This is a genomic window from Natrialba asiatica DSM 12278 (assembly GCF_000337555.1).
Taxonomy (GTDB): Archaea; Halobacteriota; Halobacteria; order Halobacteriales; family Natrialbaceae; genus Natrialba; species Natrialba asiatica.
On sequence record NZ_AOIO01000038.1, the window covers coordinates 1 to 55,218 of the forward strand.

55 protein-coding genes and 3 pseudogenes (1 of these 58 only partly in view) are annotated in these 55,218 nt (G+C 64.8%); 31 read left to right on the forward strand and 27 right to left on the reverse strand.

Annotation, left to right across the window (positions count from 1 at the left end):
- Nucleotides 1–31: 31 nt before the first annotated feature.
- A pseudogene (locus tag C481_RS16415) lies at nucleotides 32–670 on the forward strand (cell division protein FtsZ); the annotation flags it as partial.
- 134 nt (nucleotides 671–804) lie between these two features.
- Here C481_RS16415 and C481_RS16420 read toward each other — a convergent pair.
- Together C481_RS16420 and C481_RS16425 are read right to left on the reverse strand one after the other, a co-directional pair.
- Nucleotides 805–1,509: a hypothetical protein gene (locus C481_RS16420; protein ID WP_006110434.1), complete on the reverse strand. Its 705-nt coding sequence runs from the start codon at nucleotides 1,507–1,509 to the stop codon at nucleotides 805–807.
- A 130-nt stretch (nucleotides 1,510–1,639) separates the two neighbouring features.
- Nucleotides 1,640–1,975 (reverse strand): 2Fe-2S iron-sulfur cluster-binding protein, encoded by a 336-nt coding sequence (locus C481_RS16425; protein WP_006110435.1) that lies wholly within the window; start codon nucleotides 1,973–1,975, stop codon nucleotides 1,640–1,642.
- Between the two features lie 212 nt (nucleotides 1,976–2,187).
- Between C481_RS16425 and C481_RS16430 the strand changes: the two genes are divergently transcribed.
- Nucleotides 2,188–3,603: a geranylgeranyl reductase family protein gene (locus C481_RS16430; protein ID WP_006110436.1), complete on the forward strand. Its 1,416-nt coding sequence runs from the start codon at nucleotides 2,188–2,190 to the stop codon at nucleotides 3,601–3,603.
- Nucleotides 3,604–3,845: 242 nt separating this feature from the next.
- On the opposite strand, the gene C481_RS16435 is transcribed toward C481_RS16430, so the two are convergent.
- Nucleotides 3,846–5,075 (reverse strand): M48 family metallopeptidase, encoded by a 1,230-nt coding sequence (locus tag C481_RS16435; protein WP_083860928.1) that lies wholly within the window; start codon nucleotides 5,073–5,075, stop codon nucleotides 3,846–3,848.
- A gap of 108 nt (nucleotides 5,076–5,183) precedes the next feature.
- Nucleotides 5,184–6,455, reverse strand: a complete 1,272-nt coding sequence (locus C481_RS16440) for an amidohydrolase (RefSeq protein ID WP_006110439.1) — start codon at nucleotides 6,453–6,455, stop codon at nucleotides 5,184–5,186.
- 185 nt (nucleotides 6,456–6,640) lie between these two features.
- Between C481_RS16440 and C481_RS16445 the strand changes: the two genes are divergently transcribed.
- Entirely contained in the window at nucleotides 6,641–7,363 is a 723-nt protein-coding gene (locus C481_RS16445) for a class I SAM-dependent methyltransferase (protein ID WP_006110440.1), read from the forward strand.
- A gap of 39 nt (nucleotides 7,364–7,402) precedes the next feature.
- Here C481_RS16445 and C481_RS16450 read toward each other — a convergent pair whose 3' ends face one another.
- Nucleotides 7,403–7,744: an uS10/mL48 family ribosomal protein gene (locus C481_RS16450; protein ID WP_006110442.1), complete on the reverse strand. Its 342-nt coding sequence runs from the start codon at nucleotides 7,742–7,744 to the stop codon at nucleotides 7,403–7,405.
- A 110-nt stretch (nucleotides 7,745–7,854) separates the two neighbouring features.
- On the opposite strand from C481_RS16450, the gene C481_RS16455 reads away from it, so the two are divergent.
- Together C481_RS16455 and C481_RS16460 are read left to right on the forward strand one after the other, a co-directional pair.
- Nucleotides 7,855–8,292, forward strand: a complete 438-nt coding sequence (locus C481_RS16455; RefSeq protein ID WP_006110443.1) for a bis(5'-nucleosyl)-tetraphosphatase — start codon at nucleotides 7,855–7,857, stop codon at nucleotides 8,290–8,292.
- A gap of 164 nt (nucleotides 8,293–8,456) precedes the next feature.
- Complete coding sequence (locus tag C481_RS16460) at nucleotides 8,457–9,509, forward strand: DUF5787 family protein (protein WP_006110444.1); 1,053 nt, start codon at nucleotides 8,457–8,459, stop codon at nucleotides 9,507–9,509.
- Between the two features lie 189 nt (nucleotides 9,510–9,698).
- On the opposite strand, the gene C481_RS16465 is transcribed toward C481_RS16460, so the two are convergent.
- The 3 genes from C481_RS16465 to C481_RS16475 all read right to left on the reverse strand — a co-directional run bounded on the left by C481_RS16465 (nucleotide 9,699) and on the right by C481_RS16475 (nucleotide 12,108).
- A complete protein-coding gene (locus tag C481_RS16465) occupies nucleotides 9,699–9,974 on the reverse strand; it encodes a hypothetical protein (protein ID WP_049904726.1) in 276 nt (91 codons plus the stop codon).
- 188 nt (nucleotides 9,975–10,162) lie between these two features.
- Entirely contained in the window at nucleotides 10,163–10,666 is a 504-nt protein-coding gene (locus C481_RS16470; RefSeq protein WP_006110447.1) for a DUF5797 family protein, read from the reverse strand.
- Nucleotides 10,667–10,815: 149 nt separating this feature from the next.
- Nucleotides 10,816–12,108 carry an MFS transporter gene (locus C481_RS16475; RefSeq protein WP_006110448.1) on the reverse strand — a complete coding sequence of 431 codons (1,293 nt, stop codon included), beginning with the start codon at nucleotides 12,106–12,108 and terminating at the stop codon, nucleotides 10,816–10,818.
- A 116-nt stretch (nucleotides 12,109–12,224) separates the two neighbouring features.
- On the opposite strand from C481_RS16475, the gene C481_RS16480 reads away from it, so the two are divergent.
- A complete protein-coding gene (locus C481_RS16480; RefSeq protein WP_006110449.1) occupies nucleotides 12,225–12,482 on the forward strand; it encodes a DUF5789 family protein in 258 nt (85 codons plus the stop codon).
- A 99-nt stretch (nucleotides 12,483–12,581) separates the two neighbouring features.
- On the forward strand, nucleotides 12,582–12,890 hold the full coding sequence (locus tag C481_RS16485; RefSeq protein WP_006110450.1) for a transcription factor S: 309 nt from the start codon (nucleotides 12,582–12,584) through the stop codon (nucleotides 12,888–12,890).
- Nucleotides 12,891–12,972: 82 nt separating this feature from the next.
- On the opposite strand, the pseudogene C481_RS16490 reads toward C481_RS16485, so the two are convergent.
- Nucleotides 12,973–13,761, reverse strand: a pseudogene (locus C481_RS16490) (methyltransferase domain-containing protein).
- A 22-nt stretch (nucleotides 13,762–13,783) separates the two neighbouring features.
- On the reverse strand, nucleotides 13,784–14,179 hold the full coding sequence (locus C481_RS16495) for a nascent polypeptide-associated complex protein (RefSeq protein ID WP_006110451.1): 396 nt from the start codon (nucleotides 14,177–14,179) through the stop codon (nucleotides 13,784–13,786).
- A 181-nt stretch (nucleotides 14,180–14,360) separates the two neighbouring features.
- Here C481_RS16495 and C481_RS16500 point away from each other — a divergent pair, with 181 nt between their 5' ends.
- Nucleotides 14,361–14,975 (forward strand): HD domain-containing protein, encoded by a 615-nt coding sequence (locus tag C481_RS16500; protein WP_006110452.1) that lies wholly within the window; start codon nucleotides 14,361–14,363, stop codon nucleotides 14,973–14,975.
- 112 nt (nucleotides 14,976–15,087) lie between these two features.
- Complete coding sequence (locus C481_RS16505; RefSeq protein WP_006110453.1) at nucleotides 15,088–15,771, forward strand: TetR/AcrR family transcriptional regulator; 684 nt, start codon at nucleotides 15,088–15,090, stop codon at nucleotides 15,769–15,771.
- Nucleotides 15,772–15,976: 205 nt separating this feature from the next.
- Here C481_RS16505 and C481_RS16510 read toward each other — a convergent pair whose 3' ends face one another.
- Complete coding sequence (locus tag C481_RS16510) at nucleotides 15,977–16,735, reverse strand: glucose 1-dehydrogenase (protein ID WP_006110455.1); 759 nt, start codon at nucleotides 16,733–16,735, stop codon at nucleotides 15,977–15,979.
- Nucleotides 16,736–16,991: 256 nt separating this feature from the next.
- The gene (locus tag C481_RS16515) at nucleotides 16,992–17,480 is read right to left on the reverse strand and encodes a PUA domain-containing protein (protein WP_006110456.1); all 489 of its coding nucleotides are present in this window, start codon (nucleotides 17,478–17,480) and stop codon (nucleotides 16,992–16,994) included.
- A 119-nt stretch (nucleotides 17,481–17,599) separates the two neighbouring features.
- Between C481_RS16515 and C481_RS16520 the strand changes: the two genes are divergently transcribed.
- Complete coding sequence (locus tag C481_RS16520; protein WP_006110457.1) at nucleotides 17,600–17,788, forward strand: hypothetical protein; 189 nt, start codon at nucleotides 17,600–17,602, stop codon at nucleotides 17,786–17,788.
- A 155-nt stretch (nucleotides 17,789–17,943) separates the two neighbouring features.
- On the opposite strand, the gene C481_RS16525 is transcribed toward C481_RS16520, so the two are convergent.
- Together C481_RS16525 and C481_RS16530 are read right to left on the reverse strand one after the other, a co-directional pair.
- Nucleotides 17,944–18,441, reverse strand: a complete 498-nt coding sequence (locus C481_RS16525; RefSeq protein WP_006110459.1) for a LabA-like NYN domain-containing protein — start codon at nucleotides 18,439–18,441, stop codon at nucleotides 17,944–17,946.
- Between the two features lie 95 nt (nucleotides 18,442–18,536).
- Nucleotides 18,537–19,311, reverse strand: a pseudogene (locus tag C481_RS16530) (M48 family metallopeptidase).
- Nucleotides 19,312–19,709: 398 nt separating this feature from the next.
- On the opposite strand from C481_RS16530, the gene dapA reads away from it, so the two are divergent.
- From dapA to C481_RS16565, 7 genes are all read left to right on the forward strand, one after another.
- Nucleotides 19,710–20,663, forward strand: coding sequence for a 4-hydroxy-tetrahydrodipicolinate synthase (gene dapA, locus C481_RS16535; RefSeq protein ID WP_006110460.1), 954 nt, complete (start codon nucleotides 19,710–19,712; stop codon nucleotides 20,661–20,663).
- Nucleotides 20,660–21,439 carry a 4-hydroxy-tetrahydrodipicolinate reductase gene (gene dapB / locus C481_RS16540; protein WP_006110461.1) on the forward strand — a complete coding sequence of 260 codons (780 nt, stop codon included), beginning with the start codon at nucleotides 20,660–20,662 and terminating at the stop codon, nucleotides 21,437–21,439. Before dapA ends, dapB begins: the two co-directional genes overlap by 4 nt.
- On the forward strand, nucleotides 21,436–22,299 hold the full coding sequence (locus C481_RS16545) for a 2,3,4,5-tetrahydropyridine-2,6-dicarboxylate N-succinyltransferase (RefSeq protein WP_006110462.1): 864 nt from the start codon (nucleotides 21,436–21,438) through the stop codon (nucleotides 22,297–22,299). The genes dapB and C481_RS16545 overlap by 4 nt, the downstream gene beginning before the upstream one ends.
- Nucleotides 22,300–22,382: 83 nt before the next feature.
- The gene (locus C481_RS16550) at nucleotides 22,383–23,156 is read left to right on the forward strand and encodes an aldo/keto reductase (RefSeq protein ID WP_006110464.1); all 774 of its coding nucleotides are present in this window, start codon (nucleotides 22,383–22,385) and stop codon (nucleotides 23,154–23,156) included.
- Between the two features lie 73 nt (nucleotides 23,157–23,229).
- A complete protein-coding gene (locus C481_RS16555) occupies nucleotides 23,230–23,496 on the forward strand; it encodes a hypothetical protein (protein ID WP_006110466.1) in 267 nt (88 codons plus the stop codon).
- Nucleotides 23,497–23,594: 98 nt separating this feature from the next.
- Entirely contained in the window at nucleotides 23,595–24,833 is a 1,239-nt protein-coding gene (lysA, locus tag C481_RS16560) for a diaminopimelate decarboxylase (protein WP_006110467.1), read from the forward strand.
- Nucleotide 24,834: 1 nt separating this feature from the next.
- Nucleotides 24,835–25,944: a M20 family metallopeptidase gene (locus tag C481_RS16565; protein WP_006110469.1), complete on the forward strand. Its 1,110-nt coding sequence runs from the start codon at nucleotides 24,835–24,837 to the stop codon at nucleotides 25,942–25,944.
- A gap of 326 nt (nucleotides 25,945–26,270) precedes the next feature.
- Here the strand turns inward: C481_RS16565 and C481_RS16570 are convergent, their stop codons facing one another.
- A complete protein-coding gene (locus tag C481_RS16570; RefSeq protein ID WP_006110470.1) occupies nucleotides 26,271–26,693 on the reverse strand; it encodes an ester cyclase in 423 nt (140 codons plus the stop codon).
- A gap of 155 nt (nucleotides 26,694–26,848) precedes the next feature.
- Between C481_RS16570 and C481_RS16575 the strand changes: the two genes are divergently transcribed.
- From C481_RS16575 to C481_RS16595, 5 genes are all read left to right on the forward strand, one after another.
- Entirely contained in the window at nucleotides 26,849–27,277 is a 429-nt protein-coding gene (locus C481_RS16575; protein ID WP_006110471.1) for a DUF5802 family protein, read from the forward strand.
- A gap of 84 nt (nucleotides 27,278–27,361) precedes the next feature.
- Complete coding sequence (locus C481_RS16580) at nucleotides 27,362–28,300, forward strand: Vms1/Ankzf1 family peptidyl-tRNA hydrolase (protein ID WP_006110472.1); 939 nt, start codon at nucleotides 27,362–27,364, stop codon at nucleotides 28,298–28,300.
- Between the two features lie 61 nt (nucleotides 28,301–28,361).
- The gene (locus C481_RS16585; RefSeq protein ID WP_006110473.1) at nucleotides 28,362–29,378 is read left to right on the forward strand and encodes a DUF1611 domain-containing protein; all 1,017 of its coding nucleotides are present in this window, start codon (nucleotides 28,362–28,364) and stop codon (nucleotides 29,376–29,378) included.
- Nucleotides 29,375–30,415, forward strand: coding sequence for a dipeptide epimerase (locus tag C481_RS16590; protein WP_006110475.1), 1,041 nt, complete (start codon nucleotides 29,375–29,377; stop codon nucleotides 30,413–30,415). The genes C481_RS16585 and C481_RS16590 overlap by 4 nt, the downstream gene beginning before the upstream one ends.
- 116 nt (nucleotides 30,416–30,531) lie before the next feature.
- On the forward strand, nucleotides 30,532–31,380 hold the full coding sequence (locus C481_RS16595) for a hypothetical protein (protein WP_006110476.1): 849 nt from the start codon (nucleotides 30,532–30,534) through the stop codon (nucleotides 31,378–31,380).
- Nucleotides 31,381–31,432: 52 nt separating this feature from the next.
- On the opposite strand, the gene C481_RS16600 is transcribed toward C481_RS16595, so the two are convergent.
- Complete coding sequence (locus C481_RS16600) at nucleotides 31,433–31,897, reverse strand: ATP-binding protein (protein WP_006110478.1); 465 nt, start codon at nucleotides 31,895–31,897, stop codon at nucleotides 31,433–31,435.
- A gap of 213 nt (nucleotides 31,898–32,110) precedes the next feature.
- On the opposite strand from C481_RS16600, the gene C481_RS16605 reads away from it, so the two are divergent.
- Nucleotides 32,111–32,449, forward strand: a complete 339-nt coding sequence (locus C481_RS16605; protein WP_006110479.1) for a cupin domain-containing protein — start codon at nucleotides 32,111–32,113, stop codon at nucleotides 32,447–32,449.
- A gap of 124 nt (nucleotides 32,450–32,573) precedes the next feature.
- On the opposite strand, the gene C481_RS16610 is transcribed toward C481_RS16605, so the two are convergent.
- From C481_RS16610 to C481_RS16620, 3 genes are all read right to left on the reverse strand, one after another.
- Nucleotides 32,574–33,632: a hypothetical protein gene (locus C481_RS16610; RefSeq protein ID WP_006110481.1), complete on the reverse strand. Its 1,059-nt coding sequence runs from the start codon at nucleotides 33,630–33,632 to the stop codon at nucleotides 32,574–32,576.
- Between the two features lie 126 nt (nucleotides 33,633–33,758).
- Nucleotides 33,759–34,325 carry an HPP family protein gene (locus tag C481_RS16615; RefSeq protein ID WP_006110482.1) on the reverse strand — a complete coding sequence of 189 codons (567 nt, stop codon included), beginning with the start codon at nucleotides 34,323–34,325 and terminating at the stop codon, nucleotides 33,759–33,761.
- 72 nt (nucleotides 34,326–34,397) lie between these two features.
- Nucleotides 34,398–35,483 (reverse strand): hypothetical protein, encoded by a 1,086-nt coding sequence (locus tag C481_RS16620; protein WP_006110483.1) that lies wholly within the window; start codon nucleotides 35,481–35,483, stop codon nucleotides 34,398–34,400.
- A gap of 331 nt (nucleotides 35,484–35,814) precedes the next feature.
- On the opposite strand from C481_RS16620, the gene C481_RS16625 reads away from it, so the two are divergent.
- Complete coding sequence (locus C481_RS16625) at nucleotides 35,815–36,381, forward strand: FxLYD domain-containing protein (protein ID WP_006110484.1); 567 nt, start codon at nucleotides 35,815–35,817, stop codon at nucleotides 36,379–36,381.
- Nucleotides 36,382–36,454: 73 nt separating this feature from the next.
- Here the strand turns inward: C481_RS16625 and C481_RS16630 are convergent, their stop codons facing one another.
- A complete protein-coding gene (locus tag C481_RS16630; RefSeq protein ID WP_006110485.1) occupies nucleotides 36,455–37,342 on the reverse strand; it encodes a PspA/IM30 family protein in 888 nt (295 codons plus the stop codon).
- 119 nt (nucleotides 37,343–37,461) lie between these two features.
- Here C481_RS16630 and C481_RS16635 point away from each other — a divergent pair, with 119 nt between their 5' ends.
- Nucleotides 37,462–38,109: an alpha/beta hydrolase gene (locus C481_RS16635; protein ID WP_006110486.1), complete on the forward strand. Its 648-nt coding sequence runs from the start codon at nucleotides 37,462–37,464 to the stop codon at nucleotides 38,107–38,109.
- A gap of 83 nt (nucleotides 38,110–38,192) precedes the next feature.
- Here the strand turns inward: C481_RS16635 and C481_RS16640 are convergent, their stop codons facing one another.
- The 3 genes from C481_RS16640 to C481_RS16650 form a co-directional block, all read right to left on the reverse strand.
- Complete coding sequence (locus C481_RS16640) at nucleotides 38,193–40,076, reverse strand: ATP-binding protein (protein WP_006110487.1); 1,884 nt, start codon at nucleotides 40,074–40,076, stop codon at nucleotides 38,193–38,195.
- A gap of 52 nt (nucleotides 40,077–40,128) precedes the next feature.
- Entirely contained in the window at nucleotides 40,129–40,902 is a 774-nt protein-coding gene (locus C481_RS16645; RefSeq protein WP_241434702.1) for a hypothetical protein, read from the reverse strand.
- A 101-nt stretch (nucleotides 40,903–41,003) separates the two neighbouring features.
- Complete coding sequence (locus C481_RS16650; protein WP_006110490.1) at nucleotides 41,004–41,666, reverse strand: DUF7344 domain-containing protein; 663 nt, start codon at nucleotides 41,664–41,666, stop codon at nucleotides 41,004–41,006.
- A gap of 325 nt (nucleotides 41,667–41,991) precedes the next feature.
- Between C481_RS16650 and C481_RS16655 the strand changes: the two genes are divergently transcribed.
- Nucleotides 41,992–42,336, forward strand: a complete 345-nt coding sequence (locus tag C481_RS16655; RefSeq protein WP_006110491.1) for a DUF7113 family protein — start codon at nucleotides 41,992–41,994, stop codon at nucleotides 42,334–42,336.
- Between the two features lie 18 nt (nucleotides 42,337–42,354).
- Here the strand turns inward: C481_RS16655 and C481_RS16660 are convergent, their stop codons facing one another.
- The 3 genes from C481_RS16660 to C481_RS16670 all read right to left on the reverse strand — a co-directional run bounded on the left by C481_RS16660 (nucleotide 42,355) and on the right by C481_RS16670 (nucleotide 47,007).
- Entirely contained in the window at nucleotides 42,355–43,299 is a 945-nt protein-coding gene (locus C481_RS16660) for a cohesin domain-containing protein (RefSeq protein ID WP_006110492.1), read from the reverse strand.
- Nucleotides 43,296–45,125 (reverse strand): 5'-nucleotidase C-terminal domain-containing protein, encoded by a 1,830-nt coding sequence (locus tag C481_RS16665; protein ID WP_338043620.1) that lies wholly within the window; start codon nucleotides 45,123–45,125, stop codon nucleotides 43,296–43,298. The genes C481_RS16660 and C481_RS16665 overlap by 4 nt, the downstream gene beginning before the upstream one ends.
- 607 nt (nucleotides 45,126–45,732) lie before the next feature.
- The gene (locus tag C481_RS16670) at nucleotides 45,733–47,007 is read right to left on the reverse strand and encodes a DNA double-strand break repair nuclease NurA (protein ID WP_006110493.1); all 1,275 of its coding nucleotides are present in this window, start codon (nucleotides 47,005–47,007) and stop codon (nucleotides 45,733–45,735) included.
- Nucleotides 47,008–47,170: 163 nt separating this feature from the next.
- On the opposite strand from C481_RS16670, the gene C481_RS16675 reads away from it, so the two are divergent.
- The 3 genes from C481_RS16675 to C481_RS16690 all read left to right on the forward strand — a co-directional run bounded on the left by C481_RS16675 (nucleotide 47,171) and on the right by C481_RS16690 (nucleotide 50,145).
- Nucleotides 47,171–47,434: a hypothetical protein gene (locus C481_RS16675; protein ID WP_006110494.1), complete on the forward strand. Its 264-nt coding sequence runs from the start codon at nucleotides 47,171–47,173 to the stop codon at nucleotides 47,432–47,434.
- Nucleotides 47,435–47,526: 92 nt separating this feature from the next.
- Complete coding sequence (gene gpmI / locus C481_RS16680) at nucleotides 47,527–49,098, forward strand: 2,3-bisphosphoglycerate-independent phosphoglycerate mutase (RefSeq protein WP_006110495.1); 1,572 nt, start codon at nucleotides 47,527–47,529, stop codon at nucleotides 49,096–49,098.
- 381 nt (nucleotides 49,099–49,479) lie between these two features.
- Nucleotides 49,480–50,145 (forward strand): class I SAM-dependent methyltransferase, encoded by a 666-nt coding sequence (locus C481_RS16690; RefSeq protein ID WP_006110497.1) that lies wholly within the window; start codon nucleotides 49,480–49,482, stop codon nucleotides 50,143–50,145.
- A 96-nt stretch (nucleotides 50,146–50,241) separates the two neighbouring features.
- On the opposite strand, the gene C481_RS16695 is transcribed toward C481_RS16690, so the two are convergent.
- A complete protein-coding gene (locus C481_RS16695) occupies nucleotides 50,242–51,765 on the reverse strand; it encodes an NAD(P)H-dependent oxidoreductase (RefSeq protein ID WP_006110498.1) in 1,524 nt (507 codons plus the stop codon).
- Between the two features lie 147 nt (nucleotides 51,766–51,912).
- Here C481_RS16695 and C481_RS16700 point away from each other — a divergent pair, with 147 nt between their 5' ends.
- Together C481_RS16700 and C481_RS16705 are read left to right on the forward strand one after the other, a co-directional pair.
- Nucleotides 51,913–52,320 (forward strand): hypothetical protein, encoded by a 408-nt coding sequence (locus C481_RS16700; RefSeq protein ID WP_006110499.1) that lies wholly within the window; start codon nucleotides 51,913–51,915, stop codon nucleotides 52,318–52,320.
- A gap of 319 nt (nucleotides 52,321–52,639) precedes the next feature.
- On the forward strand, nucleotides 52,640–55,218 hold the 5' portion of the coding sequence (locus C481_RS16705) for an alkaline phosphatase PhoX (protein ID WP_006110500.1). Its footprint extends 52 nt past the window's final position; 2,579 of the gene's 2,631 nt are visible here — the first part of the coding sequence; it begins with the start codon at nucleotides 52,640–52,642; the stop codon falls past the right edge of the window.

Consider the following 55,218-nt stretch of genomic DNA (forward strand, 5'->3'; position numbering starts at 1 on the left):
CTCGCGCCATCAGAGATGTGTATAAGAGACAGTTACCACACCGTTCACCGCGGAGGGCGAGGTTCGTCGGACGAACGCCGAAGCCGGACTCGAGCGCCTCCGCGACGTGTCAGATACCGTCATCGTCGTCCCGAACGACCGACTGCTCGACTCCGTCGGCAAACTTCCCGTCCGCCAGGCGTTCAAGGTGAGCGACGAAGTCCTGATGCGCTCGGTCAAGGGCATCACCGAACTCATCACGAAACCCGGCCTCGTCAACCTGGACTTTGCCGACGTGCGGACCGTGATGGAACGCGGCGGCGTCGCGATGATCGGCCTCGGCGAAGCCGACTCCGAGGCCAAGGCCGAAGACTCCGTCAAGACCGCACTCCGCTCGCCGCTGCTCGACGTCGACATCTCCGGCGCGAGTTCAGCGCTGGTCAACGTGACGGGCGGCAACGATATGTCGATCGAGGAGGCGGAAGGCGTCGTCGAGGAGATTTACGACCGGATCGACCCCGACGCGCGCATCATCTGGGGGACCTCGATCGACGAGACGCTCGAGGGGAGCATGCGAACGATGATCGTCGTGACGGGCGTCCAGTCGCCCCAGATTTACGGCCGGCCGGACGGTGAGGGCGAACCGGTCCAACCCGAGATGGACGCTGACGACATCGATTTCGTGGACTGATGGCGGAGGGCTGCCGGCGATGAACCGATTGGCCGGCTGGACGACCGATCGGTCTGGCGCGGTCGAGAAACCGGACACGCTCGAGACGTCGTCGATACGAGCCTGAAACTGATTCTGGGCGTCGCCGTGCGGCGCTAGTCTCTCATCGCAGCCACAAACAATCGGAGATTTGTCCCGATATTACGAACAAATGCGCGCGGGAATCGCCTGCGTGCGCCGGCAAGCGCCTCGTCGAGCGCTTCGGTCGCGTCCTCGAAGACGCCCTCGCCGTGGCCGAACAGTATCCGCTCGGGTTCGAGCGCAGCGAACGGCTCTCGCGGCGGGTGAAGCCTGGCACCCAACATGACGCCGATGCGTTCGTCGCCGACCGGGTAGGCCGACCCGGACGAGAGTAGGTCCGGAACGACGAGCGTTCCGTCGGCGTCGCGGTACGCAATCGCGCCCTGGTAGAGCGAGAGCGGTTCGACACGGCGGGTTTCGAATCCGAGACTGCCGAGAACGTGCTCCTCGCGCTCGATCGGGGCGTCGACGCGCGCTGCGATGCGATTCATCCACTGCGGGACGTGGACGGCGACGTCGTGGCGCGTCGCGATGGGGCCGGCGTCTCTGGCGTGATGGCTGGAGAGCACGACGACGCCAGCGACCTCGCCGAACTCCGCGACGAACTCGTCGATCCCGGGCGCGTCGACAGGATCGACGAGCCAAACCTCGTCGCCGTCATCGCCTGCGAGCGCGTGGCTTGCCCGCTCCCCGTCCGGGTGCGCGATCCAGCCGACGCCGCCGCGCCATCGATCGATTTCTCGAAACCCCGTTGCAGATGACCGGTCGTAGGCGGGCATACACGCCGCTTCTCTCTTCACCCGTAGTAACGTTTGCCACTCACCTTCGATGAATCAGCGTTCGAATCAGTGCAGACGATCGGACGAAACCGCTCACGGATAGAATCAGATCTGTGCGGTTCGATGCGCCTCAGTCGTCCGCTGCAGCCGTCTCGTCCGCGCCTCCCGCCCCGAGTTCATCGTCGATGCTCGGCGGATACTCCCCGCGGTCGAGTTTGAGGTCGGACTGGGGGCGGGCCATACAGGTCAGTGCGTACGACTCCGCCTCCGCCTCGGTGAGGCCGCGGGCGGCGGGCTGGGTGACCTCGCCCTCGACGATCTCGGCCGAGCAGGCAAGACACATGCCGACGCGACAGGAGTATTCCTGGGCGATTCCCTCTTCGAGACACCGGCTGAGAATGGTCTCTTTGTCCGAACAGGTGATCGTCTCACCCGTGCCGACGAACTCGATCGTGTAGTCAGTCATACGAGCAGCTACGAAGAACGGCACTAAAACTCTTTATTACGCTTCTGTCCTCGTTGATGGGACGAAACTCGCGGGAGCGAACCTGTCTTCGATCGAAACCGGTCGGTTCGGTCACGGAGCGGGAAAATCCGCCGCTGGCGCGCATTTTGACCCCGAGCTGGGGACGAAGTGACCATAAAACGTTTTCTTGCCACGGTGTCCACAGTGTTGGTATGAGCACACAGGAACAGTCGGCTGCCGCGTCGACCCCCGACACCACGACCCACTCGCCGGACGTAGTCGTCGTCGGGGCCGGAACTGCAGGTTGCTATGCGGCGGCGACAATCGCACGCGACGGCTACGACGTCGTCGTCCTCGAACGCAAGACCGAGGACGAAGCAGGCCACATCGCCTGCGGCGACGCGCTCAAGGGAGCCGACGCGTTCCCCGAGTCGATTCCGAAGTCCCACCTCGAACCCGCGTTCACGAATACCGGCGTCGATCACGGCCGCTTCGAGATTCCGCAAGAAGACACCGTCCTCGAGATTCCGATTCCCGGCGAACTGGCCGTTATCGACCGCTGGGAGTACGGCCGTCGGATCATCGATGGAGCCGAAAACGCAGGTGCTGACTTCCACTACGATACCGTCGTCCAGAACGTCACCCAGGAATCGGACGGTGGCCCCGTCACCGGCGTCGAGGCTATCCACAAGGGCGATCCGCGAACCTACGAAGCCGACGTCGTCATCGACGCCGCGGGATCGCTCTCCGTGCTCCAGGACCACGTCGACTTCTCGAACTCGACGTTCGACACCAACGTCGACTACTCGCACTTCTGCTCGGCCTACCGCGAGATCGTTCACGTCGAAGAGCCCGTCGAGTGGTCGGATGCGCTCGTCTTCAAGCCGACCGAACGGGCCGCAGGCTACCTCTGGTACTTCCCGCGAACCGAAACCGAGATCAACGCCGGTCTGGGCTTTCAGATGACCGAAGAGCCGATGAAACTCGTCGACGACCTCAAATACGACCTCGAGAACCGCGCCGAGTTCGACGGCGCGGCGGTCGACGACAAACTCGGCGCCGCGCTGCCGACGCGACGACCCTACGACTCCGCCGTCCATCCGGGCTACGTCGCCATCGGCGACGCCGCCGGCCACGTCAACCCCACGACGGGCGGGGGTATCGCCGGGGCCGCCTACGCCGGCAAGTACGCCGCCGAAGCGATCGTCGCGGGCCTCGAGGACGGCGACCTCAGCGAGAAGGCCCTCTGGGAGTACAACGAGCGCGTGATGGACCACTTCGGGGCGCGCTATGCCGCCCTGGACGTGTACAACATCCTCTCGACCGCCGTCGACGTCGACGATCTGATGGGACTGCTCGCGGCCATGCCCGGCGAGAAACTCGCCGAGGCGCTGTACTCCGGGAGTACCAGCATCGGCCCGAAACTCGCACTCGAGGGCCTGCTCAACAGCCGCGGTCACTGGGGCACCATCTGGAACCTCTTCCAGACCAAACGCCGCGCCGACGACCTCCTTGAACTCTACGAGCACTACCCCGACCACCCCGCCGCGCTCGAACACTGGCAACAGCGCCGCGACGAGCTGATGGAAGCGGTGTACGAGACGACCGGCGCGGACCCCAAGTACTAGCAACGAAATTTCACGCTGGATCCGGCGAACTGGTGGCTTCGCCACGCGGCGCAACGTCTCGGTAACGGCCGATAAAAAGCACTCCCCCTCTCGTTTCGGGTGAACAGAGCGTATTCCACGTCAGTCATCGGTCCGCCTCACGGCGTCGCCGTTCGCGGTCGAGAACGTACAGATAGTCTGTTCTCCCCAGAGTGTGAGCTCCTCACGGTGTTCGATGCTCTCCCGGCCTGCGACAACGGATTTCACACGTGAGTACGGAGTCGTTCGATTCGATTTTCGGTCGGCGGGTGCGTTCCCAACAGTTTCCGGTCGATGAACTTCCGCGTCCGATCGAAAAACCGGTGTTCCTCCCACGGAGGCGGCACGATCGAGAACGCCGCACTCGAGTCGTGGTGTCGGAGATCCGCTGCGGGACGGTGTTCGAGTTCGGTATCAAGTGTCTCGAGGGCGCTCACCAACGAGGCAGGATCGCCGGTGATCGCGACGCATCCCTCGTCCGCGCAGTATTCGCGGTATCTGCTGACGATGGCGACGGACCAGCGGACCGCAGCGAGGACTGTCCCGGCCAAGATCATGATGGCGCCGTGCTCGTACCGTTCAACCATTTTCCACGCATACGCCGCCGGCACTGAGAGGATCGTCACCGCTGCGGCATCTCGATTCTGGACGTGCACGAGTTCGTGTGCGAGGACGGCGTCGAGTTCGTCGGCCTCGAGTACGTCGACAAGTCCGCGCGAAATGACGACGGTCGAACTCGTGGGGCGGTAGCCGGCGGTTGCGGCGATCGGAGTCGACGACGTTCCGAGTACGACCGTCGGCGACGGCACGTCGACCTGCCTGGCAAGGCGGTCGACGCGAGCCTGGACCGCTGCCCGTTGGGCCTCAAGTTCGACCGCTGGGTCCGCAGGCACGCGGGCGGAGTCCTCGAGTTCACGGAGCGCGGCCGCGTCGTCGGTCCATTCGCCGTAGACGACCCGCGCGAGGAGGGCTAGCACTGCGAGAACGCCGACCACGACTGCTGTCTGCTGGAGGTTGATCGCCGCACGCCAATTGGTGGACTCCGCGACGGCGAAGGCGACAAAGAGTCCCACAACCAGTGTGAGGAGTGTCGCGAGGGACTTTTGCCACTTCGTGAGTACTTGTGAGGACAGCAGCCACTCACCGACGGATTCGACAGCGTCGGCGACGCCGTCATGAGCGATCCGATCGGAAAGCGTCCGATTCGGATAGAGCCTCCGTATCGGTTTCGTAACGGCGATCCAGCCGGCATACACGCACGTGAAGACCAGTCCGAAGACGAAAAAGATCGCCAGCAGCGTCTCGAGTTCGAGGTACAGATACAGGACACAGATCGCAACGATGACGAACTCAACGGCAAGGATGGTGAGTTGGCCGAGTGTGACTAAGATAAGTGCGACGGCCATTCGAAGCCAGAGTCCGAGCCGGAATCGTGTCAGCTGGCTCACCGACACGTCACCTCGGCCGGGTCGGGCCAAGCAGTTACTGTAGTGAAACGCACTGTCAGACACCTACACTGGTCGGATTATAATAACATTCTGGAATAACAGGACCGGCAACGACTACCGATCGCTGCTGAGCCGTTCGATCGCACCGGCGAGCACAGCCACGCCGTGCTCGAGGCTCTCCTCGTCCACGTCGAACGTCGCGGTGTGGTGGCCGCCGGGGTGGTCGGTCCCGATACCGACGTAGCAGGCGCTGCCGCCGTTGTCCTGGACGGCCTGCATCAGGAACGTTGCGTCCTCGCTGCCGCCGAGTTCGTCTCGTTCGAGGACGGTTTCGACGCCCGTCGTTTCGCTGGCGACATCGCTGACGACGGAGACCAGATCGGCGTCGCTGGTCGCGCTCGGAGCCTCGGCACCGAGTTCGATCTCGACCTCGCAGTCGTGGATGTCGGCGGCGCTTTTGAGCACCTGGCGGGCGTTCGAACGCATGTACTCCATGAGATCGGTCGTCTTGCCTCGGACTTCGGCGACGATGCGAGCTTCCTCGGGGATGACGTTCGCGGCGCTACCGCCTTCGACGACGCCGGCGTTGATCCGCGTTGGCCCGTCGCTGTGTCGGGGGATGCTGTAGAGGTTCTGGACGGCCGTAGCCATCGCCTGAACGGCGTTTCGCCCCTGTTCGGGGTGGCCGCCGGCGTGGGCCGGTTCGCCGGTAAACGTGGCTTCGAGGTGCGAGACGGCGAGGAAGCCGTCGATGCCGGCGACGATTTCGCCGGTCGGGTGATCGAGGCCGATGTGGGCGGCGAGCAGGGCGTCGATGTCCTGAATGTGCTCGCTCTTGGCCATCGACTTGCCGCCGCCGATGACCTCCTCAGCGGGTTGGAAGAACACTTTGAGCGTGCCCGAGAAGTCGCTCTCCGCGATGGCCTCGAGCACCCCGACGCCGATGGTCGCGTGGGCGTCGTGCCCGCAGGCGTGCATCGCGCCGTCGTGTTCCGAGCGGAATCCCTCGGCGGCCGGGACGTGGTCGGCGTCGTCTGACTCGGGCCGCGGCAGGCCGTCGATGTCGACCCGCAGGCCGACCGTCGGTCCCTCGCCGCGTTCGAGGACCGCGACGGCTCCCGTGTAACCGCCCTCGAGTTCATCAAGAACCGATCGGTCGATGTCGTACTCGCGGGCCTGCTCGTACCAGTCGGTCAGTTCGGCGTCGTCGGGGACGGCCAGCCGATGCTCGCCGGCGAGGGCGTCCGGGCCGACGTGGAGTTCGTCGAGTTCGAATCGAGACTCGAGTTCGGAGACGATGCGAGCGGTCGTGTAGAACTCGCGCCAGGCTGGTTCGGGTTTGCGGTGCAGGTCTCGCCGGAGTGTGACGAGGTCGCTATCGACCATAGCGAGGTATTGTCGGGCGGTGTGAAAGGCGTGCCGACCGGTCGCAGTCGCGTCTCGTGGCGTCGGTCGGTCACCGAATCGTCTGACTGCGGTGGACGGCGTCACCGATTGCAGTCACAGACAGCGCGTCTCGGTACCGATGCACACCTAGCGTTAGTACCGATGGCGAGTGAACTCGAGGTGCAATGTCACCAGATCCGTACGGCCGCGCCATCCGTGATCGCGTTCGGGGCGACCAAACCGAGCCGCTCATCCATCGGGACGGGCCGGAATCAGGCGAGCATCCAATCGACGAGTTCTACCTCACGCCGTTCACCGGCGAGGACGCAGACGGCGAGTGGCTCGAATCGCGGCTGGAGGGACCGCTCCTCGATATCGGTGCGGGGGCGGGACGGCACGCGCGATACTTTCAAGAGCGGTTCGAGACGGTCGCCATCGAGGTGAGCGAGCACCTCGTCGAGACGATGCGCGAGCGCGGCGTCCGCAACGCGCGGTGCGCCGACATGTTCGAACTCCGGGAGTCGTTCGACCGAAATCGATTCCGATCGGCACTCGCACACGGTACGCAACTCGGCCTTGCGGGGTCGATGCAGGGATTACGGCGCTTTCTCGGAGACCTGGCAGTCGTAACTGCGCCCGAGGCAACAGCCGTTCTGGACTGTTACGATCCGACAGTCGACGGCGCCGAGACACTGTGTGGGTACCGGTCGGATCCGACGCCCGGCCTGGCGCACCGATTGTTGCACTTCGAGTACGAGGGAGAGGTCGGCGAAACGTTGCTCTTTCGGCTGTTCAGTCCTTCGCGAGTGCGCGAGGCCGCCGTCGGGACCGGGTGGCGCGTCGCCGGGGTACGGCACGAATCCGGTGAAAACCAGGCCCATTACTGGGCGACATTGGAGAAGCCGTAGACAGGAGAAAGCACGCACCCGTGGATCGACCGGTTAGTACTAGTTTCGGTTCCCGCGGCCTGCACCGTGAATCTGCTCGACTTCCGCCTCGATGTGGACCGAATCCGGGAAGTTCTGCGAGGCGATGTTGCGGGCGAGGTTATCGTGTCCGTGAATCTCGAGTTCGCGGGTGAACACCGTGTAGTTCCAGGAGTCGAAGTGGCGGTCGTCGTCCGCGTGCAGTCGGCAGGGTTGGGGCACCGACAGTTTCTTCGGGGGATGCGAGTGCGGCCCTTTCAGGGCGGCACCCTTTCGCTCGGCGGTGGTTTTGATGTCGTCGACGATACCGTCGAGGGCGGCGCGATCGCCGCTCTGGAGCGTAAGGCGGGTGACGAAGGTCATAGCTGTGTTGTCCAATCGTCCACGGTCGGCGCGTAAAAACCTGCTGAGATACGTCTACGCGCGACGAACAGTCCGATATTCTCTTAACGTCGCATCTATTAGCACTGATAATGGCAGTCGAAGCTACGAGCGCAGGCGCGATCCTCTTCCGCGACACGCGGGGCCGGCGCGAGTATCTTCTACTCAAGAGCCGCCCGGGCGACTGGGAGTTTCCGAAGGGCGGTGTCGAAGGAGCTGAAGAACTACAACAGACGGCGATCCGCGAAGTAAAGGAAGAGGCAGGTATCGATCAATTTCGCCTTCTCGACGGGTTTCGCAAGGACTACGATTACGTCTTCGAGGCGAACGGCAAGACGATTCACAAGACCGTTCACCTCTTTATCGCGAAGTCGTTCGAGGCGAGCGCTGAACTCTCGAACGAACACCGCGACCTGCAATGGCGCGACTACGAGCAGGCAGTGAATACCGTCACACAGGACGGCCCGCGGGAAATCTTGGAGGACGCCCACGAGTACTTAGACGAAATCTTGGACGAGGACAAAGCGTAAGCGGTCCCGCCACTGTACGGCCGAGATCGGTTGGACGGTCAGCGCGAGTCAGTGAGCGCGTCGCTCGGCGCGGTTACCGTTGCGTGACGACCGTCGATGCGTTGAGGAGTGTCCTCACGAATCGGTCGAGCAGCGTTTTTCTTCCCCCGCGTCTAACGCCATCCGTGAACGCGGACACCGCCGAGTTCAGCTTCGAGCTCCGGACCTGCCGATGGGCCGAACGCGAGTGGCCACCGGACGAACGCGAGACCGACGCGTACGCGCTCGTCGCCCGACAGCTCGGAACGAAACGCCGCCGCTGGGACACGATCGTCTTCGAGTGCGATCCGAGCGCCCTTCGCGAGCGCGCGAAGTTCGGGCCGAAGCGACTCGACAGTGATCTGTTGCACGTCGTTCGAAACGCACCGCGAGCGTGGACCTATTATCGCGATGCGCTTCCAGAGCCGGGGTATCCGTGGCGGTACGTCCGCGAATCGATTCACCGCGCCGCCGACCGCGACGTTCTGGACACGCGCAAACGGGGAAATCGGATTCAGATCCGCCGCAAGTGGCCCTATCCGGCGTGGGTCGAGCGCATCGTCGCCATCGAGAACAAACCGGATCTGGATGCGAGCGCCGCCCGCGCTCTCGCCTCCCAACTCGAGTTCGACGTCGGCATGGCGCTCGCGGACGAGGTCTGGGTCGCCACCCGGCAAACCGACGGCCGCGTCGAACCCGTGCTCTTCGAGGATCTTCCGGTCGAGGCGGGCATCCTCGTCCTGAACTCGGCGACGCTCGATGCCGAAATCGCGTGGCACCCCCGCCAGCTTGCGGTCGAGGAGCCGGGAACGCGGATCATAGAGCGCCCGGGCGGCGGCGATCGCGACGGTTTGGCGGCTCGCTTCGAGTTCGCCGATCCGGACGCGAAAGCCGAGACGAGACTCGCGATCGCCGAGCGGGCCTACGAGCGCGGCTGGCGGTCGTTCGTCGAGACGATGCGACCGGACTGTCGACGGTTTACGCTGCGCGAGCGGGATGGAACGCAGCTCGTGCCCTACTGTACGGCGAAGGACTGCCAGCCGACGGGGGCGGAGTGTTGCGGGTCGTGTTCCGAGTTCGAACCGGAGCCGCCGGGCTGGCGGACGCGTGGCTGGCCGATCGAAGGCGGTCCCGGAAACCGGTGCCAGCAACTGCTGGCAGCACGACGGCGGCGGCGACGGCCGGGACAGGACCACTAACGGCCGGTATCAACCCAGAGGCCCGCTATCAAAATCAGACGTAGACTGTCGAACTCAGATCCAGATCCCGATTCCGATTCCGATCCGAGTTTAGACTCAGACCGTCGACTAGCAGTCGATGAAAAATCGATCACGAAGGCACACCCGCCTCTGCCGGCGGCCGCAGTACACGACTGAGAGTCAACTGTCCTAGCGGGAGCGCTGGAGATCCGCGTCCTGTAACACCTTGTGAAGTGCAGTCATGGTCGCTGTGAACGCCAGAACTGCGCCGATCAGAAACACGGCAAGGTACAGGAACGTGTCAGGAAGGCCCGGTGAGAGATTTGAGACCGTTGGACGCGTGGTCGAGTACGCGACTTGCCAGTACGTCACCGCTGAATACCCCATCAGTAGCAATCCGATAGCGAACGTAAACGCGAACCCGTCGAGAGAAAGGGCGTAGTCGATGCTGCTGGTATCGTCCATGTCGAATAGTACGCAGATACTGTCAATAATCCCTTCCATTCGCGTGGGAGATACGTTGCGAGTGGATTCGTCTGGACGGTATCGACTGTGGCGCACAGACGCGATCGCACGGACCCGCTCCAGGCGAATACTCCCGACACCCGATCGACAGCGGCCCGTGCTACAGAGTCAGTGACCGAACGCAGCTCTCAGTCGGCAACCTCGACGTCGATCTCGTCGCGCGAAACGGCCAGCCGAAACGTCGGCACGGTTCGGTACTCGACCTCGACGACGCCCTTCCGGCGCAGACTCTGTAACCCGGACCGAACGTCCTCGGCGTCCGGATCGACGCTGAACTCATCCCGGAGCGCGTGAAGCACCGAAACGACGCTCTTGGACTCCTCGTCGGGACCGGCAAGCACCTCGACGATCTGTACCTGGAGTTCGGGAACGCGAACGCGGGAGGGAACGCCCTCGTTCTCGGGGTCGCTCTCGATACCGGGTTCGACGTCGACCAGTTCGGCTGCCTCGGCGGTCGCGCGAATCAGACTGTTGTCGTCACGAAAGTAGTAGTCGCCGAGTTCGTTCTCCAGATACTGGTGGACCTCGCTGCCGCTCTCTAACTCCCACCGGTCCTGCAACTCGGCGTTTTTCGTCGGCTGTAACTCCACTACGTCGGCCAGCCGTTTACTGGCCTCCTCCGAGAGCGTCATCGTCGAAGCGTACGGGGATGCGGTACTTTTGCGTTGCGTCCCGATTCCGGCGTTGCAGCGTGGGTCGTAGTGGCGCTGACAGCCGGTTTTGTGCCGGTTTCGTGGCGGTCTTGTATCGGTCCCGCGGCGTCAAATCGGATCGGTCTCGATTAGTCGTCGCCGACGACCGGAACCGGCTGGGTGTGCTCGAGGGTTTCCTCGATCTGCGTGTAGACCAAGATCGCGCCGAGCGTGGCAAGTACGGTACCGAAGATGAACGGCACCTCGAAACCGAATCCGACCAGTGCGCCCGAGGAAAGCGGACCGATAGCGATGCCGAAGCCGAAGGCCATCGTCAGCACCGAGAGCTTCGAGCCCGATTCGCCTTCGCCGGCGAGGTCTCCCGCGAGTGCGAGCGACGGTGCGAAGACCATTGCACCGGCGACACCCTGCAGAAGGCGGGCGAGAAACATCGTCTCGGAGGTCGTGACGAACCCCTGTACGAGCGTCGTCGGGATCAAGAGCAGCATGCCGACGACGATGAACGGACGGCGACCGTAGCGGTCACAGGCGCGGCCGATCGGCGTCTGGAGCAGGACCTGGGCGATGATAAACGCCGCAAACTGGAACCCGAACCAGACCTCTCCCTGTTGGAGGTGCTCGTTGACCTGGATCTGGATGGTCGCAAAGAGCGCGATCGATGTCGCCATAAACAGCGACGCGACGCCGAGCGTGAAGATCGGATCGAGCAGGTGCCGGCCGGACTGATCCCGGATCGGAATCGAGAGGTCCGCACCGGCGTTCGCTCGCGTCGTCTGCGGGTCAGTGATCAATGCGGTCACCAACAGGAAGCTGATGACGGCCGTGGTCGTCGCGATGTAGAACGCGGCATCGAAACCCGAAACCGTCAGTTCTCCGATCGGGAGGCCGTACGGACCCGCGTTGACGACTGCGGCCGCGACGATCGGTCCGGAGCCAAAGCCGACCAGCCGGAAGGTGTTGTAGACGCCCATGTTCCCGCCGCGATCCTGCGTCGTCGCGAGTTCATTGACGAGCGCGACGGACGCCGGAATGATGAACGCAACGCTGACGCCCTGCAGTGCGCGGATGACGACGAGCGAGACGTACGTTTCGGCGAACAGATAGACCGCGTTAGTCGTTGCGAGGCCGGCGAGACCGATCAGCACGAACCGTTTTCGGGCACCGGTTTGATCCGAGAGACGGCCGGTGAGCGGCTGAAAGCTGCTGTTGAAGAAACCGAACAACGAGAGAATAACGCCGATGATCATCGACTCCGACAGTCCGAACGTCGTTCCACCGACGATGTCGCTTCCGACGTAGAGGGGTATAACGATGACCAGAAACGAGTTCCCGATTCCGTCCGCCATGCGGGCGAACGCGAGCGCGAGCACTCGTCGGTCGACAGCAAACTGCGCAGCGACCAGTCGAACGAGACTTCGCATTGGTAGTGACGTGCGCCCCCTCGACCGATTAGCGTTTCGAACCGAAATGTCCGCGTGAGTGAGCGTCATTGCCACTGATGGGGAGGTACAAGCCGGTAGACGGCGTTTCGTCACCCATGGTATCGACACTCAAACTGAACGAGATCGACGCTGCGTTCGAGACGCTCACGTACCCGGTGACGAGCGACGACGCGGCGGACGAGTTCAGCGACACGACGCTGGTGCTCGCCGACGGCGAACGGAATCTGGGGTCGCTGCTTCGGCAGCTGCAGGCCGACCACTTCGAGACGGCCGATGAACTCGAGACGGAGCTGCACAACGTGTTGCCCCGGGAGGCGGTGGGCGAGCCGTTTCAGTCGGAAGGAGAGGGCTGAGTGGGTTCGACCCGCAAGACGTACCGGGGACGGGCCGGTAGCCGTCCCCGTATCCAAACGGGTGGCTTAAGTCGCTCGACCGCCGTAAGCCGGACAACAATGGAGTTCTGTGACGAATGCGGTTCGATGATGAAAGCCGAAGACGGCGTCTGGGAGTGCGGTAATTGCGGGTTTACGAAACCGAAGGGCGACGCGGATCAGTACACTGTCACCGAAGATCAGGAGGCGAGTGAGGTCATCGTGTCCTCGGAGGAGACCTCGCTTCCCGAGACGGATGCGAAGTGTCCGGAGTGTGGCAACGACCGCGCGTACTGGTACATGCAACAGATTCGCTCGGCCGACGAATCCGAGACGAGATTCTTCATCTGTACCGAGTGCGAGCACAAGTGGCGCGAGGACGACAACTAACTTACGCTGCGGTCTGTCGCGTCTTGCGGGAGCTGTCGCTTCGGATGTGTCGCCGGTTCCGGCCGTGACGGCACAAAAAACGCTATTCGTTTCGCGCGATCGTCAGATAGCCCGTGTGCCCGACGGGAGCCGTCGAGGGTCGGGTGCCGCGGTCGTCGAACTGCATCTCGCGTTGGATCGTCTCCCGCGTGCGGATGTTCGCGAGTTCAGCCGCGCGGGCCGCGTCGACGACCTCGCGGGTCGATTCGATGAACGGGCTGTAGACGGCGACGAAGCCGCCCTCGACCAGCAGGTCCGGCGCGTGCGGAATCACGTCCGCCGCATCGCCCGTGTCGAGTGTGAGCACGTCGAACGACGACCGCTCGAGCGTCTCGAGTGCAGCGGTCAGGTCACCGGTCCGAACGTCGACGGCGTCCTCGACGCCGCCCAGGGCCATGTTCTCGCGGGCGACGTCGGCGAACTCGGCGTCGCGCTCGTAGGTGACGACCGACGCGCCGGCCCGGGCCATCGAGGCTGCGAGCACGCCCGTGCCGGTGCCGGCATCGAGGACGCGGTCGCCGCGGGCGATCCCCGTCTCGCCGATCACCAGCCCGATGTCGCGGGGGACCATCGGCGCGCCAGTGCGCTCGAAGTGATGAAAGAGGTCCGGACCGCGAAGGCGTCGGACCTGAAATGCTTCGTCGAGATGCGTCTANTGATGCGTCTCGACGGTGTCGCCCGGCTCGACATCGGCGGGTACGTCGAGGATGCCGAGGTCGGTCCCCATCTCCTCGCCGGGCTGGACGAGGAACTCGCGGTCGCCGCGCACGAGGAGGACCGGCGACCGATCGGACGGCGCAGTCGTCCCGCTGGGAGAACCGCTCACGCGTATTCCCCTCGCTGCGCGGGTCGGTTCACTCGAGGTCCTCGACCGCCGCGGCGAGGTCGCCGTCGTTGTCCTCGAGTGCGGTTCGAGCGTCGTCCTCGCTGACATCGGCTCGCATCGCGACGATCTCGACGTCGTCGTCCGGGATGGACGAGCCACCGTCGTCGGTGTCGGTGTCGGCGTCAGCATCGCCGCCGGCACCGCCGGCCGAGCCGGACTCGACCCGTTCCGGCGAGCCGATGATCTGGTAGGTCTCCTGGCCGCGAGCATCGATCTTGGTGACTTCGGCGTCGTTGAAGACGAGGTCGTACTCGTCGGTGCGAATGATTACTTCCTCGGCGTCGACGTCCTCGGCGTCGATCCCCATCTGCTGCATCATCTGTTCCATCTTGCGCGGATTGAGTCCGCCGCCTCCTCCGAACATACCCGACACGTCGCCACCCGCGACCTTTTACTTTGTCGTTCCACCTGCGAACCGTTCGTTATCGTCACTGCGCTCGCTCGCACACCGACGGTGCCGACGATCGATGTCAGTATCGATACCGACGCCCGTTCGCCATCACCAGAGCGATACGTTCAATCACCGGTGTCCCATCAGGAACCCCATGGACGCTGAACTCGGCTCCCTACTCGAACTGCTCGAGTTGAAAGACGAGACGCGGACGGGGTGGGACCTTCGCGGCGTCGAATCGCCGGAATCGGTCGCAGCGCACACGTGGGGCACGGCGATGCTGTGCCTGCTGTACGCCGACCGTGCGGGCGAGGCGGTCGACCGCGAGCGAGCGGTCGCGATGGCCGTCGTCCACGACGCCGCGGAGGCGCGAACGGGCGACGTTGCAACCAGAGCGGCGGCGGACGACCAACGAATCGCCGCGGAGTCGAAAGAAACGATGGAGCGGGACGCGATCGCCGACCTTCTTAACCCGTTTCAGGACGACGAGCCGCGTCACCTGTGGGAGGAGTACGAAGAACGCGAGACGCCGGTTTCCCGGTTCGTCAAGGACATGGACCTGGTAGATAACTGTCTCCAGGCACTCAAGTACGAGCGCTCGAATCGATACGACGAGAGCGATCCGACCGACGAGTTCAGCGAGTTCGACGATCTCGACGAATTCTTCGCGACGGCTGCGCCGCGACTGCGGACGCCGATCGGCGAATCGTTGTTCGAGGCGATCAAAGAGCGATACGAACGAGAGATCGGGCGAGAGTGTCAGCTCTGACGGGTCCGAAGGGGATCACGACCGAACGAAAGGCAGTACTCGACCCAGCGGCGGATGATCGAATACGATCGCGGCGGTGGGAGACCGCCGGACTGCGGCAGGCGGAAATACAATGACACGACAGCGAAACACTACCGACGACAGTGGAGAGCGGACGGGAAACGAAGACGACCTCGATCCGGTCAAGCGAGAGATCATGGAGTCGACGTACCGGGCGCTTAGCACGCACGGCTACGGTGATCTCACGATACAGGCCATCGCCGACGAGTTCGACAACAGCAAATCGCTGCTGTACTACCACTACGATGGCAAAGACGAGTTACTGCTTGACTTTCTGGATTACGCACTCGGACAGTTTCTCACCGAGATTCAGGTCAGCGACGACGCTCCGGACGAGCAACTCCGGACGCTCATCGACACGCTCGTTCCAGAAACGCTGCCGGACGACCCCTATCAGGTGCAACTCGCGATGTTCGAACTCCGCGTGAACGCACCGCACGACGCCGATGCCCGAAACCAGTACCTGAAAGCCGACCGCGAACTGAAAGCGCTACTCCGGTCGATCGTCGAGCGCGGCATCACGTCCGGCGAATTCGTTCCCGTTGATCCCGATCTCGAGGCTGAACTCTTCCTCTCGTTGCTTACTGGCACTCGAACCCGCCGGCTCACGGCGAACGACGAGTTCTCGATCGAGACGGCTCGAGCCGCGCTGTTGACTCAGTTGCGCCGATTGAAGGTGAACGAGGCTGCGCCGGCGTCGCCGACGGCATCAACCACTGACAGCGACGGGGCCTGAACTCGAGCGGGCCAACGGACCGTTGACAACCGACCTGATCTGGCGTGGTTCGTGGCTATTACCGAGGAGAAGATCCAGAACGGCCCGAGTTCGGCACAGTGATCGACATTATTTGAATATCCATTCAATACAAAAGTAGCCAGGTGCTCGCGGAACGTACGGGTGACTCGAGTTCGCCGTCAACGGCGGCGAAACGGTATCGGAGTCACGTCGCGAGCAGTCCGCCGTCGATCGGCAGCGAGTGGCCGTTGATAAACGACGCCGCGTCCAATACCAACCAGGCGACGGCGTCTGCGACTTCCTCCGGCGTCGCCATTCGGCCGAGCGGTTGGTCGGCGGTCAACTGGTCTATCGCGCCGGGGTGCTCCTCGAGACTTCGTTCGACCATCGGCGTCTTGACCACGCCGGGACAGATCGCGTTCACGCGAACGCCATCGTCAGCGTACCGGATCGCGGCCGACTTGCTCAACCCGACGACGGCGTGCTTGCTCGCGACGTACGGTGCGGTTCCGTCCGCGACGAGTCCGGCGATCGACGACGTGTTCACGATACTCCCGCCGCCGCTCTCGATGAGCGCCGGAATCTCGTGTTTCAATCCCAGCCAGACCCCGGTGAGATTGATATCCAGCACGCGGTGCCACTGCGCCGAATCGAGTTCAGTGAGTGGGGCCGCCTCCCCTTCGATGCCGGCGTTGTTGTGTGCGATGTCGAGACTCCCGAACTCGTCGGTAGCAGTCTCAACCATCGCTTCGACGTCGTCTTCGTCGGTGACGTCGACGTCGACAAAGACGGCGTCGCCGCCTGCACCTTCGATGCGGTCGACCGTCTCGTGGCCGCCGGCAACGTCGATATCGGCGACGACGACGGCTGCACCTGCCGTTGCGAGCCGTTCTGCGGATGCACGGCCGATACCGGACCCGGCACCGGTGACGATCGCGGTCTTGTTCGTAAAGTCTGCTTCCATTACGTGACTGAACGTTCAGTTAATACATGGGTCTTTTGGTGTCGGCGAGTCGGCACCGCGACGAACTCGCCGCACGGCCGTGAGGGAGTTCGAATCGCACGTCGTGCTAGGGTCGCTCGAGTGCAATAGCGATGGAGAGCGCGCGACGTGGCAGTCAGAGCGGTAGCGTGGCCGTTCGGGTCGGGTTCGATACGAGACAGAAGAACTCGTGCGGTCGTGTGTGTGGTTGTGCGCGTCGTCGTTTCGAGGACGGCAGTTATTCCGCAACCGGTGCGCCCTCCCGGACGTTCACGGCCATTCCGGTTTCGAAGTCCTCGATGGCGGCGGCGTCGAGTTCGGCGCGGCCGACGGCGAGGACCTCGCCGCGTTCGTGGACGACGAGGACTTCGTCGCCGGGTCGAATGTTCGGGCCAGTCTCGCGGACGAACTTGGCGAAGACGTTCTTTTCGTCGCGGACGAACGGTTCGCTCTCGTCGTCAACGACGACGCGATAGGCGGGGTATTCGAGTGCGGCATCCAGTCGTCGACCGCCCTCGAGACCGAGGGTGAAGCGGCCGTCGATTCCGAAGGAGACGATGCGACCGGCTTCGGCGTGGACTTGCTGTGGCCGGCCGGAGGAGGTTCGTTTGACAGTGAGTGAGTCGGCGGGTGGAAAGAGCGCCGTGCCTGCGCCCGCGCCGAACTGGTAGTCCGCGATGGTCCGAAGCGTCGAGAGGCCCGCGTTCCCGTCGGCTGGCTCGCTCATTGGAGGGGGTTTCGTGTGTCGAGTCGAAAGCCCTTCGATCGTCGCCGTCGGACCGAGGTGAAAGGTGTCCTGACGGTAATCAGGGCTATTATATACGTTGGTTTGGTAGTAGCCCGTGAATGGACGTCGTACAGATCGTTCTCGGAACCGTCCTCCTCGCGATCAGCGGGTTGGTTCTTGCCGGGCCGTCGATCCTGCAGACGAGCGCCGGCGGGTATCCCGTGGCTCTCTTTGTATCGGGGCTGGCGCTGGTGCTTGGAGCGGTTGCGGTCGCTATCGATCTCGCGCGGACGGCGACACTATCGTAACGGTTGCGTGGTGTCGGTGTCTGGTCAGCTGACCTGTCGCTGAGGAGTGAAGCGCCTCCTGGGCAGTGGGTCACTCAGACGGACTACTGGAAGTCAGTTCCGGCGCGCCTGCAGGCGGTCGCGGGTGCGCCGTGAAATCGGTACAGCAGACCGTCTCAGAGCAGGAACGTCTCGTGGCGGTCGCCCAGATCGAGGAACGTATCGGTTGCGTCGATCAGTTCGTCAGCCGTGGAGGATTCAAACGCCATGACTTCGACGCGGACGCCCTCGTGACGAAGGTGCGAGCATAGTCGTGAGAAGTCGCCGTCACCGGTACACAGCACCACCGTGTCGACGTGGTTGGCGAGCGTTACGGCGTCGAGACTCATCCCGACGTCCCAGTCGGCCTTTTTCGTGCCGTCGGAGAACGTCTTGATGTCCTTGATTTTCGTCTCGAAGCCGATGTCGACGAGGGCATCGAAGAAACTCTCCTCCTCCGGCGCGTCCGCACGGATGACGTAAGCGATCGCACGGGTAAGCTGTCGATCCTGAATGGCCTTCGAGAGGAGCGCAGAGTAGTCGATATTACGGCTGTAGAGGCTCTGTGCGGAGTGATAGAGGTTCTGGGCGTCGACGAGAACGGCGACGCGCTGGTCGGGATGGATATCGGTCACAATTACTGGTGGGCCGTGCAGCCTAAAAAATCGCGTCGTTCGTGGGCCAGCAGACGAGTCAGTGCGACGGAGATAGCGGACAGTGTGGCCGATCGCTACTGACGGAGTTTCTCGAGGCGCTTTTCCATCGGCGGGTGCGTCGCAAACAGCCGTTCGAGCAATCCGCGGTCCGCGTTGAAGATACACAGCGCGCTCACGCTGTCGTCGAGCGTCGACTCGCGTCCCTCGGCACCCGAGGAAATCTTTTCGAGCGCGCGGGCGAGCGGTTCGCCGCCGCCGATGTACTGCCGGGCGTCCTCGTCGGCGACGTACTCGCGGTACCGCGAGATGGCGAGGACGAAGACCATGACGAACATCTGTGCCTGTCTCTTATACACATCTCNAGGCGACCCAGCCGACCATCATCCCGATCGACTGTCCGACGACCATCGTCACGACGTCGCGGTTCTTGATGTGGGCGAGTTCGTGTGCGATGACGCCCTCGAGTTCGTCGCGCCGGAGGAGGCTCATGAGTTCGGTCGAGACGACGACGGTGCCGTTGCCCTTGCGGCCGGTTGCGAAGGCGTTGGGGACGCCCATCTGTTGGACCATCAGCGTGGGTTTCTCGATGCCCATGTCCCGGCTGAGGGATTCGGTCATCCGATGAATGTCCTGATACTGGCCCTCTTCGGGCATCTCCTCGGCACCTCTGGTCGCCGACCAGGTGCCGATCTTGTACTGAATGAACGGGAGGACGAGCAGGCCGAGCAGGATGAACGGCCACGCGCCCTGCCCGAACATCACCAGGCCGAAGAGGCCGACGACCATGTAAAAGGCGAACAGGATCGAGCCGACGATCGCCATCCGCACCTTCAGACCGAAGTCTGTCATGGTCGCCTGTAAGTAATGCGACGGGATAAGTTTCGCGAAAGAATATGTTCATTGCTAACAAGAGATTCCGCCGCGGCCAATACGGTCGTGAACACAATCGATAAGGGGGAGCGGGCCGGTCAGTCGTGTATGAGTCTCGTCGCTCGCCCGATTGTTGGGGCTCCCGTGAGCGACGGCAACGCTCGTTTTTCGACCTTGTCGAAATCGAAACCGAAACGCGTGTGAGTGTGCTCGTGGCGGCGTGGCATCCCGTCCCGGGCACGGTTCGACGGCACGCGACGGATCACGGACCCGGTGATCGAGACGGAATCCGATCGGGTACCGCAGTGGTTCGAAGCGACTGACTCGGCACACAGAAAGAGACGACACAGCGACACCTCACAGCACAGACCGAACCCATGTCAACACAGCTCAACCTTTCCGGCGTCTTCCCGGCGATGTGTACGCCGTTCGACGACGACGAACGAATCGATTTCGAAACGCTCCAGCAGGACGCACAGCGACTCGAGGCCGCGGGCGTCGACGGTCTCGTTCCGGTCGGCTCGACCGGCGAATCCGCGACGTTGACCCACGAGGAACACGTCCGCGTCGTCGAAGCCGTCATCGAGGCCGTCGACGACGTGCCCGTCATCGCGGGCTCCGGGTCGAACAACACCCGCGAGGCGCTCGAACTCTCCGAGCGCTCGGCCGACGCCGGCGCGGACGGCCTGCTCCTTATCTCGCCGTACTACAACAAGCCCGAACAGCGCGGCCTGATCGAGCACTACCGCACGATCGCCGACGCGGTCGACCTCCCGCAGATCGTCTACAACGTCCCCTCGCGGACGGGCCGATCGATCGACCCCGACACCGCCGTCTCCCTCGCGAGCCACGACAATATCGCCGGATACAAGGCCGCAAGCGGCGACCTCGGGCAAATCGGCGAAATCGCAGAGCGCACGCGAGAAGACGAGTTCAGCGTGCTCTCGGGCGACGACGCGCTGACCCTACCGACCCTCTCGGTCGGCGGCACCGGGACGATCAGCGTCGCCGCGAACATCGAGCCCGAACGGACCTGCGCGATGGTCGGCGCGGCGCTCGACGGCGACTACACGCGCGCACGAGAGATCCACCACGAACTCGGGCCGCTGTTCCGCGACCTGTTCGTCGAAACGAACCCGATTCCGGTCAAGGAGGCGATGCGGATTCGCGGGTACGGCCCCGCGCGGATGCGCCCGCCGCTGTCCCGGCTCTCCGAGGAACACCGCGACGAACTCGAAGCGGTGCTCGCCGAACTCGAGCGCGAGCCGACGACGGTGGCCGACGCGGAATCGGAGTCGGAGTCGGAGTCGGAATCGGGGGGCGATCGATGACGGCCACGACCCGAATCGGCGTCGCCGGCGCGACCGGTCGGATGGGCCGCGAAGTGATCGCCGCCGTCGCGGATCGCGACGACTGCGAGGTGGCGTTTGCGGTCAACAGAGAGCCCGACGGCGAGACGGTCGACGGCGAGACGGTCGACCCCGCTGCCGAGTTCGGGTCGCTGCTGGCCGCACACGAGCCGCAGGCGGTGATCGACTTCACCGGCCCCGAATCGGCGATCGAGTACGTCCGGGCTTGCGCTGACGCCGACGCCAAAGTCGCGTTCGTCACCGGCACGACCGGCTTCGACGACGACCAGCTCGACGCGCTCGAGCACGCGGCCGCCGAGATTCCGGTCCTCCACGCGCCGAACTTCGCCCGCGGCGTGCAGGCGCTCGTGAACGTCGTCGGCGACGCCGTCCAGAGCCTGCCGGGCTACGACGTCGAACTCGTCGAGACCCACCACAACGCGAAGCGGGACGCCCCGAGCGGGACCGCGAACCGACTGCTCGACGAGGTCGAGGCCAACGGCGAGTTCGGCGAGCGCGCGCACGGTCGCGAGGGGGAGGCTCCTCGCGAGGCGGGCGAGATCGGCGTCCACGCGCTCCGTGCGGGCGACATCACTGGCGAGCACGAGATCCTGCTCGCGGGGAATCACGAGGAGGTTCGCCTGACCCACCGCGCCGAGGATCGGGGTGTCTTCGCCGCCGGCGCAGTCGACGCGGCGGCCTGGATCGCTGGACGGAAGGCGGGAAGCTACGACTTTGCGGATGTGATTGACGAATGAGTACCCTCGAAACCGAAATCGACGACCTGTGGACACAGTACGACAACGATGAACTCGACGCCGACAGCGCCGGCGAGGACGCCGTCGCGACGCTCGATGCGTTTCTCGACGCGCTCGAGGAGGGCGAGATCCGCGCGGCCGAAAAGCGCTCGGCCGGCTCCCGGACGTCGTCAGAGAACGGCGAGTGGGAGGCAAACGCCTGGGTCAAGCGGGGAATCCTGCTCAACTTCGGCCTCCGGGCGACCGAACCCCGCGAGTACGGTGGCGTTACGTACAACGACGTGCTCCCGCTTGCGAACTCGAGCGACTACGCCGCGCGCGGCAGCCGCAACACGCCCGATGGCACCGTCGTCCGCCGCGGCGCGCACATCGGCTCCGACTGCATCCTGATGAGCCCCGCGTTCGTCAACATCGGCGCGCACGTCGGCGACGGCACGCTCGTCGACTCGTGTGACACCGTCGGGTCGTGCGCCCAGATCGGCGCGAACGTCAAACTCGGCGCGAACACCCTTATAGGGGGCGTTCTGGAACCCGTCGAAAACGCGCCCGTCATCATCGAGGACAACGTCTCGCTCGGGGCCGGCTGTCGCGTCACGAGCGGTTTCGTCGTCGGCGAGAACAGCGTCGTCGGCGAGAACACCCTTCTGACGCCGCGCATCCCGGTCTACGACCTCGTCGAAGAGGAGGTCATCTACGGCGAACTGCCCGCGGACCGGCGCGCGTTCACGCGATTCGTCGAATCGTCGGTCAGCGATCACGAACTCTTCGAGGGCGGCGCGTACAAGCCCGCCGTCGTCGCCACCGACCTGGAGACGGAGACGCTCGAGGCGACCGAGCGCGAGGACGCGCTGCGGGAGTAGCTCGATACCGAACGCGGTCCGTTTTCGGGGACGGGTTCGCCCGCGATACGAGTTCACTTAGGCTCGAGTCGCGAAGACCGCGCATGAATCAGCGAGAGCTACCGCCGGTCGGGCTCGGAACGATGGGAATCGACGACCCCGCCGTGATTGAAACGGCGCTCGAACTCGGCTACCGACACCTCGATACGGCCCAGATCTACGGGACCGAGACCGTCGTCGGCGAGGGACTGGCCCGGAGCGCCGTCCCGCGCGAGGACGTGACTATCGCGACGAAAGTCTGGGCGGACAGCCTGGCACCCGACGACGTCCGCCGGACGACAGCGGAGAGCCTCGATCGACTGGGTCTCGAGTCGGTCGACCTGCTGTACGTTCACCGCCCCGTCGAAACCTACGATCCCGAGCGGACGCTGCCCGCCTTCGAGGAGCTTCGCGACGCGGGTACCGCCGGCGGCATCGGGCTGAGCAACTTCTCCGTCGCCGAACTCGAGACAGCCCGGGCCGTCCTCGACGCGCCGATCGCGGCCCACCAGGTCGAGTTCCACCCGCTGTTTCAGCCGGAGGACCTGCTCGTCCACGCCCGCGAGCACGGCTATCCGCTCGTGGCCTACTCGCCGCTCGCGAACGGTCGCGCGGGGGAGATCGACGAAGTCGCGGCCATCGCCGCGGCCCACGACGCGACGCCGGAAGCGGTCTGTCTCGCCTGGCTGGCCGCGAAGGAGAGCGTCGTGACGATTCCGAAAGCCAGCAGCGCCGCGCACCTCCGGGCGAACCTCGACGCCAGAGACCTCGAACTCGATCCGGCCGAACGCGAGCGCATCGACGCGATCGAGCGGACCGACGAACTCTTTCCGGAGTGATTCGGATCGCGAGGGAATCGCGCGGACGAACTCGAGGCGAGCGTTCAAGTCGCCGTGCGGTCAATCGGGTGACGTGAACTGGGAACCGGCCGTCGTTTTCGGACTGTTCGTCGTCGCCTGCGGTCTCGCCGCCTCCCGGGCACGGACGGAAGACTGGACCGTCCGCCGTACGATCGGTGTCACCGTCTTTTTGGCGGGTGCGGCCGGTGGACTGTTTCTCGATGGGCTCGGAACTGTCTCCTCGACCCTCTCCCCGTGGACCGAACCGGTCGCCGCCGGCGTGATGCTCGTCGGCTTCGTCGTCGCGTGGACGAACGCGGATCGCAGCCGGACCGACTGACGCCGGCGCGTGGTGGCCGAGGGCAACCGGTAACCGGCGTGCGGGACGCGGGCACGAAACCCAAACCCTTGACTCCTCGCGGTCACTTGTGGTGATCAATGACCACCCATGCGGATTCGCCGGCCGTCCGCCGGCTCGCGGACTGGGACCACGATCGACTCGAGTCCCTCGCCGAGGAGTACGACACGCCGCTTTACGTGACCGATCTCGACCGCATCAAAGAGAACTACACCCGTTTCTCGTCGGCGTTTCCCGACGCCCACGTCATGTACGCCGCGAAGGCTCACACGGGCAAGTCCGTTCTCGAAGCCGTCCTCGAGGCCGGCGGCGACATCGAGTGTGCGGCCTGGGGCGAACTCCAGCGCTCGATCGACGCCGGCGCGGACCCGAACGCGCTCCAGTACACCGCCGTCAACCCGCCGGATCGCGACCTCGATTACGCGACCGACCTGGCCGAGGACGCGCCGGGGCTGACGATCACCATCGGCGCGACGGACACGCTGGACCGGCTGCAAGCGCGCGGCTACGACGGCCGCGTCGCCATCCGCATCAACCCCGGGATCGGCACGGGCCACCACGAGAAGGTCGCCACCGGCGCGGACGCGAAGTTCGGCATCCCCTACGAGCGCGTTCCCGACGTCGCCGACCGCGTCCGCGACGAGTTCGAACTCGTCGGCCTCCATGCCCACGCGGGCAGCGGCGTCCTAACCGAGGGTCTCGAAGAGCACTGTCGGGCCATCGAGCGCGTCGGCGAGATGGCCCGCCGCGTCGGCGACGAAAACCTCGAGTTCGTCGACGTCGGCGGCGGCTACGGCGTGCCATACCGCGAGGACGACGAGCCGCTGGACCTCGAAAAAACGTCGGAACTGGTCCGCGACGCCGTCGGTGAACTCGACGCCACGCTCAAACTCGAACCGGGCCGGTACGTCGTCGCCGACGCGTCGCTCATCCTGAGCGAGGTGAACACGATCAAGGAGGCACCGGAGACGACGGTCGTCGGCGTCGACGCCAGCCTGGCGACGCTGATCCGCCCGGCGATGTTCGGCTCCTATCACCCGATGCTGAACGTCAGCGCTCCCGGGCGCGAGCCCGAACCGGTGACCGTCGGCGGCCCGGTCTGTACCAGCGCGGACGTGTTCGCCCACGACCGGCCGATCGCCCGCCCGGAGCGCGAGGACGTTATCGCCATCGGGAACGCGGGTTCCTACGGCTACGAACTGGCGAGCCAGTTCCACTCCCAGCCCCGGCCGGCGGAGGTGGCACTCGAGGACGGCGAGGCCCGCGTCGTGCGCCGACGGGAGACGCTCGACGACGTGACCCGCGTCGAACGGGAGTAACATGGGCTTCGACATCGCCTCGTTCCACGCCGACGCGGTCCGGATTCCGTCCCACGAGGACGTCGACGAGATGCGCGAGTTCGTGCTCGAAACGCTGCGGGAGGCCGGTCACGAGCCGACGGTGGACGACCTCGGGAACGCGCTCGCGACGCGAGGCGGCGAGCGTGACGCCGCCGGCAACGGGCCCCACATCGTCCTCAACACGCACATCGATACGGTGCCGCCGCACGTGCCCTACGCCCGCGACGGCGACGTGGTCCGCGGTCGCGGAGCCTGCGACGCCAAGGGACCGCTCGCCGCGCTGCTCGCGGCTTTCCTGCGCGTCGAGCCGACCACTGGAACGCTCACGCTGGCGATCACGACCGACGAGGAAACGCTGATGACCGGTGCCGAGGGCCTTCAGGAGCGACTCTCGGCGGACGGGTACATCGTCGGCGAACCGACGGGCCTCGACGTCTGCATCGCCGCCCGCGGGCAGTGCGAGGGCACCGTGACGATCGCGGGCGAGGGCGGCCACGCCGCGAGCGTACCCGCCGACCGTAATCCGATCGCCGCGCTCTCGCACGTGCTCGACGCGCTTCGAGACTACGACGAGGCGGCGGGACCGGGCGAGGACGCGGTGCTCGGGGAACCGAAACTGACGCCGACCGTCCTCTGTGGCGGCGATGCCTCGAACCGCGTCCCCGAGCGCTGCCGACTCACGTTCGACCGGCGCAGCGTCCCCCCGGAGACGAGTTCATCGTTCCGCGACGACCTGGCCGAGCGTCTCGCGGACCGGGTGCCAGCGGAATTCGACGTCGAGGTCGCGGTCGAACTCATCCGACCCGACACGCCGTTCCCGCGGGCGTTCGTGACCGACGAGGACGCCGACCTGGTCGACACCCTGACGGCGGCGAGTGGCGGCGCGGTCCGGCCGTTCGGCGCGGCCACCGAGGCCGGCTTCTTCGCAGCAGATGCACCGACGGTCGTCTTCGGACCGGGCGTGCTGGCCGACGAGGAGGGGGCCGTCGCCCACGCCGAGCGCGAGTACGTCCGCCTCCCGGACATCGAAGCCGCGGCGGACGCACTCGAAGCGACGCTCGCCGAACTCGTCGGCGAGAGTAGTCACTGAACGGGAGTAGACGCCCGATCGCACGCCGCCGTTCGATCGGTGTGTCGCTACTGCTTCGCGAGGAGGTACAGCAGCCCGATGAGACAGATGACCGTAATGAGAACGAGAGCCGCGGTGGCGATTTCGGGAAACAGTCGCTCGACCATACGCCGGCTTTGGAAGCGACCGGCAAAGGAGTATTGATTCCGCGATAAAACCCGGACGAGTTCACGATCGGAACGCAGCGACGGCCGTCGCGCACTGTCTCAGTCGAGCTGCTGTCGGGCAGTGCCGGCGCACCCGGGACCGTCTGCGAGTGCGCCGGAAACTCGGTGCAACAGACCGTCTCATGCCAGCGGATCGTACCCGATCTGTTGGAGGAGTCCGAAGAGGTCCACGTTCGCCCACCGTTCCGCGATTTTTCCGTCCGAGATGCGAACGACGTGGATGCCCATGATCTCGACGGATTCGCCCGTCGGTTCGATACCCATGAACGGCCCCTCGTGGGTCCCCGTTATCCGCCCCCAGAACGCGACGTAGTCCGCTTCCCGCAGGTAGCGTTCGACCTCGAAGTGCAGGTCCGGAAACGTCTCGTGGTAGTTCGAAACGAACGACTCGAACTCGGAGAGCGGTTCCTCGCCGGACCCTGTCGGATCGTGGTACACCTGCTGGTCGGTGAGCACGTCATCCATCGCATCGACGTCCCCGTCGTTCCAGACGACATCGACGTACCGCTTTGCGATCGCTTTGTGCTCGTCGTCCGCGGACATGAGGGACGGTCATCGGCCACGGCCAAATAGGTTCCACCCCCGCCGATACGGCGGCGGGCACCCATCCGCGTGCGATCGACATCGTCCGTGATTGCGGTGCGGTATAAGGGTGTTCGCCAATAGTTATGGCACTCTGGAACATGGGTATAACTAGCATGTTCGAGGAGTTTTCCAGAAGCTACTACCTCGGCCGACTCTACGTGACTCCGACCGACGCCGACCGCGCGCTAATGGACAGCGAGCAACACGAGCGGATCAACGAGGCGGTGTACGCGACCGGAGACGGTCTCGAATCGCTCGAAACGCCGCTCGTGATGAAACTCGACTCGCAGCACTTCTCGGTCCACGGCGACAGCGGCGTCCCGACGAACACGCTCGCGCTGCCCGAAACGCTCCTCGACGGCACGGATGTCCGAAACCCGCCATCCCTGCGCGAGGTCCTGCTCGCCCGCCGCGAGTGTGCCTCGCAGTTACTCTCGTTCGTCGACGGCTGGGACCCGTCCGTATCCTGGGCGCAGGCTACCGATGGCGACGACACCGATCGCCCCGCCGACGATGACGAGTTCAGGAACGCGGGCATGTGAGCGGGCGCGATCGGAGCCGCTGGCAGTTCCTACGCGAACGGAGACCGGGAGCTAGAAGTACATTCGTCGCACCTGTTCGGTCGGATGCTCGATGAGTTGCTCGGACGCGCGTCGCTCAAGGAGCGCATCGCCGAACTCGAGGACGAAACCGAGCGGCTACGGGCGCGCTACGAGGCCGAAACCGACCGCCGAGCCGAGGCCACGACCGCCAGACAGGACGCCGAGAAACGAGTCAACCGGCTCGAGGATCGAATCGCCCAACTCGAGGGCGAACTCGAGCGCGTCGACGCCGACGAGGACGACTCGCTCGCGTTCAGGCGGCGCGAGACGCTTCGCGGTGGCCGCCTCGCCGACGTGCTCGATAGGCTCCGGTCGGTTCGGACGGGTCCGGAGGGAGCGGTGACAACGGTCGTGGAATCCGGGGCCGACGAGTTCGCTCCGGACGACGAACTCGCGGCCGCGCTCGGCGACCGGGAGGCCCTCGTCGACGCCGCTGCGCCCTGCCTGCTCTGTGTCGACGACGCCGGCCTCGTCTCCGCCGCGCTCGATCCGCCGGTCTTTCCGGACGAGGGCGACGTGCCCGCGGGGTGGACGGACCGGTTCGCCCTCGATCGCGAGTGGTTCCTGCCGACGGGACGCTACGCGCTCGCGGTCGTCAGGGCCGACCTGTTTGCGGTCGGCGTCTACGAGGGCGACGATCGCATCGAATACCGGGGCTTCGAGAGCGACGTGAAGGGCAGCCACTCTAAGGGCGGGTTTTCGCAGGCGCGCTTCGAGCGGATTCGCGACGATCAGATCGACGCTCACCTCGAACGGTGTCGGGAAACGCTGGCCGACGTGTACGACGACGCCGAGATAGATCGCCTCTTTCTCACCGGACAACGCGGCGTCATCGAGACGCTCGCCGACGAGACCGCCGTCGAGCCGGCGGCAACTGCAGCGGTTGATGCGACCGGCGATCCGAAATCGGCTCTCGAGGACGCCTACGGAACCTTCTGGACGACGACACTGTTCGTCCTGTAGCCGGACTGGCACTCCCCTCGCCGAACTCTATCGTTAAGTATCCCCTCAGTCATTCCTCGATATGCGCGTCGCAATCCTCGCACACGAGCAGTTTCCCGACCGCGCCAAAACCGCACTCGGCATCCTCCGGTACGCCGATTACGACGTCGCCGCCGTCCTCGACCGAGAGACCGCAGGCGGGCAGGTCAACGACTACGTCCCCGACGTTCAGGACGCCCCCATCGTCGCCGGCACGGACGCCCTCGCCGACGACGAACTCGACGCCCTGATCATCGGCATCGCCCCCATCGGCGGCGGACTCGAAGACAGTTGGCGCGAGGACATCCGCGTCGCCCTCGAACGCGGCTGTGACGTGATCTCAGGTCTACACCACTTCCTCGAAGACGACGACGAGTTCAGTCGGCTGGCGGCCGAACACGGCGGCGACCTGCGGGACGTTCGCAAGCCGCCCGAAGACCTGACGGTGAGCCAGGGGATCGCCGGCGAAGTCGACGCCGAGGTTATCCTGACCGTCGGCACCGACTGCTCGGTCGGGAAGATGACGACGACGATGGAACTCGCCCGCGACGCCCGCGCGGCCGGCCACGACGCCGCCGTGATTCCGACGGGCCAGACCGGGATCATGATCGAGGGCTGGGGGAACCCGATCGACCGGGTCGTCTCCGATTTCGCCGCCGGCGCGGTCGAGGAGATGATCATGAAATTGGGCGACGAGCACGACTACCTCTTCGTCGAGGGCCAGGGGAGCATCGTCCACCCCGCCTACTCGGCGGTCACCTGCGGCATCCTGCACGGCTCGATGCCGGACGAACTCGTCCTCTGTCACACCGCCGGCCAGGAGGTTATCCACGGCTACGAGTCCTTCTCGTTGCCCTCGATTCAGACCTACGTCGACCTCTACGAAAGCCTCGCCGCGCCCGTCTCCGACGCCGACGTCGCCGCCGGCGCGCTCAATACGGCCGGACTCGAGGACGACGCCGCGGCGCAGGCGATCGACGAGTTCGCAACTGCACTCGGTGCGCCCGCGACGGACGTCATTCGAAACGACACCGACGACGTACTCGAGCGCCTGCTATGACGCTCGAGACCTCGTTTCAGCGGCGAACGCTCCCGCTCGAGTTCCCGTTTACGATCTCGCGGGGGACGACGACCGAAACCGAGGTCGTGACGGTCCACGTCGAGGACGACGAGGGGAACGTCGGCGTCGGCGGTGCCGGTCCGTCATCCCACTACGGCGAGACCGCCGAGACGGTCGAAGCGGTCCTGCCCGACCTGCTCGCGGTCGTCGAGGACGTGGGCGACCCGCACCAGCTCGCCCGCATCGAGCGCCGGCTGCGCGAAACCGTCGAGCGAAATCCGGCCGCCCGCTGTGCGGTCAGCATCGCGGTGCACGACCTCGCGGCGACGCAACTCGACGTGCCGCTGTATCGCTACTGGGGACTCGATCCGCGGGAGACCCTCGAAACCTCCTACACGATCGGCATCGACGACGTCGAGACGATGCGCGAGAAGACCGAAACCGCCCTCGAACGCGGCTACGGCACGTTAAAGGTCAAACTCGGCACCGATCGGGATATCGAGAGTATTCGGACGATTCGGGAGGTCGCACCCGACGTTCGACTCTTCGTCGACGCCAACGAGGCCTGGACGCCTCGCGAGGCGGTCTCGAAGATCGACCGCCTCGCCGAGTTCGATCTCGCGTTCGTCGAGCAGCCGATTCCCGCGGAGAATCCGGAGGGCCAGCGGTTCGTCTACGAGAACGCGGCGCTGCCGATCGCGGCCGACGAATCCTGTATCACGGTCGCGGACGTTCCGCGGATCGCGGACCGCTACGACATCGCGAACCTGAAACTCATGAAGTGCGGCGGCCTCCGGGAGGCCAAGCGGATCATCCACGCCGCCCGCGCTCACGGACTGCAGGTGATGTGTGGCTGCATGAACGAGTCCAACGCCTCGATCGCGGCCGCCTGCCACCTCGCGCCACTGCTCGATTACGTCGACCTCGACGGCTCGCTCCTGCTCGATGCGGACCCCTACGACGGCGTCCCGATGCCGAACGGCCGGCTGGCGCTCGCTGAACTCGAGCGACCGGGAACGGGCGCGCGACTCGAATAACGCCGCCCACAACCGCTCTCGCTTGCTTCGCTGTTGACGCGTACTTTTGCTCCGAAACACAGTCTCTCGAATCGCCAACACCGTTTACAACGGCGGTCGCCGTGGCACCTATTGGCATGACTGACGGTGAGCGGACGGGACTCTCTCGACGAACGGTACTGCGAGCGTCGGGGGCTTCGGCTGCGGTTCCGATCCTCGGCGCGAAACGAGCGAGTGCGGACGGAACTGCAGCCCCCGCGCCGTCGCCGGTACTGCCCGGCGATTGTCCCGACGCGACCGTCGAGCCGAGTATGACCCACTGCGAAGGGACGACCGTGGAAGGATGCGCCGACGACCATCCGGCGACGACCGAACTCCGGTCGGCGGTCCGAGAAACGCTCGCGGAAACGTATCCGACCGTCGGCGCGTTGCTCGACGCGGGATTCAAGCCGTACTTCGACACGCTCGACGTGACCGACGAGAACGGCTACGCGCACTGGCTCTCCCCGGAGTTCATCGGCGACGAAACCGTACTGGATCCCGAACGACCGGAATCGGTACTGGTCGATACCCAATCCTGGCGCGCGATCGGGGTCATGTTCATCGCGACCCGTGACGGCGAGGCCGTCGAACCGGCAGCCGTGTACGACGACGGCGAGGGCCGCTGCTCGCCCTGGCACGCCCACACCGGACTTCCCGGACGCTTCGCCTGGTGGTACTACCGGCACGTTTACGAGGGGACCGATGACATCGAGTTCAGCCTGCCGTGTCGAACGCCCTGTATGCTCCACGTTTGGGCCGTCGACCATCCCGAGGGCGTCTACGCCCACGACGCTCCGCCCGCCTCGGTCCGCGACAGAGAGTCCGCAGCCGACGCCGGGTTCGAGACCGACGCCGATCCCGGTGCGGACGAACTCGGCTGGGAGGTCCTCCCGGACGCGGTAACCCCCGACCGCCTCCCGGACGAGATTCCCCTGTTGAACTGACTCTGACCCCGATCGATGGAGCGCCGGTCGCTGCACCGATCGCGCCGACGCGTCACCCCTCTCGGCTCTCGACCCACCCCCACGATCCCATCGCGGCCAGAATCCGGGCGACCGCCTCGTCCGCCGGGCACTCGTCCGTATCGATCCGAACGTCCGCCTCCGGCTCGCTGAACTCGCGGTAGACGACGTGAACGCCCTGCTCGTCGATCGGGTCGTCGCGCTCGCGGTTCCGTTCGAGACACGTCTCGAGGCTCGCGGTGACGTGGACGAACCGAAGGGGCGAGAGGGTTCGAAACTGCGTCTGCCACGACCGGCGGTAGAAGGTTCCGTCGACGATCGCAATCGTGCCCGCCGCCGCGTCGCGAACGCGCTCGTAGAGTCGGTCGTAGGTGCGCCGCGAGTAGTCGTCCGAGTGAACGAGTTCAGTCGGCTGGCCGCGGGCGGCGAGCGTCTTCCGGAGCCGAGTGGCGAGAGTCGTTTTGCCGGCACCGGGCGGGCCGCAGATAACGACGATCACGGGTGACGGTTCTAGGAGCGGGTGTGCGGAGTATATAGGTGGTGGCACGCGGCCGAACGAGCGATCGTCTACACACCCGCTTCCCGTACCGATTTAGGGAGTGCGAACGCAAGGACGCATNGTATATAGGTGGTGGCACGCGGCCGAACGAGCGATCGTCTACACACCCGCTTCCCGTACCGATTTAGGGAGTGCGAACGCAAGGACGCATGCATGAGCTACGATACGGCGACGAAGACCGATCCGGAGTCGATCATTCCCGAAGAGTACGGCGGCATGTGGTTCCTCAAAGACGAACTCGAGACCGACCACCTCGGGTTCTCGGTCCTCGAACTCGAACCCGGCGCGGAGGGGAAAGCACACGACGAATCCGAAACTGGCCAGGAGGAGATTTACTACGTCGTCTCCGGAACCGTCGAGGTCGAATTGGAAGGCGAGACGCTCGCGCTCGAGACGGATGAACTCGTGCGGCTCGATCCGGACGAGCGCCGGAAGATTTTCAATCGCGGCGACGAGCGGGCGAAGCTCGTGCTGGTCGGTGCACCGCTATAATCCGTCGAACTGAGACGGACTGGTACCGATCGCCCGGCACGCTCGCAGACGGTCGCAGCTGCGCCGGCACTGCCCGACAGCGGTCCGTCTGAAGGGGCTGACGACGGTCGGTGCGGTGTCGACCCTAGCCGAGATCCTCGTCCCGCTCGCTTTCGCGCAGGATGAACGGCCCCATCGCGAGCGTTCGCTTCGCGACCGTCACGATCCGGAGGATGTACGTCGTGAACAGCACGAACGGCGAGAGCCCGACGACGAACCCCACGCTAGTGGCCCAGACGAGGTTGTCAACGCCGAGTGTCACGCCGGGAAATGAACTCGCATTGACGTACATGAGCAGGACCCCCATGACTGTGAGCGCCGAAATTGCGACGTAGAGGAGTACCCGCGAGAGGTTGATCAGTTCCCACTGGAAGTACAGCGTCTTGAAGTGCTCCCGGGCCGGTGCGAAGAGTCGCAGCGTCGAAAGCACGTCCTCGAGATTCTCCTCCGCCTCGTCCGAGAGCGAGTCCGCGTGGTCGACCTGAATCGAGCGAGCGTCGTAGATCTTTCGCGAGTAATTATACTGCAGTGCGCCCCAGAGAACCTCGAACGTGCCGAACTGAGCGCCTTCGAGCTCGTCCTTGACGGTCTGGGCGTTCTGGCGAATGTCGTCCGTGTACTCCTCGATAGCCGTCTGCAGGTCCTCGTCCCGGCTCTCCGAGACGGCCGACTCGAGTTCACCCGCGCGTTCTTGCACGCCGTCGACGAGTTCGTAGAGGAAGGCACCGGGTTCCGGCGGGCTGATTTCCTCGCTGATGGTCTCTTCGGTCTCCTCGCGAAAGGAAGTGGCCGCTTCCATGCGGCTGCGCTGGTCCCCGATCGCGCCCAGTTCCTGCGAGAGGACGAGTTGGTTGATCGTGACGACGATGGACGTGCCGGTGATGATCGCGCCGATGAACGACGAGAAGATGAAGGCGATGCTGCCCTGGCTATCGACGATCCATCGGTGCGGGATGAATCCGAACTGGCTGGTGCCGATCAGGACGACGAAAATGAGCGCGAGGATCGCCCCTGAAAGCGCGAGCCGGTCGACTCGAAGCAACAGCCACATTCGCAGTCCGCCGAGTCTGTTATTCGCGTTCCCGCCGGTGTTCGAATCATCATCCGACGCGTCGTCCGTTGCGCCCGAACTCGCGATGTGCATCGGCCGTGATGGAGCGACCACGCGGGCGGGTAAAAGCCATTGGTTGGAAGGCGACGGGTTACGCTCGGGTACGACGGGGTGACCGGAGGCGGCCGGCAGCTACCGGCGGCCGATTTTCGATGCCGGTCAGCGTGGATCTTTCGGTTCGACACCGTAGAGGTCCTGAACGCGGTCGACGATCGTGTTGTGAAAGCCGACGAGGAGCGCGACCGCGACGATGATGATGATGGTCTCGAGTACGGTCGACATGAGCCCGAGGGCGACGATCAGTGCCGTCGCACAGGCAGCAGGATGGTTCGTGTCGGACCAGAGCATGCCGACCGTCGTGAGCACCATCGAGACGATACCGCTGATGACGAGGCGACCGACCTCGGGCGAGAAGGGTTTCCCCTGTTGGAACGCGTCGACGACGACGATGCCGTTTGCGAACAGGACGTAGGCGATCAGCCCGCAGACGGCGGCAACGGCGTGTCCGCCGATCACGTGATACGGTCCTACCGCGCGGTCCTTCTCGCCGGTCGCGAGGAGGTACGCGGAGGGGCCGAGGCTCGGAAAGAGAAACGGCTGACCGGACATCCAGGCGAGGCCGCCGAGGAAGAGAAAGTGGAGCATAACGTTGGTTCCGGCGCTCAGGTCGTCGCGAACGTTGATCGACTCGCTGGTGGTGACACGGAGCTTGTTCCAAAACCCCATCGATTGTGGGTAATCACAACCGGTCACATAAACACCGGGCCGGAGTGACCAACTGGACGACGCCACTGGTCCCTACTCTACCGTATCGTTTCCCGAACTCGTAAATGGGCCCTCATCAGGATCTTTCTGTGGCATCATCGGACCGGCCGATGCGGTCCGGCGCGTGACAGCCGCCGTTCGGAGGATGTACGATGCCAATAGCGCAAGCGGCGAGAGGGCGATCGTTACGAGCACACAGACGATGTACGGCAAGATCGCGATCGTCACGTTCGCGCCGGTGATATCCGCGTAGAGAAATCCGATCAGCAGCGACGATAGAATCGCCGGAACGCCGGTAAGGATCGTCAACTGTGAAAACCGCGTCAACTCACGCTGCAGGTATATCGTCTTGAAATGCTCCCGGACGGTCGAAAACAACACCAGATCATTGATCAACGAATCGAGCGCATCGCTGCCTTCCGCCGGCAACGAGTCGTCGTAGCGCCCGCGTATCTGGCGCGCGACGTACAGTTGCCAGGGGGAATCGTACTCGATCGCCGCCGAGAGCGCCCCGAAGGTATCGAGCTGGGATCGTTCCAGCGTCTCGTCCATCCGTCGGCTGCTCTCGGAGGTGTCGTTTGCAAACTGGGTGATCAAACGCGTCTCCTCGTCTCCCCGACCGCCGGCTTGCTCCCCGGCAGCATCCGACTCCGAATCAACGGCCTCGGCAAGCGCAACTGCGCTCCCGTGAATCGACTCCGCGAGCAACTCGAGCAACCGCGTCGGTGACGCCGGAGCAGCCGGAACAGAAGCGGTCTCCGCAATCTCATCCCGAAACGAAAGGACGCCTTCGAGTTGATCGTGCGCACTCGCCGCCGAGGCGAACTCCTGTGAAAGGATCAACTGGTTGATCGAGACGACGAGCGTGACGAGCGAAAACGTCCCCGCAATCATCCCGCTTGCTACCCGCGTCACCGAATTGGCGTTCGTAAACGAAATTAGCCCCATCTCGTACAACCCCACGAACAGCACGAAGACACCGCCGGAGATGAGCGCAGCAACCGCCAGCCGATCCCCCTCGACTACCAGCCACTCCCGAACTCGCGTCATCGAGTTCGGCTGCTGATCCGTATCGGACCGGTACGACTCGGCCGTCTCGTTCGCCTCCGGAGCTGCCATACCACATCGCTCGACGGATATGACAATAAGCGCTCACGTTGCATATCCTGTCGCTGTCCCGCTACTGGCGAGCGCGTGTTTTGTTCGACACACCGACGGGTACGGAACGGGTGGCAGGCAGCCAGGCACTACAAGACACCAAGAGACACGGAGCAAAAGACAGGGAGACAGGAACACAGAAACGAGTTCACGACCTCCACGAACCAGCAGTAGCGACGGTTCAGGGTCCACACTGAAATACATCGGCGGTGATGTCGGAACCATACATGCCCGGTCACGGTCACGACGAACAGCTGGCAAACCACCGATCCCGACGGAGGAACACAGTCCGATGACCCGATCACCGAACTCGTCTCAGGAGCCACGCCACACCACGCAGCCGGACCGAACTCGTCGAGACGGACGGCACCGTCGACACGTCCTCGCGTCGCTGGGCCTCGGAGCCACCGCAGCACTCGCCGGTTGCACCAGCATCGGAACCAACGTCGGCGTCGAAACCGGGCCGAGCTACGAACGGGGACAGATCGACCCGCCTAGCGACGCCGGAAATCGGTCGGCTGAACAGCTGACCGCCGCAGCAGCCCTCGCAGAGCAGGAAACACAGGAGGGTGTCACACCGCTCAACCGCCTCGAGATCACGAGCCACGAGTTCACGTTCGAAAGCGGATTCAAGGGGTCGACGATTCAGGGGACGATCGAAAATACGGGAGCGGAGCGGGTTCGGCGTGCGGAGGTCCGAGTACGGGCCTACAACGAGATGGGAGAGCAACTGGGGCGCTATCTGTCGACGAACGGCGATCTCGATAGCGGTGGCGTGTGGGCGTTTACAGTGATCATCCTCAAGTCACCGTCCGTCCTCGACGAGTACGATATTACGGTGCTTGGAACACCGTCGTAGGTGACGCTGCGTGGGCTGTGGCGGTTCAGTGGGGGAAGTGTGTAGTGGTGAAGCGGTGTGGAGCCGGTCGGAATTAGGCGTTTTCCTCGTCCTGTAGCTCCGCGAGTTCGGAGTCGATTTCGGCGTCGTCGATATCCGAGTCGACATCGGCATCAGCGTCGTTCGCGGGTTCGGCTTCGGGTTCGCTACCGGTTTCGGCTTCAGCCTCGGATTCGGATTCGGATTCGGATTCGGTTGCAGCCTCCGTCTCCGTTGCACTCTCGCCCTCGCCCATCTCAGATTTGAGCGTATCGAGTTCGGCCTCGACACCGCTGCCCGTCGAGAGATCCTCGAGTTCGCGGTCGATCTGGTCCTTGTCAGACAGTACGTCGTCGAACGCACCCGTCTCGTGGAGTTCGTCGAGGGCGGCTGAACGGGCCTCCATGTCTTCGGTCTGTTCCTCGGCGCGCTCGATGGCGCGGCCGACATCCTCGAACTCCTCGCCGGTTGCGGTCATCGCCTCGGAGACGGTCGAACTCGCCTCGGCGGCCTCGTATCGGGCCTTCATCGTCTCCTTCTTGGTTCGGAACTCTTCGATACGGGTCTGGAGTTCGTTCTTCTGGTCGATCAGGCTGTCCTGTTGACTCTGGAGTTCCGAGACTTGCCGTTCCAGATCCTCGATCTGGTTCATCTTCGTCTTCTTCTTCTCGAGTGCGCGTCGAGCCAGATCCTCCCGGTCCTGGCGGACCGCCGTACGGGCCTGATCGTTGTGTTTGTCGACGTTTTCCTCGAGTCGGCGCTTTTGCATCTCGAGGCGCTTTTTCTGGGTGGTGAGATCGGCGATACCGCGTTTGACCTCCTGCAGCTGGTCGCGCATCTGCTCGTAGGAGTAATCGAGGGTTTCAGTCGGGTCCTCTGTACGGTTGAGCAGAGAGTTGATCTTCGACCGGATGACGTAGGAGGTCCGAGAGAGGATGCCCATACTCGTACCTAACGCTCGTCACCCTTAAAAACATCACATCAACGACAGACGACGTGAGAATCGACGGACAATCGGTGTTGCTCGCCGTTTTGATTACCTCCCGGTCCAAACGGATGGGTATGACCGACGTACTCGTTCCGGGCGGTCGCGACGTACGCGCCACGCTTACGGAACCGGACGCCGAGACGGACGCGATCGTCGTCGCCTGCCCGCCCCACCCCCAGCAGGGCGGTTCGCGAACCGATAGCCGACTCGTCGCCGTCGCGGATCGACTCCGCGAAAACGGGGTCGCCTGCCTGCGCTTTGACTACGGGGAATGGGACGAAGGCTACGGCGAGCGCGAGGACGCGTGCAACGCGATTCGGTGGGCCACGGAGCGCTACGACCGCGTCGGCCTCTTCGGCTTCAGTTTCGGCGCGAGTCTGAGCCTGCTCGCGCCGGCCGATCCCGACCTCGTTGTCGAGTCGCCTGTCGCGGCCGTCGCCGCGCTCGCGCCGACCGCGAGACTTGCGGCCGATCTCGATGCAGTCCGAGCGCTCGAATCCCTCGACTGCCCGGTCCGGATCGTCGTCGGAGAGCGGGATACGACGGCGGACTGGAAGCCGGTCGTCGAACGCGCCGCTGAACTCGGCGACGAGAACGAGAACGAGAACGAAAACGAGTTCGAGGTCGTCACCCTCTCCGCGGACCACTTCTTCGTCGGCCAGACCGACACGGTCGCCGAAACCATCGGACCGTTCCTCGAGTCTGCCCTCCGTGCGGAGTGAGACGGCCCGCTGTATCGATTTCCCGGCGCGACCCAGGGTCGCCGGGCGTGCCGGAACTGACTGCCAGCAGTCCGTATGAGAAGTCAGTCCCGCCCGTGACGCGTCAGGCACTTCGAGAGTCCGATCAGTTCCACGGGTTCGGAATTGTCCGGCGAGTAGACGACCATCTGTCCCTTCTCCATGTAGGGCACCTTGGATTCGAGGTTGCTCGGAATGTTCACGCTCTTGATCGCGTCCTCGTCGCCCAGGTTCAGGACGATGGTCGTGTTGATCTGCTTGAAGACCGCGTCGTGGATGTCCTGGGGGTCCTGCGTGATGAGGAAGAGCCCGAGTCGCTCCTTTCGGCCCTGCTTTGCGGCCTCGGTGAACTTTTTGATGACCTTCCCCGCCTGCACCGAATCCGCGTCGGTGAGGAAGTTGTGCGCCTCGTCCATCCCGAGCACGAGCGGCGTCTCCTTGATCCGGTCGTAGGTCGGGTCGTTCGAGAGCTTCTGGTCGATCAGCAGCGAGGAAAGCGCCAGCACGATCGTCTCCGTCGCCCGCGTGTCGTTGATGTGGTAGGTCGGCACCACGGTCAACCCGCCGGGACGGACGAACTCGTGTACCAGGTCGGTGATCGGCCGCGCGTCCTGGTCGAAGACGTGCCCGAAACCGAGCACGCGCCGCCGAACCGCGTCGAAAGTCGCCTCGTGGACCCGCCCCGACTCGTCTAACTCCTCGCGCAGCGCGGGATCGTTGAGAAATCGCGTGAACTCGTCGTAGGTCGCGTCGGCTCCGTACTGCTCCCGAAAACGCGGCAGGAGGACGCTGACCAGCGCGCCGTACTGGTTGTCGTTCAACCCGCTGCCCGCGACCAGCCACGGGTTCTCGTGGACCATCGAAAACGGAATCGTGAACTCGACCTGCTCCGCGCGGTGGTGGCCCGCGGCGTAGGACGAGGATCCCACCTTGGGGACGAACGCCGTCGTCTCATCCACCCCGCCGTAGGCGACCCCCTCCCGCTCGAGTCGGCGGGCGAACTCGTCGTCCAAGTCGGGGTTATCGTCGTGCATCTGGGCGTACTCGTCCTGGGGGTCGAACTGGACGACGGCGGGACCGACCTCGCGGCCGTCTGCCATCGGATACCGCCGCTCGTCGGCGAGGTACTGCCGGAGGACGTTCTTCGCGCCGTGGGTCTTCCCCGACCCGGTGCCGCCGGCGACGAGCGTGTGCCGGAAGACGAGCGGATCGCCGGCCTCGTAGTCGTCTTTCAGCCGGTAGTCGATCGTCGGCGGCGAGGCGGCGGTTCGAACCTTCTCGCCGCCGACCGAGAGGTGGCCGAGGAAGACGCCGTCGTCCGGCATCTTGAGTCCGGTCTTGATCGCCTCGGTGTCGTCGGCCTCCCGGATCACCGTCTGGGGTTTGGGGACGCGGTCGGTCATCCGGCGCTTGAGTTCGCCGTCATCATCGTAGAGGATGGCCACCGGCTCGAGGTTCGCGACGAACTTGTAATCGCCCTCCTCGATGCCGTCCGTGCGCATCGCACGCCGCGCGTGGATCTCCGTCGCGTCGTCGGCGTGGTACTGCTGGGCGTACTCCAGGCCCGTAATGCGACAGAACAGCGTCTCGCCGTTCGACGCTCCGCGGCCCCCGTCCGGATACGGGGCGAGCAGGTAGCTCCCGATGCGGATCGACGATCGGTTGCCGCGGGTGATGTAGGCCCGAAGCGTCGTATCGTCGCTATCCTCGGCGATTCGCAGCCCCTGGGAGACACAGATCGCTCCGATACCGACGTCCTCGCCGCGCGGTTCGACGGCAGTCGACTCGAAGGAGTCCTCAGCAGTCCCGGTTCCGGCCTCCGCGTCGCCCGCAGACTCGCTCGCACGCGCCCGGTCTGCCCCCGCTGTGTCGGCCGTACCGCCGTCCGACACCCCGGAATCGCCGTCGCCGTCGGCGCTGAACTCGCCGAAATCTCCCAGATCGGTCATACTCATCCCATCTGACCGGTTCCTAAAACGCGTTTCCCTCCTCGGGTGACTGTCAGTCCGACCGCAACGTTCGAACGGCGAGCGCGGCGCAACCGACGACGATGGCGATTCCGGACACGACAGCGAGTCCAGGGACGGAATTCGAGAGCGCATCGAGCGGAACGGTGGTCGTGTCCGCATCCGAATTCTCGTCCACAGTCGTCGCGTTGGCATCCGCCGACAGCGAATCAACGTCCGGATGATCGAACGACTCGAGTTGAGTCTCGCCGCCGTCGATCACGACGGTCGCCGACTCGCCGACGACCGGCATGGGCCAGTCGGTCGCGAGTTCGACCTCGCTCTCGCCGAACGCGATCGCGGTTTCGCCGGGCGGGGCGTCCGGCGCGACCGAGACGGTCAGCGTCGCGATCCGCGCCATTCCCGTCGCGCCGCCGGCGACCGGGTCGCGCCACTGCGTCGAGAGCGCCGTCCCCTGCTCGTGAGCGAGCGTCTGGTTCGCGTACACGTCGGTCTCATCGTCCTGTTCGAGCCACGGTCCGCGTTCGACGTCGGTGATCTCGAGATACTCGGGATGGTACTGCGCGGCGAGGGTCACGCTGGAAGCCCCGCTGCCGTCGTGGCTTCCCTCGCCGTAGAGAAGGACGTCGACGGTGAACTCGTCGCCGGATTGCGCCGTAACCGTCGCGGGGTCGGTCGAGATGATCGCGACGCGGTCGCCGGCGGCGACGGAGCCGATCCCGCCGAGCGTCAGTGCGCCGACCAGCACAACGACGAGCGTGGCGGTTCCCAGTCGTCGTGCGTGCCGGCCTGGAGGGGTCCCGGACATGCGTCTCGTCGGTCACCGTTCGTGGGCCATTCGTATATGAGTCTCGGGAGCGGTCGAATCGGGAGAACAGCGGACGGGAAACGGGGAAACCGGAAAGCGGTCTAGATAAACGACTCCATCGCTGCCGATTGGGAAACCCGACTCGCCTGCCGGTCGTACGCGACCGCATCGATGTCCGCGAGCGCGGGCAGATGGTTGTGGTGGAGTTCGATCGTCGCCTCGCAAGGTTCCGTGGGGCCGACCTCCATCCGCGTCGCAAGCACCGTCGCGAGTTCATCGACCGAAACCGGCTCGTCCTGTGTCTCGATGAACTCGAGCAGACGAAGTCGAACGGGGTGGACGAGCCGGTCGAGTAGGGTGGCACCGGCGTCGGCGTCGGTCTCGAGGAGCAGGGAGAGGATTGCGGGGGAAAGCGGTGGGTCGTCGATGAGGGAGACGGTGAGCGGCGTAGACTCGGTGCCGGTGTCGCTTGCAGCGGCGGCCTCCCTGTCGAGTTCGACCAGTCCGTGATCGGCAAGTCGCGGCAGGTGAGCGTGAACGAGGCTGAGACGAACTTCGTAGCGGGCCTGGCCGTCCGAGACGGACGTGTCTTCCCGTTGTAAGAGTTCCGTCGTCAGTTCGGTCAGTGAGAGGAAGTGTTCGTCCGTGAGAACAGAGAGGATACGGAGACGGCGAGGGTGTCGAAGTGCGTCGTAGCGTTCGATAGGAACGGTCACTACCGGATTCCGATCCCCTGTATCTCCGAGGTGAACGTCCGATCCCATTACCGAAGACAACTGCCAGAGCGGGGATAAGCCCGTTTCCAAAATGATTTGGTCTCGGTATCTGATATTATTCGGCGTATGAGTTCGTTCTCCGGCCAGATAGTCGAATGCCGGGCGAAGAACGGATGGATAGGGGGGAGTGACTATCACGAATGGTTGATTGTGAATTTGGGAGTAACGTATTAATAGCGGGCTCAGATCGCCAGTAGAGCCGTAGTATTTGGGTGTGGGGAGTGGATGGTCGGACCCGATCCAGTTTCGAATCCAGTTTTTGGTTCTCAAATCGTGCACGATATTTTTGCGGCTACGGAGCATAGTTGGACGTATGCTCATGGTATGCGGTTGTGCAGGAGACACCGAGCTTACCGGGACGCTGTACGAACGCGGCGAGCGCGCTCCGTCCTTCGAGGGCGCGCCGAACGAGGACGCTGCATATGTCTGGGTCTGCGACGAGTTCTACGAGGTCGATAGCGGTGGAACCAGCCAACAGGTCGACGGCAGAGAGGTCAATCTCGCGTTCGAATCGCCGATGCCGCGCGGCTTCGATACGCGAGATCAGGCGGTCGAGAACGCCCGCGAACACGTCCGAACGCAGTTCGCCAGGATCGGCGTCGATCCGTCGACAGTCGAGTTCAACATCAAGAAAGTAGAGTTGGATACGGACCTGTAGTCCGCCGACGGGGATCGTTCAGCGTGTTCGGGGAGCGAAGCGCGCGATGGCGAGTGAAATACAGCCGAGCACGGCGAGCGTCGTCGAGGCGAGCAAGCCCGGAACGGCATCCGACTCGGAACGGGATGTACCGGCCGGCGTGTCCGTAGCAGCGTCGTCACCGGCGTCGTCCGCAGTCGCGCCGTCGGAAGCGTCGATCGTCTCCGCTGTCTGCGTTGTTTGCGTGCGTTCGATATCGGCCGGGTCCGGATGCTCGAACGGGTCGACGGACGAGTTCGTCCCGGTCCCACTGCCGTCATCGTCGCCGCCGTCGATCGTCACGCGAACGGTCTGGTCGTCGATCGGTAACGGCCAATCGCGGACCAACAACACGTTCGTCTCACCGAACGAGAGGGTCGTCTCCGTCGCGGGAGCGTCGGGGGCGACCGCGACCGTCACCGTCGCGAGTTCGGCGCGGCCGGTCGCACCGTCGGCGACGGGGTCGCGCCACTGTTCGAGAATCGCCGTCCCCCGCTCGTGGGCTAAGGTCCGTCTCTCGTGAACGGTCGTCTCCGCTCCCCGGCCGAGCCACGGTCCGCGCTCGACGGCGGTAACCTCGAGCAGATCGGGGTGGTACTGGGCGACGAAATCGACGGCGCGCACCCCCTCGCCGCCGTGTCCCCCCGCGCTGTGGAGGGCGACATCGATCGTGAACTCGTCGCCGGGTTCGACATCGACGGCGTACGGTGAGGGGGTGATGACGGCGAGGCGGTCGCCGGTGGCGGTGCCGGTACCAGTGGCGGTAGTGGTAGCAGTGGCGGCACCGCTGCCGGTGGCTGTTACAGTCGGTGCCGCGGTAGCGATCACGACCGGACCGGCGAGCAGACCCGTCACCGCGGCAACGAAGGCGACGCCGAGCAATGCGCGGCGGAGTTGGCCGGTCCCGGCCGCGATATTCCGTCCGTCGTCCGGTGCCCGTGTCATTCCTGGCGCTGTCTCGAACGCGATGGTTGCGGGCGGGTGGGAGTTCTGCGTTCGGACTCGTTCGTCGTCGGTTCGTTCCGGTCAGCAGCGGCTGCAGCGTCCGTTTCCGTCGCGTCGGCCTCCCGCCGGTGCGCGTAGAGGTACGTCCCGGCGCTCCCGCCGGCGAGGGCGGCGAGCGGGCCGAAGCCGGGGACGCCGTCGGCATCCTCGCCGTCGTTCGTCCCGTCGCTCTCAGCAGTGGCTCCGTCGGGATCGGTTCCGTCGCCGCCGTCCGAATCCGCAACTGCATCCGCGGGCGGCGCATCGAGCACGTCGCTCACGTTCACGGGTGCCTTGAGTCGGAAGCGATCGTAGCCGTCCGAGGTCGGCACCGCGAACTCGTACTCCCAGGCGTCTTGGTCCGGTTCGTACGCCCCGAACAGTCGGGGAACGGGGTCGTCGACGCGCTCGAGGAGTTCGGTTAGCGCGTTCGCGTCGAACGCGACGGTGGCCGTGTCGCCGTCGACGGCGGCCGACGCGGCGGCGAGTTCGTCGCCGGTTCGGATCACGACTCGGAAGGAGTCGGTCGCGAGTTCGGCGGCACCGTCGGGTACCTCGATCGTGAGACGGAGTTCGCCGGCGTCGCGGGCCACCGCGGCGTCGTCGACCGCTTCGTCGACGCGAAGTAGCCGGTTCTCGCGCTCGGGGGCGACGGTTTCCGTCGCTTCGAGCCGGTCGAGAACGTACGGACCCTGGAACTGGCCGGATTCGAGGACGACGTCGGCCTCCGAGAGCACCGCCGAGTTCTCGATCGAGTAGTCGTTGTGCGCGAGGCGGTAGGTCTCCTCGTCGTCGATCGGTTCGTCGCCGACGAAGACGTTGTCGACGCGGACGGCGTCGGGGTGGCCGGACCACTCGTAGGAGATCCCCGAGACCTGGATCGCCGGCTGCGCGCCGAACTCGGCGTCGGGATGGGGGCGAATTGCCGATTCCAGATACTCGCGGACCTGCGCGCCGGTCGCCTCGACGACGACGATCTCGTTCGGAAACGGGAGGATGTTCATCACGTCCGCGCCGGTGATCTCGCCGGGCCCGTAGGTCGAGTCGCTGCGGATGCCGCCGCCGTTCTGAGCGGCGATGTCAACCTCGACGTCGCCGATCTCGCCGACCGTCCGCATCGCGTCGGTCATCAGGTTGCCCCAGTTCGTCTCGATGGCGTAGCTGTCGTAGGTCGCGTTGAGTTCGACCTCGCTCTCGAAGGCTGGCCGCCCGAGTTCGGCCTCGAGTTCGGCGGTCCACTCGTCGGTGATCGCGGCGAGCGTGTCGTCCGCCGCGATGTCGTCGGTGTAGCGGACGCTGATCCGGTCGTACTCCGCGACCGCCGGCGCGGGATCGCTGTCGGGCGTCAAGAGATCGGTCCGCTGCCAGTCGACCAGCTCGCCGGCGGCGTCGAGCGTGATCGCGCCGACGTGGTCGAACTCGTCGCCGAACTCGCTGATGATCGTTCCGTCGACGTGGTCCGGTTCGTCGAAGACGATGCCGGAGTGCGAGCCGACGATCGCATCGAGGCCCTCGACGGACTCCGCGAGCGTGTAGTGGATGCCGCTCGAGACGTGCGAGGCGAGCACGACGACGTCCGCGCCGTCCTCGCGGAGCGCGTCCACCGCTTCCCGGGAGGCCTCGACGTACTCGAGCACCTGCCAGTCCGCAGGGTAGTCGGTCAACGAGTGGAAATTCGTGGAGACGAGCCCGAAGAGTCCGACCGTCAACTCGCCCGCCTCGACCGTGCGCCACCGCTCGGTTCCGGGGACGGGCTCGCCCGCGTCGTCGAGCAGGTTCGCGACCACCCAGGGGAACTCGCTCTNCTCTCCGCGAACCGCGTCGTCGCGACCTCGGCTCCGAAGTCGAACTCGTGGTTGCCGACGCCGACGATGTCGACGGCCATTTCGTTCATCGCCTCGATCATGTGTTCGCCCTCGTACTCGAGCCCGAGCATGGAAGGGGCGAGGTCGTCGCCGTTACCGACGAACAGCGAGTTCGCTGCGTCCGCACGGATCCCTTCGACGACGGTATAGTAGCGTGCGAGCGTCAGGTCGTCCGCTCCGGCGTCGCGAAAGCGACCGTGAAAGTGAGTGTCGTGGACGAGCGTAACGGTCCCTCCGGCGTCCGCTGTCGTCCCGGTATCGGCTGTGACGCTCGCCGTCGTGGGAACGAGTGCCCCGACGGAGACGCCGGCCGCCGCTCCGAGGAATCGGCGACGGCTGCGGTCGACGGCGGTCGTCGAACGGTCGTGAACGCGCTCACATTCACGATTACGATGCCGATCACGATCACGGTCACAAGCGGTGTCGTCCCGGCTCCCGGTATCCCGACCCATAGTGATAATCGGTAATACTGGACACTAATAGGTTTATAATTTACACAACAATTGACACAGTTTCTCACAGTAGCCGCTTAGTAGTCTTCGTCCCAGCGGTGATCGTCGTACGTTCGCCTGCGGGACGTATCGAACTGCGTCTCGAGCGTCTCTCGAAGCGATTGCTTCTCCGGCGCGCTGATCCGCGCGAGTTCGTCCGCCTTCTCGACGATGGTCGGGGGGCCGTGGGCGATCGCCACGTCCTGCAGGAGTTGCATCGTCAACTGCTCGCGGGTCTCCGGATCGCGCGTGAAGGCGTAGGGGGCCTCGATCCGAAAGAGGAGATCCTCGCGCGGGTCGTAGACGACGAAGAACGTGACCTCGTACTGCTCGCGGTCGAGACGGCGCTCGACGCCGAGCGCATCGCCCTCGACCGAAAGGGGCCGGTCGACGCCACCCCGCGAGCGAAACCAGTTCGTGTAGGTGAGCCCGTCGGTGTCTCGCTCCCAGCGCGTGCCCTCGATATCCTCGACGAACTCGCCGCGCTCGAGCAGTTGGGTGAACAGCGCGGTGTCGTCGGCCCAGGGGACGCTCACGTCGACGTCGCGTTTGCCTTTCAACGTTCGTGTGACGACCCGCGTAGCGGGATTCTTGACGAAGCCGATGAGCGGCACGCCGCGGTCGACGAACGACTCGACCAGTCGCACGTAGTTCTCGAGGACCGTCGTCGGCCGCGGGTCCTCGAGCAGGAAGTCGGCCAGGTCGGGGTGCTGGTCGGCCCAGCGAAGCAACCCGCGCGGATAGAGCGGGCCGTCTAAGACGAGCAGGTCCGTCACGTCCTCGGCGTGCGCCAGTGCGTGCTTGCTCTCGGCGAGATAGAGCGCGAGCGCGTGAACGACGCCCTCCGCAAAGCGGGGTAGCGGCGGGATCTTCACGGCCCGACTGCGGCTGTACCCCGCGTCGAACTTGCCCCACTCCTCGTCGACGGTCATCGTCTCGTCGTTCGAGTGGACCGTCATCACCGTCGTCCGCGAGCGGTGGAGATCGAGTTCGCTCGGCGTCGTGCTCATGGCCGCCTGGGCGATGTCGATGACGAGCCCGTTCTTGAACGTCGTCGGGTTGATCGTCCCCGCGTCGAGGCCGTGCTGGGTCGGGAACTCGCGCTCCCGCAGGGCGACGGCCTCGCAGTCGACCAGCCGCCGGGCCCGCTCGTCGACCGGTTCGAGGATCGTCCGCCCGTCGTCGTGCAAGGGGTCGAGGAACGACTCCCAGACGGTCTCGGCGAACTCGCGGCGGTCGCGTTCGTCGGCACCGTGATCGATCCGCCTCGCGAGTTGCGCGATGCCGTCGAAGTGGACCGGATCGAGTGTCATGCCAGTTGGCTCCCGCCGAACTCGCAAAAAGCCAGTGGTCGATGGCGGCGGGGCGAAGGCGGCCGGCGATCCGGCGCACGCGGGCGCAGGGGGTTAACTCGTGAGCGGGTAAATTATCATCAGAAAAATTATATGAGTGGGTCGCATGGCTGTCAGTGTCCCGATGTCCAACCGAGGTACGGAGACCGACGAGCGCGATGAACACACGGTCAACTGGCGACAGACAAACGGCGAGGTCACCCTCTACGAACCCGACAATCCCGACGCCTGGATTCGGGCCAAATTCGAAGCCGGCGTCGCCCCGGAACACCGACTCTATATGGTCTGTCCCGAGTGCGGTGCGACCCTCGCGCAGCGATGCACGCCCGGCAACGGGACGATCTGTGGCGATTGCGGGACGGCGTTCGATCACGGGTCGGAGGCATAACTCCACACACTCTCGTATTCTTATACATTCGGCAGGATCGGCATGTCGCCGACAGCGACAGCTAGTTACGCCAGGCCGGATATCGCCCTGACATGGACGCCGCGTTGATCGTACTCGACGGCTGGGGACTCGGCACTGACGACGGACGAGACGCCGTCGCCGCGGCCGACACCCCCAACTTCGATCGGTTCGCAGAGCACGGTGCCACCGGTGAACTCGAGGTCTCGGGCCGGCGGGTCGGCCTGCCGGACGGCCAGATGGGAAACAGCGAGGTCGGCCACCTGAACATCGGTGCCGGCCGCGTCGTCTACCAGGAGTACACCCGAATCGCCGACTCCATCGCGGACGGCTCCTTCCGCGAGAACGACGCGATCAACACCGCATTCGAGAACGCGCGGGACAACGACGGGCGCGTCCACTTCGTCGGCCTCGTCAGCGACGGCGGCGTCCACTCGGACCAGGAACACCTGCACGCGCTCATCGAACTCGCCGCGGACCGCGAGGTCGAGGCCGTCACGCACGCGATCACCGACGGGCGAGACACCTCGCCGACCGGCGGCCGGGAGTACCTGGAAACGCTCGAGAGCGTCGTCGAGGAGCACGGCACGGGCCGTGTCGCGACGGTCTCGGGTCGGTATTACGCGATGGACCGCGACCAGAACTGGGAGCGGACGAAGCGAGCGTACGACGCGATCGCCGAGCGCGAGGCCGACCACGAGACGGCCTCCGCAGTCGCCGCTGTCGAGGAATCCTACGACCGCGGCGACACCGACGAGTTCGTCGAGCCGACGCTGATCGAGAGCGAGGCGCGTAGCGCCTCGGAGAGCGAACGGCGAAGCCGTGAGCAGGGCGGGCCGGCGCTCGAAGACGGCGACTCGGTGGTCTGGTTCAACTTCCGCTCGGACCGCGCTCGCCAGTTGACGCGCATGCTGGCCGACATCCGCCCGGAAGACTGGTCCGACGAGTTCGGCACCAGCCCGCCGGACGCGGAGGTCGTGATGATGACCCAGTACGACAAGACGTTCGACCTGCCGGTGGCGTACCCGCCGAACCAGCCCGAGAACGTGCTGGGAGAGGTGCTCGCCGACGAGGGACGGACGCAGCTTCGGATCGCCGAATCGGAAAAGTACGCCCACGTCACCTACTTCTTGAACGGCGGCCGCGAGGTCGAGTTCGACGGCGAGATCCGCGAGATCGTCGAGAGTCCGGACGTGCCGACCTACGATCTACAACCGGAGATGAGCGCCCCAGCAGTGACGGACACCGCGATCGACGTGATAGAGAGCGACGATCCGGACGTGCTCGTACTCAACTACGCCAACCCGGACATGGTCGGCCACACCGGCGACTACGAGGCCGCGATCGAGGCCGTCGAAACCGTCGACGCGCAACTCGGACGACTCGTCTCCGAACTCGAGGCGGCCGGGTCGAACGTCTTCATCACCGCGGACCACGGCAACGCGGACGACATGGGAACCCCGGAGCACCCGCATACGGCACATACGTACAACGACGTGCCGCTGGTCTACCTGTCCCCCGACGGTACCGACGGCGGGCGAACGGTCCGCGAGGGCGGCACGCTCGCCGACATCGCGCCGACGATGCTCGAACTGCTCGGCATCGACCAGCCGCCCGAGATGACCGGCGAGTCGCTGCTGGAGTAGCCGACTTGCCGTCTCGAACGATACGGCCCTGTCGAACTCGGGCGGTGGTAGATTCAGTACGCTCTGCGCTCAATACGGGTAGTATAGTTCCCGGACGGGAACGCAGCCTCTCAGACGTCGTCAAGATCGGTCTGCTGAATTCAGCGCGCCTTCACCAAAAGTCGAAGTTATAAATAAGATGTGCGTTACGCTACATCTAATGCCCATCGCTGTAGAATCTCGCTTGGCACCGTCAGTCCTGATTGCCAACGTTGCCATCCCCACCGTCTTTATTGCACTCATTCTGCTCGTAGGAGGGCTGATTACCGGTGGGATAGCGTTCGTCCTCGTCCATCTCTTCCGTAGGTTTTCCACCAAATCGGAAGAACCCAGTGACCGGTGATGCGGAAACGGACGCGCAATTCACAGGAGAGCAAAGCGTGGTACAACGCGCTTAGTCGGTACTACGATGTGCTGGTCGATCCCTTTCAAGGTCCTCTCCGACGACGGGGGATCGGTTTCCTCGGCGTATCCTCAGACGACCAAATTCTCGATATCGGCTGTGGAACCGGTCGCGGCTTGACCACGCTGCAGAACGCCGTTGGACCCGGCGGCAAAGTTGTCGGTATCGACGTTGCAGACCGGATGTGTCAGCTCGCACAAGATCGTGTTGAAGTCGATGCCTCATCTGCAGTTGTCTGTGGCAATGCGCTGGCGTTACCGTTCGACTCCGACAGTTTCGACGCCGTTCTCGTAAGTTTCACGCTCGAACTGTTCGAATACGAGTGTCAGATGGCCGTACTTGACGAGATACGTCGGGTGCTCGCTCCACGGGGTAAAATTTGTGTCATCGCCCCCTCAACAACAGCGAGCGATCTCGTTTCTCTCCTCTACAAGCGACTCAACGACGTTTTTCCGACGCTCGTCGACAGTCGACCTCTCGATGTTGGTAGCGTCCTTGCCCGAGCCGATTTCGAGATCATCCAGACCGAAATGGAGTGGGTATTGGCTGTGCCGGTCGAACTCGTCTTCGCCCGTCGTGGTCCGTCCGCGGGAGACCGATCCTGAACCGCCTCCTAAACCGGTTACTTCGGCCAAATTCTCCTGTAATATACGTGTCCCGTATCTCGCACGGCCATCCGGACGTTCCTCAACCGACCGGTATCAGGTGAGATTGAGCAACGGCACGATGGCGAACCAGACCAGAAAGCTCAGCGAAGCGACCATCAGCCCGTCGATGCGAGCGGGGGTCGTCCGGTTCCCCAATCGGGTTCGAAGGAGCCAGACGAGTGCAAGCGCATGGGGAACGCTGAGAGCGACCAGCGGCCCGTAGAGGCCGCCGCCGATACCGAGCGCCGCCCAGACGACTCCCGTCAGGCTGGCCAGCAGTGCGGTCGCCGCCGCGACGGTCGCAGCGCCGTCGATCCCGAAACGAACGGCGATCGTCTCCTTGTCGGCGCTCCGGTCGGCGGAGCGGTCCGGAATACCCGCCAGCGTGATCGACGGGAGCACGGCCAGCAGAAACGGGATCGAGAGCAGCCACGGCAGCGGATCGGTCGCCGCACCGCCCTGGACGACGTACCCGCACAGCAAGACGCCGGTGCTGTGGGTGAGGGCCACGTCGAGTTCACCGAGCGTTCGGTAGGAGAACTCGAGCGGCGGGAGCGTGTAGCCGAGCGCCAGCGCGCCGAGGGCGATCATGACGGCCGCTGTGAGGGGGGTCGAACCGAGGCCGACGGCGAGGGCAGCCCCGCCGGCACCGACGGCGAACAGGAGCGCGACCCCGATTCCGCGGCGCAGCGCCGCGAAGTCGAGTTCACCGTCGACGAGCACCCCCGAGCCGCCGGTGAAGGGGCCGGCGAACGCGTTTTCGCGGTCGGATGGATAGTCGATGAACTCGTTGGAAAGCACCGTCGCCGCCTCGAGAAAGAACAGGAAGGTGAAGCCGAGCCAGTACGGGAGCGACGAGACGGCGTCGCTCGAACCCGCTGCCGCCAGTGCGCCGATCGTGTACGCCGCCCACGCCATCGGGTAAAACTGCAGTCGGAGGGCTTTCAGCCACGCCGTCGTCCGGCGGCGAACGCGTGTCGAGCGGGAATCGGGACCGTCGGCGAGGCTGCGCCCCAGCCGGGTCGCTTTCTCGAGCCACGCCTCGCGTTCGTCCGGCGTGGACGATTCGACCGGACCCAGGTTCGTGATTCGAGTGGTTCGGATGCCGGCGTAGCCGAGCGTCGCGCGTTTGACGGCGTTGTTTCCCGGCTGGCGGTAGATCCAGCGGTAGACCCACGGGGGCATGTCCATCGTGACGAGCAATTCGGCGGTCGTGTCGTCCAGAAGCCCCTCGTGGCCCGCGCCCTCCCCCTCGTCGTACTCGACGAACGCGAAGCCGGGCGTGAAGACGCGGTCGAAGAAGCCCTTGAGCCGCGCCGGCATCGTCCCCCACCAATTCGGGTAGACGAAGACGAGGTGGTCCGCCCAGCGGATCGAGTCTCGGGTCTCGCGGAGGTCGGGTTCCAGTCGCTGGTCGCTGGGAGAGACCTCGTGGACGTCCGGATCGAACGCGAGTTCGGCGACGGCGAGTTCGCGAACGTCGACGCCGGCCTCGAGCGCCCCGTCGCGGTATGCAGCAGCCAGCGACCCGCACAGGCTGTCGGTCCGGGGGTGACCGAGGACGAGCAGGACGTTCATCGTCGCTGTGATCGTCCCACCGTGGGACGCGGCCGTCCTAAAAGACGGTGCTTGATGGTCTCGGTACGAAGTGCTCCCGAGTGCACAATAGATATCATATCAACGTTTAATACTATTTCGAGTCCGGGTGGGGGTAGAGAGACCGTCATGGCAACGTCCGATACTGCACCCGAGACCGAGGCCGTCGTCGAGGAGTACGTGCTTGGCGTTCGGATCGTCGCGACCGATGCCGGCGAGCGCTATCGCTTCGAGGCCCCCGAACACACCGAGATCGTTTTCGACAGCCCCGAAGACGCGCGCCGCTACGCCGACGTCTACTTCGATGTGAACGGCTTCGTCGAGGAGGGAACCGGCGAGCGCGGCGTCCCACCGGAGGTCGTGCAGGCCGGGAAGGATACCCTCGCGACCTACCTCGTGACGCTCCCCTGGGCCGACGTTAACTGGGTCGCCTCCTTCTACGGCGCGACGCCGACCGAAATCGAGCGGTATCTCTCGTGGGTTCGCGATCGGGCGACGGAGATCCGCACGCAGATCGCAGACCGAGAAGTCGAGTAGGCCGGCTGCGAGTTCCGTTCGCTTCGGAACTCGAACGCGATCGTTTTACTGGCGAACCAGCGGTTCAGTTCTCCATGCGGGACAGTAAGTAGCCCTAGCGCAGGCGCTGTGCGCGCCGGGAGCCGATGCGCGTCGGTGGCCGAAGCCGTGACATCGTGCGTTCTCGTTCGAGGTGGCCGAGCGCGGCTATACAAATCGGCCACAAGCTATATATGGTTCAATAGGAGACAGAGCGCTCGGTCCCGGTCCGGACCCGAATATAATGCACTAGTCCCCTATTATAAAATTTCACGTCATTCTCGCTTCCTGAACCGAGTGCATGGTCGAATACACCAGGCGGACGCTGATGGCATCGTCGACGGCGGCGGCGCTCGGGGCGGGATTACTCGGGACGGCCCACGCGGACGATGGGGAGGACGAACACGACACGAAGACGGCACCGTACGTCAACGGGAACATCAAGCGGTTCTCGACGACAGCACGGGGAGCGGAGGTTACGGGCCCGTTCGTCTTCGAGACGGGCGAGTTGCTCTACAGTCTCCAGCATCCGAGCGGCGACAACCCTGCGCCGTTCGACCGCGGCGGCGTCGGCGTCGTCGACGATTTCCAGTTCACGTTCGACGGGACGAGCGACGAGTTCGACGAGCTGGACGCGCCGCGGACCAACGCGGAACAGGCCGAAGTACAGTCCGCCGCCGGCCAGTATCGGCTCCTCGTTCAGGCGGGAGACGAGATCAACGGCGGGACCGAGCGCTTCGGCCACCCGCAGACGCCGGCCGGCGAGGACCTCGGCGACATCGTCGAGGAGAATTACGAGGGCATCGGCGAGCAGGCCGACATGAACTTCTTCGTCGCGACGAACGACGACGGCACGGAGGGCTACCTCTTTACCAACAACGAGACGCGACCGGGGGCGATCTCGCGGACGCCGCTGTACCGCGACGCGGACGGCTACTGGCAGGCCGACCTCGAGAACGCGATGGAACTCGAAAACACCGACGCGTTCCGCGCGATCGGCGGCACGAAGATCAACTGCTACGGCGACCTCAGCCCGTGGGAGACGCCGCTGTCGGCCGAAGAGGAGTACGGCCACGCGCGGATCAACGGCCTCGCGACGGTCGGCGACATCGTCGAGCAGGGAAGCGGCGTCGGCCTCCGCGGGGGAAGCGAGTTCTGGAACCGACCGAACATCCTGGACGTCGAGAACTCGCTCGAGGAGATCTTCGGCGCGGACAGCTGGTACCCGATGGGGCTGAGCAACAACAGGGGGACCGAGAAGATCGCCTACCACCTCGGCGCTGAGCCGGTCGACATCGCCGACGGCGAGAACACGCCCCAGCCCATCGAGGACGAGGTGTTCCCCAACCGCTACCGCTACGGGAAGATCGTCGAGATCACCGATCCGACCGCCGACGAACCGACGCCAGTCAAACACCACGTCTTCGGTCGATCCGCCTGGGAGTGCCCCGAAGTCCTGCCCGACGAGCGCACCGTCTACCTCGCCTCCGACGGCGGAGCGAAGGGGATCTACAAGTTCGTCGCCGACGAGCCGATTCCGGCGTACGACGACCCGATGGACGTCCGCGGCACGCTGTACGCGATCAAGGCGAGCGAGATCGGCGAAGGCACGGTCGGCGAAACCGACCTCGCCGTCGAGTGGCTCGAACTCGGCACCGCCAGCAACGCCGAGGTCGAGTCCTGGATCGCCGAGTACGACGACGTGACGCAGGTCGACTACCTCGAAACCCACGCCGAGACCGACTGGGAGGACGACCTCGAGACGGCGCTCGCCGAGGCCGACGAGGAGGTCGCCATCAACGGCAACCAGGATTACATCACCGACGAGGAAATCGTCGAATGGGCCGCCCAGTACGAAGAGCGCGGTCCCGACGGCGTCGACGACGACCTCCGTCGCGTCCCCTTCCTCGAAACCCGCGCGGCCGCCAAGGAGATCGGTGCCAGCATCGAGTTCAACAAGGCCGAGGGGATCGACTCGCACGACGAGGCCGCACCCGGCGATTTCATCTACTTCGGCATCTCCTCGCTCGGCGGCTCCATGACCGACGACGAGGGACAGCTGCGGTTCGACGAGGTCGACACCGGCGTCGTCTACCGCGCCGAACTCGAGTCGGATTACAACGTCTCGCGGCTCGAACCGGTCGTCGTCGGGCCGAACGCGAGCGATTCGGAGTCGCTGCAGGACGCCTCGCTCATCAACGTCGACAACGTCATGGTGATGGACGACGGACGGGTGCTGCTCTGTGAGGACAAGGGAAGCTTCGGCCGTTCCTACCCCAACGACGCCATGTGGGTGTACGAACCCCCGGCGGTGATCCGCGTCGACTCGCTGGCGGTCAGCCAGGAGGCGACCGGCGAGATCGACCTGACGCTGTCGTCGCTGCCGAACGGCATCGCAGGCGGTCGCGTCACCGTGGCCCTCGAGCACACCGACGTCGCGTCGATTGCGGACGCCACCTACGGCGACGGATTCGAACTCACCGCAGCGCCGGAGATCAGCGAGGACGGCTCCGCGGTCGAGTTCAGGTTCGCGGACATCGAGAACGAGATCGAGCCGGGGACGACGGAGACGACGCTGGCGACGATCGAACTCGAGGGCGTCGGCGCGGGAGCGACGGACGTGACGGTCGAGGTCCACGATCTGGACGACGATTCGGGGATGCCGATCGAACCGCAGCGCCGGCCGGGCGTCGTCGTCACCGGCCCGCCGCCGATCGGTGGCGGCCCGGGCGGCGGTTCGCCGACCGACCCGGACGGCGACGGCAAGTTCGAGGACGTCAACGGCAACGGCCGGGTCGACTACGACGACGTGGTCGTGCTGTTCGAGAACATCGACGACGACGCGGTCCAGTTGAACGAAGACGCGTTCGACTTCAACGA

What these genes read in the sequence shown, in the direction of transcription:
- C481_RS16675 (WP_006110494.1), top strand. Translation starts at nt 47,171, where the DNA reads ATGTCCAACCGAGGTACGGAGACCGACGAGCGCGATGAACACACGGTC.
- C481_RS16640 (WP_006110487.1), bottom strand. Translation starts at nt 40,076, where the DNA reads ATGACCGATCTGGGAGATTTCGGCGAGTTCAGCGCCGACGGCGACGGC.
- C481_RS16690 (WP_006110497.1), top strand. Translation starts at nt 49,480, where the DNA reads ATGCGGAAACGGACGCGCAATTCACAGGAGAGCAAAGCGTGGTACAAC.
- C481_RS16595 (WP_006110476.1), top strand. Translation starts at nt 30,532, where the DNA reads ATGACTGACGGTGAGCGGACGGGACTCTCTCGACGAACGGTACTGCGA.
- C481_RS16625 (WP_006110484.1), top strand. Translation starts at nt 35,815, where the DNA reads ATGACCCGATCACCGAACTCGTCTCAGGAGCCACGCCACACCACGCAG.
- C481_RS16565 (WP_006110469.1), top strand. Translation starts at nt 24,835, where the DNA reads ATGGGCTTCGACATCGCCTCGTTCCACGCCGACGCGGTCCGGATTCCG.
- C481_RS16475 (WP_006110448.1), bottom strand. Translation starts at nt 12,108, where the DNA reads ATGCGAAGTCTCGTTCGACTGGTCGCTGCGCAGTTTGCTGTCGACCGA.
- dapA (WP_006110460.1), top strand. Translation starts at nt 19,710, where the DNA reads ATGTCAACACAGCTCAACCTTTCCGGCGTCTTCCCGGCGATGTGTACG.
- C481_RS16550 (WP_006110464.1), top strand. Translation starts at nt 22,383, where the DNA reads ATGAATCAGCGAGAGCTACCGCCGGTCGGGCTCGGAACGATGGGAATC.
- lysA (WP_006110467.1), top strand. Translation starts at nt 23,595, where the DNA reads ATGACCACCCATGCGGATTCGCCGGCCGTCCGCCGGCTCGCGGACTGG.
- C481_RS16480 (WP_006110449.1), top strand. Translation starts at nt 12,225, where the DNA reads ATGGTATCGACACTCAAACTGAACGAGATCGACGCTGCGTTCGAGACG.
- C481_RS16420 (WP_006110434.1), bottom strand. Translation starts at nt 1,509, where the DNA reads ATGCCCGCCTACGACCGGTCATCTGCAACGGGGTTTCGAGAAATCGAT.
- C481_RS16635 (WP_006110486.1), top strand. Translation starts at nt 37,462, where the DNA reads ATGACCGACGTACTCGTTCCGGGCGGTCGCGACGTACGCGCCACGCTT.
- C481_RS16590 (WP_006110475.1), top strand. Translation starts at nt 29,375, where the DNA reads ATGACGCTCGAGACCTCGTTTCAGCGGCGAACGCTCCCGCTCGAGTTC.
- C481_RS16430 (WP_006110436.1), top strand. Translation starts at nt 2,188, where the DNA reads ATGAGCACACAGGAACAGTCGGCTGCCGCGTCGACCCCCGACACCACG.
- C481_RS16440 (WP_006110439.1), bottom strand. Translation starts at nt 6,455, where the DNA reads ATGGTCGATAGCGACCTCGTCACACTCCGGCGAGACCTGCACCGCAAA.
- dapB (WP_006110461.1), top strand. Translation starts at nt 20,660, where the DNA reads ATGACGGCCACGACCCGAATCGGCGTCGCCGGCGCGACCGGTCGGATG.
- C481_RS16650 (WP_006110490.1), bottom strand. Translation starts at nt 41,666, where the DNA reads ATGGGATCGGACGTTCACCTCGGAGATACAGGGGATCGGAATCCGGTA.
- C481_RS16495 (WP_006110451.1), bottom strand. Translation starts at nt 14,179, where the DNA reads ATGTTCGGAGGAGGCGGCGGACTCAATCCGCGCAAGATGGAACAGATG.
- C481_RS16615 (WP_006110482.1), bottom strand. Translation starts at nt 34,325, where the DNA reads ATGGGGTTTTGGAACAAGCTCCGTGTCACCACCAGCGAGTCGATCAAC.
- C481_RS16630 (WP_006110485.1), bottom strand. Translation starts at nt 37,342, where the DNA reads ATGGGCATCCTCTCTCGGACCTCCTACGTCATCCGGTCGAAGATCAAC.
- C481_RS16700 (WP_006110499.1), top strand. Translation starts at nt 51,913, where the DNA reads ATGGCAACGTCCGATACTGCACCCGAGACCGAGGCCGTCGTCGAGGAG.
- C481_RS16425 (WP_006110435.1), bottom strand. Translation starts at nt 1,975, where the DNA reads ATGACTGACTACACGATCGAGTTCGTCGGCACGGGTGAGACGATCACC.
- C481_RS16620 (WP_006110483.1), bottom strand. Translation starts at nt 35,483, where the DNA reads ATGGCAGCTCCGGAGGCGAACGAGACGGCCGAGTCGTACCGGTCCGAT.
- C481_RS16505 (WP_006110453.1), top strand. Translation starts at nt 15,088, where the DNA reads ATGACACGACAGCGAAACACTACCGACGACAGTGGAGAGCGGACGGGA.
- C481_RS16670 (WP_006110493.1), bottom strand. Translation starts at nt 47,007, where the DNA reads ATGACACTCGATCCGGTCCACTTCGACGGCATCGCGCAACTCGCGAGG.
- gpmI (WP_006110495.1), top strand. Translation starts at nt 47,527, where the DNA reads ATGGACGCCGCGTTGATCGTACTCGACGGCTGGGGACTCGGCACTGAC.
- C481_RS16605 (WP_006110479.1), top strand. Translation starts at nt 32,111, where the DNA reads ATGAGCTACGATACGGCGACGAAGACCGATCCGGAGTCGATCATTCCC.
- C481_RS16485 (WP_006110450.1), top strand. Translation starts at nt 12,582, where the DNA reads ATGGAGTTCTGTGACGAATGCGGTTCGATGATGAAAGCCGAAGACGGC.
- C481_RS16455 (WP_006110443.1), top strand. Translation starts at nt 7,855, where the DNA reads ATGGCAGTCGAAGCTACGAGCGCAGGCGCGATCCTCTTCCGCGACACG.
- C481_RS16465 (WP_049904726.1), bottom strand. Translation starts at nt 9,974, where the DNA reads ATGGACGATACCAGCAGCATCGACTACGCCCTTTCTCTCGACGGGTTC.
- C481_RS16470 (WP_006110447.1), bottom strand. Translation starts at nt 10,666, where the DNA reads ATGACGCTCTCGGAGGAGGCCAGTAAACGGCTGGCCGACGTAGTGGAG.
- C481_RS16575 (WP_006110471.1), top strand. Translation starts at nt 26,849, where the DNA reads ATGTTCGAGGAGTTTTCCAGAAGCTACTACCTCGGCCGACTCTACGTG.
- C481_RS16520 (WP_006110457.1), top strand. Translation starts at nt 17,600, where the DNA reads ATGGACGTCGTACAGATCGTTCTCGGAACCGTCCTCCTCGCGATCAGC.
- C481_RS16610 (WP_006110481.1), bottom strand. Translation starts at nt 33,632, where the DNA reads ATGCACATCGCGAGTTCGGGCGCAACGGACGACGCGTCGGATGATGAT.
- C481_RS16510 (WP_006110455.1), bottom strand. Translation starts at nt 16,735, where the DNA reads ATGGAAGCAGACTTTACGAACAAGACCGCGATCGTCACCGGTGCCGGG.
- C481_RS16545 (WP_006110462.1), top strand. Translation starts at nt 21,436, where the DNA reads ATGAGTACCCTCGAAACCGAAATCGACGACCTGTGGACACAGTACGAC.
- C481_RS16695 (WP_006110498.1), bottom strand. Translation starts at nt 51,765, where the DNA reads ATGAACGTCCTGCTCGTCCTCGGTCACCCCCGGACCGACAGCCTGTGC.
- C481_RS16580 (WP_006110472.1), top strand. Translation starts at nt 27,362, where the DNA reads ATGCTCGATGAGTTGCTCGGACGCGCGTCGCTCAAGGAGCGCATCGCC.
- C481_RS16515 (WP_006110456.1), bottom strand. Translation starts at nt 17,480, where the DNA reads ATGAGCGAGCCAGCCGACGGGAACGCGGGCCTCTCGACGCTTCGGACC.
- C481_RS16450 (WP_006110442.1), bottom strand. Translation starts at nt 7,744, where the DNA reads ATGACCTTCGTCACCCGCCTTACGCTCCAGAGCGGCGATCGCGCCGCC.
- C481_RS16660 (WP_006110492.1), bottom strand. Translation starts at nt 43,299, where the DNA reads ATGACACGGGCACCGGACGACGGACGGAATATCGCGGCCGGGACCGGC.
- C481_RS16645 (WP_241434702.1), bottom strand. Translation starts at nt 40,902, where the DNA reads ATGTCCGGGACCCCTCCAGGCCGGCACGCACGACGACTGGGAACCGCC.
- C481_RS16655 (WP_006110491.1), top strand. Translation starts at nt 41,992, where the DNA reads ATGCTCATGGTATGCGGTTGTGCAGGAGACACCGAGCTTACCGGGACG.
- C481_RS16445 (WP_006110440.1), top strand. Translation starts at nt 6,641, where the DNA reads ATGTCACCAGATCCGTACGGCCGCGCCATCCGTGATCGCGTTCGGGGC.
- C481_RS16570 (WP_006110470.1), bottom strand. Translation starts at nt 26,693, where the DNA reads ATGTCCGCGGACGACGAGCACAAAGCGATCGCAAAGCGGTACGTCGAT.
- C481_RS16500 (WP_006110452.1), top strand. Translation starts at nt 14,361, where the DNA reads ATGGACGCTGAACTCGGCTCCCTACTCGAACTGCTCGAGTTGAAAGAC.
- C481_RS16585 (WP_006110473.1), top strand. Translation starts at nt 28,362, where the DNA reads ATGCGCGTCGCAATCCTCGCACACGAGCAGTTTCCCGACCGCGCCAAA.